47 protein-coding genes and 1 pseudogene (1 of these 48 only partly in view) are annotated in these 57,671 nt (G+C 43.9%); 16 read left to right on the top strand and 32 right to left on the bottom strand.

The window, feature by feature from the left end; translation table 11 throughout:
* A protein-coding gene (locus AC5FX4_RS03175; protein WP_493605071.1) for a PGAP1-like alpha/beta domain-containing protein crosses the window boundary here: on the top strand, positions 1–115 show its final stretch. Its footprint begins 509 nt before the window's first position; only the last 115 of its 624 coding nucleotides appear in the window; its start codon lies beyond the left edge, outside the window; the stop codon is at positions 113–115.
* On the opposite strand, the gene AC5FX4_RS03170 is transcribed toward AC5FX4_RS03175, so the two are convergent.
* Complete coding sequence (locus AC5FX4_RS03170; RefSeq protein ID WP_493605070.1) at positions 109–318, bottom strand: hypothetical protein; 210 nt, start codon at positions 316–318, stop codon at positions 109–111. The genes AC5FX4_RS03175 and AC5FX4_RS03170 overlap by 7 nt on opposite strands.
* A 327-nt stretch (positions 319–645) precedes the next feature.
* On the opposite strand from AC5FX4_RS03170, the gene AC5FX4_RS03165 reads away from it, so the two are divergent.
* The gene (locus AC5FX4_RS03165; RefSeq protein WP_493605069.1) at positions 646–1,119 is read left to right on the top strand and encodes a Dps family protein; all 474 of its coding nucleotides are present in this window, start codon (positions 646–648) and stop codon (positions 1,117–1,119) included.
* Here the strand turns inward: AC5FX4_RS03165 and AC5FX4_RS03160 are convergent.
* The 4 genes from AC5FX4_RS03160 to AC5FX4_RS03145 form a co-directional block, all read right to left on the bottom strand.
* Positions 1,087–1,512 (bottom strand): hypothetical protein, encoded by a 426-nt coding sequence (locus AC5FX4_RS03160; RefSeq protein WP_493605068.1) that lies wholly within the window; start codon positions 1,510–1,512, stop codon positions 1,087–1,089. The two genes, AC5FX4_RS03165 and AC5FX4_RS03160, sit on opposite strands and share 33 nt — an antisense overlap.
* Positions 1,513–1,540: 28 nt before the next feature.
* Positions 1,541–3,598, bottom strand: a complete 2,058-nt coding sequence (locus AC5FX4_RS03155; RefSeq protein ID WP_493605067.1) for a S9 family peptidase — start codon at positions 3,596–3,598, stop codon at positions 1,541–1,543.
* Positions 3,599–3,721: 123 nt separating this feature from the next.
* On the bottom strand, positions 3,722–6,868 hold the full coding sequence (locus AC5FX4_RS03150) for an efflux RND transporter permease subunit (protein ID WP_493605066.1): 3,147 nt from the start codon (positions 6,866–6,868) through the stop codon (positions 3,722–3,724).
* Between the two features lie 15 nt (positions 6,869–6,883).
* A complete protein-coding gene (locus tag AC5FX4_RS03145; RefSeq protein ID WP_493605065.1) occupies positions 6,884–8,047 on the bottom strand; it encodes an efflux RND transporter periplasmic adaptor subunit in 1,164 nt (387 codons plus the stop codon).
* A 299-nt stretch (positions 8,048–8,346) separates the two neighbouring features.
* On the opposite strand from AC5FX4_RS03145, the gene AC5FX4_RS03140 reads away from it, so the two are divergent.
* Together AC5FX4_RS03140 and AC5FX4_RS03135 are read left to right on the top strand one after the other, a co-directional pair.
* Positions 8,347–9,534: a tetratricopeptide repeat protein gene (locus AC5FX4_RS03140; RefSeq protein WP_493605064.1), complete on the top strand. Its 1,188-nt coding sequence runs from the start codon at positions 8,347–8,349 to the stop codon at positions 9,532–9,534.
* A gap of 110 nt (positions 9,535–9,644) precedes the next feature.
* Positions 9,645–11,417: a PKD domain-containing protein gene (locus AC5FX4_RS03135; protein WP_493605063.1), complete on the top strand. Its 1,773-nt coding sequence runs from the start codon at positions 9,645–9,647 to the stop codon at positions 11,415–11,417.
* A gap of 157 nt (positions 11,418–11,574) precedes the next feature.
* Here the strand turns inward: AC5FX4_RS03135 and AC5FX4_RS03130 are convergent, their stop codons facing one another.
* The 3 genes from AC5FX4_RS03130 to AC5FX4_RS03120 form a co-directional block, all read right to left on the bottom strand.
* Positions 11,575–14,436, bottom strand: a complete 2,862-nt coding sequence (locus tag AC5FX4_RS03130; protein ID WP_493605062.1) for a TolB family protein — start codon at positions 14,434–14,436, stop codon at positions 11,575–11,577.
* Between the two features lie 167 nt (positions 14,437–14,603).
* Complete coding sequence (locus tag AC5FX4_RS03125) at positions 14,604–15,455, bottom strand: D-hexose-6-phosphate mutarotase (protein WP_493605061.1); 852 nt, start codon at positions 15,453–15,455, stop codon at positions 14,604–14,606.
* 120 nt (positions 15,456–15,575) lie between these two features.
* Positions 15,576–17,534 (bottom strand): methyl-accepting chemotaxis protein, encoded by a 1,959-nt coding sequence (locus AC5FX4_RS03120; protein ID WP_493605060.1) that lies wholly within the window; start codon positions 17,532–17,534, stop codon positions 15,576–15,578.
* Positions 17,535–17,723: 189 nt separating this feature from the next.
* On the opposite strand from AC5FX4_RS03120, the gene AC5FX4_RS03115 reads away from it, so the two are divergent.
* From AC5FX4_RS03115 to katG, 4 genes are all read left to right on the top strand, one after another.
* Positions 17,724–18,947 (top strand): porin, encoded by a 1,224-nt coding sequence (locus tag AC5FX4_RS03115; protein WP_493605059.1) that lies wholly within the window; start codon positions 17,724–17,726, stop codon positions 18,945–18,947.
* A gap of 102 nt (positions 18,948–19,049) precedes the next feature.
* Positions 19,050–19,448, top strand: a complete 399-nt coding sequence (locus AC5FX4_RS03110; RefSeq protein WP_493605058.1) for a YbaN family protein — start codon at positions 19,050–19,052, stop codon at positions 19,446–19,448.
* An 83-nt stretch (positions 19,449–19,531) separates the two neighbouring features.
* Positions 19,532–19,909: a VOC family protein gene (locus tag AC5FX4_RS03105; RefSeq protein WP_493605057.1), complete on the top strand. Its 378-nt coding sequence runs from the start codon at positions 19,532–19,534 to the stop codon at positions 19,907–19,909.
* A 151-nt stretch (positions 19,910–20,060) separates the two neighbouring features.
* Positions 20,061–22,271 (top strand): catalase/peroxidase HPI, encoded by a 2,211-nt coding sequence (gene katG / locus AC5FX4_RS03100; RefSeq protein WP_493605056.1) that lies wholly within the window; start codon positions 20,061–20,063, stop codon positions 22,269–22,271.
* A gap of 45 nt (positions 22,272–22,316) precedes the next feature.
* Here the strand turns inward: katG and AC5FX4_RS03095 are convergent, their stop codons facing one another.
* The 3 genes from AC5FX4_RS03095 to AC5FX4_RS03085 all read right to left on the bottom strand — a co-directional run bounded on the left by AC5FX4_RS03095 (position 22,317) and on the right by AC5FX4_RS03085 (position 29,503).
* Positions 22,317–22,955, bottom strand: coding sequence for a histidine phosphatase family protein (locus AC5FX4_RS03095; RefSeq protein WP_493605055.1), 639 nt, complete (start codon positions 22,953–22,955; stop codon positions 22,317–22,319).
* A 35-nt stretch (positions 22,956–22,990) separates the two neighbouring features.
* Entirely contained in the window at positions 22,991–23,812 is an 822-nt protein-coding gene (locus AC5FX4_RS03090) for a 3-deoxy-manno-octulosonate cytidylyltransferase family protein (RefSeq protein ID WP_493605054.1), read from the bottom strand.
* 105 nt (positions 23,813–23,917) lie between these two features.
* On the bottom strand, positions 23,918–29,503 hold the full coding sequence (locus tag AC5FX4_RS03085) for a two-component regulator propeller domain-containing protein (protein ID WP_493605053.1): 5,586 nt from the start codon (positions 29,501–29,503) through the stop codon (positions 23,918–23,920).
* Positions 29,504–29,663: 160 nt separating this feature from the next.
* Here AC5FX4_RS03085 and AC5FX4_RS03080 point away from each other — a divergent pair, with 160 nt between their 5' ends.
* Positions 29,664–31,181 carry a response regulator gene (locus AC5FX4_RS03080; protein WP_493605052.1) on the top strand — a complete coding sequence of 506 codons (1,518 nt, stop codon included), beginning with the start codon at positions 29,664–29,666 and terminating at the stop codon, positions 31,179–31,181.
* Between the two features lie 11 nt (positions 31,182–31,192).
* Here AC5FX4_RS03080 and AC5FX4_RS03075 read toward each other — a convergent pair whose 3' ends face one another.
* The 13 genes and pseudogenes from AC5FX4_RS03075 to AC5FX4_RS03015 all read right to left on the bottom strand — a co-directional run bounded on the left by AC5FX4_RS03075 (position 31,193) and on the right by AC5FX4_RS03015 (position 44,031).
* Positions 31,193–31,540 (bottom strand): hypothetical protein, encoded by a 348-nt coding sequence (locus tag AC5FX4_RS03075; RefSeq protein ID WP_493605051.1) that lies wholly within the window; start codon positions 31,538–31,540, stop codon positions 31,193–31,195.
* 269 nt (positions 31,541–31,809) lie between these two features.
* Positions 31,810–32,364 carry a hypothetical protein gene (locus AC5FX4_RS03070; protein ID WP_493605050.1) on the bottom strand — a complete coding sequence of 185 codons (555 nt, stop codon included), beginning with the start codon at positions 32,362–32,364 and terminating at the stop codon, positions 31,810–31,812.
* 71 nt (positions 32,365–32,435) lie between these two features.
* Entirely contained in the window at positions 32,436–32,801 is a 366-nt protein-coding gene (locus AC5FX4_RS03065; protein WP_493605049.1) for a hypothetical protein, read from the bottom strand.
* Between the two features lie 478 nt (positions 32,802–33,279).
* Positions 33,280–33,984: pseudogene (locus AC5FX4_RS03060) on the bottom strand (substrate-binding domain-containing protein); the annotation flags it as partial.
* A 36-nt stretch (positions 33,985–34,020) separates the two neighbouring features.
* Positions 34,021–35,180 (bottom strand): IS3 family transposase gene (locus tag AC5FX4_RS03055; protein WP_493605048.1). Its coding sequence is split into 2 segments (ribosomal slippage): positions 34,021–34,931 and positions 34,931–35,180, totalling 1,161 coding nucleotides; the frame shifts between segments, so codons are not numbered across the junction.
* A gap of 54 nt (positions 35,181–35,234) precedes the next feature.
* Positions 35,235–35,435, bottom strand: a complete 201-nt coding sequence (locus AC5FX4_RS03050; protein ID WP_493605047.1) for a hypothetical protein — start codon at positions 35,433–35,435, stop codon at positions 35,235–35,237.
* Between the two features lie 116 nt (positions 35,436–35,551).
* Complete coding sequence (locus AC5FX4_RS03045) at positions 35,552–36,181, bottom strand: LysE family translocator (protein WP_493605046.1); 630 nt, start codon at positions 36,179–36,181, stop codon at positions 35,552–35,554.
* Positions 36,182–36,489: 308 nt separating this feature from the next.
* Positions 36,490–36,903, bottom strand: a complete 414-nt coding sequence (locus tag AC5FX4_RS03040; RefSeq protein WP_493605045.1) for a response regulator — start codon at positions 36,901–36,903, stop codon at positions 36,490–36,492.
* A complete protein-coding gene (locus tag AC5FX4_RS03035) occupies positions 36,900–40,559 on the bottom strand; it encodes an ATP-binding protein (RefSeq protein ID WP_493605044.1) in 3,660 nt (1,219 codons plus the stop codon). The genes AC5FX4_RS03040 and AC5FX4_RS03035 overlap by 4 nt, the downstream gene beginning before the upstream one ends.
* A gap of 321 nt (positions 40,560–40,880) precedes the next feature.
* The gene (locus AC5FX4_RS03030) at positions 40,881–42,794 is read right to left on the bottom strand and encodes an ATP-binding protein (protein WP_493605043.1); all 1,914 of its coding nucleotides are present in this window, start codon (positions 42,792–42,794) and stop codon (positions 40,881–40,883) included.
* Position 42,795: 1 nt separating this feature from the next.
* Positions 42,796–43,179, bottom strand: coding sequence for an ATP-binding protein (locus tag AC5FX4_RS03025; protein WP_493605042.1), 384 nt, complete (start codon positions 43,177–43,179; stop codon positions 42,796–42,798).
* Positions 43,142–43,498, bottom strand: a complete 357-nt coding sequence (locus AC5FX4_RS03020) for a hypothetical protein (RefSeq protein ID WP_493605041.1) — start codon at positions 43,496–43,498, stop codon at positions 43,142–43,144. Before AC5FX4_RS03020 ends, AC5FX4_RS03025 begins: the two co-directional genes overlap by 38 nt.
* Positions 43,495–44,031 carry an STAS domain-containing protein gene (locus tag AC5FX4_RS03015; RefSeq protein ID WP_493605040.1) on the bottom strand — a complete coding sequence of 179 codons (537 nt, stop codon included), beginning with the start codon at positions 44,029–44,031 and terminating at the stop codon, positions 43,495–43,497. Before AC5FX4_RS03015 ends, AC5FX4_RS03020 begins: the two co-directional genes overlap by 4 nt.
* 107 nt (positions 44,032–44,138) lie before the next feature.
* On the opposite strand from AC5FX4_RS03015, the gene AC5FX4_RS03010 reads away from it, so the two are divergent.
* The 3 genes from AC5FX4_RS03010 to AC5FX4_RS03000 all read left to right on the top strand — a co-directional run bounded on the left by AC5FX4_RS03010 (position 44,139) and on the right by AC5FX4_RS03000 (position 47,327).
* On the top strand, positions 44,139–44,507 hold the full coding sequence (locus tag AC5FX4_RS03010; protein ID WP_493605039.1) for a response regulator: 369 nt from the start codon (positions 44,139–44,141) through the stop codon (positions 44,505–44,507).
* Positions 44,508–44,751: 244 nt separating this feature from the next.
* A complete protein-coding gene (locus tag AC5FX4_RS03005) occupies positions 44,752–46,395 on the top strand; it encodes an esterase-like activity of phytase family protein (RefSeq protein ID WP_493605038.1) in 1,644 nt (547 codons plus the stop codon).
* Positions 46,396–46,451: 56 nt separating this feature from the next.
* Positions 46,452–47,327 carry a hypothetical protein gene (locus tag AC5FX4_RS03000; protein WP_493605037.1) on the top strand — a complete coding sequence of 292 codons (876 nt, stop codon included), beginning with the start codon at positions 46,452–46,454 and terminating at the stop codon, positions 47,325–47,327.
* 58 nt (positions 47,328–47,385) lie between these two features.
* On the opposite strand, the gene AC5FX4_RS02995 is transcribed toward AC5FX4_RS03000, so the two are convergent.
* From AC5FX4_RS02995 to AC5FX4_RS02975, 5 genes are all read right to left on the bottom strand, one after another.
* On the bottom strand, positions 47,386–47,901 hold the full coding sequence (locus tag AC5FX4_RS02995) for a methylated-DNA--[protein]-cysteine S-methyltransferase (protein ID WP_493605036.1): 516 nt from the start codon (positions 47,899–47,901) through the stop codon (positions 47,386–47,388).
* Between the two features lie 91 nt (positions 47,902–47,992).
* Entirely contained in the window at positions 47,993–48,499 is a 507-nt protein-coding gene (locus AC5FX4_RS02990) for a DUF1993 family protein (protein ID WP_493605035.1), read from the bottom strand.
* 86 nt (positions 48,500–48,585) lie between these two features.
* A complete protein-coding gene (locus AC5FX4_RS02985; RefSeq protein WP_493605034.1) occupies positions 48,586–48,954 on the bottom strand; it encodes a DUF3325 family protein in 369 nt (122 codons plus the stop codon).
* Positions 48,951–50,552, bottom strand: a complete 1,602-nt coding sequence (locus AC5FX4_RS02980) for a PepSY-associated TM helix domain-containing protein (RefSeq protein WP_493605033.1) — start codon at positions 50,550–50,552, stop codon at positions 48,951–48,953. Before AC5FX4_RS02980 ends, AC5FX4_RS02985 begins: the two co-directional genes overlap by 4 nt.
* The gene (locus AC5FX4_RS02975) at positions 50,549–50,854 is read right to left on the bottom strand and encodes a hypothetical protein (protein ID WP_493605032.1); all 306 of its coding nucleotides are present in this window, start codon (positions 50,852–50,854) and stop codon (positions 50,549–50,551) included. The genes AC5FX4_RS02980 and AC5FX4_RS02975 overlap by 4 nt, the downstream gene beginning before the upstream one ends.
* Positions 50,855–51,101: 247 nt before the next feature.
* Between AC5FX4_RS02975 and AC5FX4_RS02970 the strand changes: the two genes are divergently transcribed.
* A complete protein-coding gene (locus AC5FX4_RS02970; protein WP_493605031.1) occupies positions 51,102–53,528 on the top strand; it encodes a TonB-dependent receptor in 2,427 nt (808 codons plus the stop codon).
* Between the two features lie 179 nt (positions 53,529–53,707).
* On the opposite strand, the gene AC5FX4_RS02965 is transcribed toward AC5FX4_RS02970, so the two are convergent.
* The 3 genes from AC5FX4_RS02965 to AC5FX4_RS02955 form a co-directional block, all read right to left on the bottom strand.
* Positions 53,708–54,196: a hypothetical protein gene (locus AC5FX4_RS02965; RefSeq protein WP_493605030.1), complete on the bottom strand. Its 489-nt coding sequence runs from the start codon at positions 54,194–54,196 to the stop codon at positions 53,708–53,710.
* Positions 54,197–54,231: 35 nt separating this feature from the next.
* Positions 54,232–55,089 carry a hypothetical protein gene (locus AC5FX4_RS02960; RefSeq protein WP_493605029.1) on the bottom strand — a complete coding sequence of 286 codons (858 nt, stop codon included), beginning with the start codon at positions 55,087–55,089 and terminating at the stop codon, positions 54,232–54,234.
* A 278-nt stretch (positions 55,090–55,367) separates the two neighbouring features.
* Positions 55,368–56,228 carry a LysR family transcriptional regulator gene (locus AC5FX4_RS02955; protein ID WP_493605028.1) on the bottom strand — a complete coding sequence of 287 codons (861 nt, stop codon included), beginning with the start codon at positions 56,226–56,228 and terminating at the stop codon, positions 55,368–55,370.
* Positions 56,229–56,317: 89 nt separating this feature from the next.
* On the opposite strand from AC5FX4_RS02955, the gene AC5FX4_RS02950 reads away from it, so the two are divergent.
* From AC5FX4_RS02950 to AC5FX4_RS02940, 3 genes are all read left to right on the top strand, one after another.
* Positions 56,318–56,542 carry a DUF2798 domain-containing protein gene (locus AC5FX4_RS02950; RefSeq protein WP_493605027.1) on the top strand — a complete coding sequence of 75 codons (225 nt, stop codon included), beginning with the start codon at positions 56,318–56,320 and terminating at the stop codon, positions 56,540–56,542.
* Positions 56,529–56,828: a putative quinol monooxygenase gene (locus tag AC5FX4_RS02945; RefSeq protein ID WP_493605026.1), complete on the top strand. Its 300-nt coding sequence runs from the start codon at positions 56,529–56,531 to the stop codon at positions 56,826–56,828. Before AC5FX4_RS02950 ends, AC5FX4_RS02945 begins: the two co-directional genes overlap by 14 nt.
* A 294-nt stretch (positions 56,829–57,122) precedes the next feature.
* On the top strand, positions 57,123–57,554 hold the full coding sequence (locus AC5FX4_RS02940; RefSeq protein ID WP_493605025.1) for a GNAT family N-acetyltransferase: 432 nt from the start codon (positions 57,123–57,125) through the stop codon (positions 57,552–57,554).
* Positions 57,555–57,671 lie beyond the last annotated feature (117 nt).

Genomic DNA, 57,671 nt, shown 5'->3' with positions numbered 1-57,671 from the left:
GGCTGAACACAAGGTCTTTCATCTCAGCCATACCAGTATGATTTACTCTCGCCAAGTGATGAATTACATCCATCAATTGCTGTGCCAGCCCGATGATAGTAGCACTAATCAATGATCGCCTCGTGCCGCTATTTTATAAGCAACTAAAGCAATTAACCCGGTGATCAAAGGCACTGGTGCGGCGATGTAACCAAACGCGTCCGAGTTAGCAAAACTGGCCCCAGCCAAGTGCCCTACCAAGCCAACGACAAATGTCACGAGTGCTATAACGACAACGACTAGTTCCGTTTTATGTTGTGAAGCGCTTTTACCTTGCATCATCATTCTCCTAAACGATTTGATTTGTTCTGTAATGATTATGCGCCTTCATACTGAATGATTTTTGACCTAAATCAAAATCTGAACCTGCATTTTTAAACCGCAATCATCCACTTGCGCTGGATCAACAAGCAGTTAAAAGCGCGTTAATTTTCGAAATTTTGGCAAGCTTTATTCCAAGCGACATCTTGCTTGTACAAATTTAGGCCAGCTTCAGAACATAACTACAATTTCAATCGATTTTTTAGATTACTTGCATAGCTTTTACTAGATTGGATTTTTACTCGCCATGTTTCATACTGGTCACATCAAAACGAGGAGATATTTATGACTACCACAAACTCAATCGGATTAGACAACCAAAAAAGCCAAGCTCTCGTAACATCGCTAAACACTTTACTGAGTAGTTATCAGATCCAATATATGAATGCGCGCGGTTTTCATTGGAATATCAAGGGCCGAAACTTTTTTGAGTTACACCTTAAATTTGAAGAAATCTATAATTTACTGTTATTAAAGGTCGACGAAATTGCAGAACGTATTTTAACCATTGAAGGTCAGCCGCTACATGCCTTTTCTGATTATCTGCAAAATAGTAAAATTGCTGAGGCTAAAAATATCAGCGATGGCACCGAAGCACTTGATAACCTGCTGGGTGGTTATAAAACTTTGATCACCATGCAGCGTGACATTCTAGAACAAGCTGGCGATGCACAAGATGAGGGCACCGCCGCGTTAATGAGTGATTATATCAAGGAGCAAGAAAAGCTAGTGTGGATGCTCAAAGCTTACCTCAACTAAGCGTTGTACATTTGAGCTGTGATGTGGGTGCGCTTCAATTAACGCATCCATATCGTCAAAAAAACTGATTTCAGTTGTGGTGTTTTGCCACAGCTGAGACAATAATTGTCTTGCGAGCGCATTTGCACCAATATAGCTAACATGCTGCAAGCCGCGCTGGGTAACGCCTGCCAAATACTGCTTGATCTCATCCACGCTATCAGCCGTACTCATCTCAAACTCGCTTAAATCCACCACAGCATGAGAAAAGCTATTCGGGGCAAGTTGCGCCGCTTTTGCCATTAGTTCATTTTGAAAAGCGACCGTCCCTTCTTTGTTAAATGCGCCTTTGAGGCTCATATAAGCGTATGGAGGGCGAAACAATATTCGCCAAAGGCCATGTGCAATAAACATTCAAACCACCTTGCTCATAATTACTAACTCACTGATTTATCAAGGCAATGAAAAAAGCCATTTCAAGTGCCTTGTCTTGCAAGCTTTTAAAACGCCCTGATGCACCACCATGCCCGGCTTCCATGTCAGTTTTGAACAATAGTAAATTGTTATCTGTTTTTAGCTCGCGCAATTTTGCTACCCATTTCATAGGTTCCCAATATTGAACCTGTGAATCGTGTAACCCTGTGGTGACAAGAATATTCGGATAATCTTGCGCACTCAGATTATCATACGGAGAATAACTTAAAATAGTTTTATAAGCCTGCTCTTCATTGGGGTTGCCCCATTCATCATATTCATTGGTCGTCAACGGAATAGATTCATCTAACATGGTGGTCAGTACATCTAAAAATGGCACATGACACCCTATGCCTAAATACAATTCAGGTGCTTGATTAACAATGGCGCCCATAAGCAATCCACCGGCACTGCCGCCAGAGGCAAACACTTTGCTTTTGTCAGCATAGCCCTGCTCTACCAAGGCACGAGTAACGTCAATAAAGTCATTGAAGGTATTTTGCTTGTACGCTTTTTTACCCTGTTCATACCAATGACGGCCGAGCATTTCCGAACCACGAATATGTGCAATGGCATACACAACACCTCTGTCAAGGAGTGATAGTGTCGTGCTAGTAAAGCTTGGGTCGATGGTAATGCCATAAGCACCATAACCGTATTGGAATAACGGATTTGTACCATCTTTTCTAAATGTATCTTTACGGTATACCAATGAAACAGGTATCCGTGCTCCATCACGCGCCGTCACAAAAATTCGCTCGGAGGCATATCGGTTGGCGTCAAAATCACCCAACACCTGTTGCTGCTTACGCTGTATTTTACGGCCCGTTTTTAAACAACAATCGTATACTGTACTTGGGGTCGTCAAACTAGAGTAATGAATGCGTACCGTGCTTGCGCTTGATTCAGGGTTATAACCAACCCCCGCATAATAACAGGCGTCATTGAAACTCAAATGGTGGCTTTGCCCTTGATAGTTATGAACCACGAAACGGATCTGGCCCATTTCTCTCTCGGTGATCACAAAATGGCTATCAAAGAGTTCCATGCCTTCAATCAACACGTTATCTCGATGGGCAATCATTTCCTGCCAGAGGTTTATATCAGAAATGGTTTGCTCACATGCTTTAAGTAAACGGAAATTCTTTGCTTGATGATTCGACAGAATGTAGTAATGACCTGCTAATTTATCAATGCCAAATTCATGGCCTTCAGTTCTTGCAAACAAACGTCTGAATTCGCCCAATGGTACGTTGGCATCTAAAACTAATACATCACTGGTCTCTGTTGCCGCTAAGTGAATGAAGATCTCGCTATTATCGCGACTTTTGCCCAGCTCCATATAAAACTGGCGATCTTGTTCTTCGTAAACCAAAGTATCATCACTTTGCGGCGTGCCTAAAACGTGTCGATACACTTGAAAACCAAGCAAGGTTTGCGCATCTTTCTTAACGTAAAAGACGGTTTTATTGTCATTGGCCCAAACGAGTTGACCTTCGGTATTCTCAAGCACGTCACCCAGATAAGCACCATTAGTCAGATCTTTAAAACGAACGGTATAAATACGACGGCCGTCGATATCTTCACTATATGCCAGTAGCTGGTCGTTAGGGCTAATGGTCATTTCACCCACATCGTAATACTCATAGCCTTTAGCTAATTCGTTAATATTGAGCAATAAGGTTTTATCAGTCAGTGCCTCATCCGTCGCACGATAATGGCTGGCATATTCGTCATCACCCTGCACATCGCTCACGTACCAGTACGCGCCATCTTTGACGGGTACCGAACTGTCATCTTTAACAATGCGACCTTTCATCTCTTCAAACAACCCGTCTTGCAACGACTTATGCTCTGACATGTGTTGCTCTAAATAAGCGTTCTCTTGCTGTAAATGGGCCAGGATCTCAGGGTCTTGTCGTTGGTCATCACGCATCCAGTAATAATTATCAACTCGTGTATGTCCATGATGTGTCATTGAATGTGGGATTTTTTTGGCAATAGGTGCCGATGCTTTATCTACCACAATAGATGTTCCTATTTTTATTTTTTGTTCAGTCTAACATAGCCACCGCCTCATGGCAGCGTGTAGTAAAAGTAAAAAGGGCCAATCGTTAGATTGGCCCTTTTTTATCATTACTTAGGATTATTAAATTGAGGAATCCACAATGTTATTACGCTTGCTAAAACGTGCAGGGATAAAACGTCCCATGCCTCTAAATACACCGCGTACATCAGTCATAATAATGTACAAGCACGGTACCAATATTAAGGTGATCAAGGTCGCAAACACGACAGAGAAACCAAGAGATACGGCCATAGGTATAACAAACATGGCTTGCAGACTGGTTTCAAACATGATGGGTAGTACACCCACAAAAGTAGTGATGGATGTTAGCGTGATCGCCCTAAAGCGCGCACAACCGGCATTGATAACCGCTTCCTTCAGGCTAGCCCCCTCTTTTCTCGTTTGGTTAACAAAGTCGGTCATCACCAAAGAGTCGTTGATCACTACCCCTGCCGCCGCGATAACACCATAGCTCGACATCATACTCAAGTCTAAGCCAAAGAAGAGGTGACCCCAGATAGCACCCACTAAGCTAAATGGGATAACCGACATCACAATCAATGGCTGCGAATAACTCTTCAATGGGATTGCGAGCAATATGTAAACAATCATCATACCCGCGGCAAAGAAGGCCAGTTGTTCATTCGCCTGATCTTGCTGCTCCTCCACAGAACCGCCTAGTTTGGTTTTCACTGATGGGAAGGTTTTTAGTAACTCTGGCAAAATGACGTCATCAATGCGCTTCGTTACAGCATTTGGCTCTACCACTTCTTCGTCAATATTACCGTAAACGTATACGGTACGATAACCTTCTTCGCGACGAATGTAACTGATCCCTGGCTTTTCAACCAACTCAACTACATCACCCAACATGACTTCTTTGCCTTGTGGTGTTGTGATCACCGTATGTTTGAGAGAGGAGAAAGCTTCACGAGTCAATTTAGGGTAACGCACCATCACTTTGACTTCTTCACCATCACGGATCACACGCTGCGCTTCACCACCGTAAAAACTCGCACCAACTTGAGAGCCGATATTTTGTAGATTCAAACCTAGGTCATACGCCACTGGCTTTAATATGATTTGGATTTCTTTGCTAGCAGGGTCAATACTCGAGCTAATATCGAATAGACCCTTTTCGTCCTGCAGCATACGGATCAACTGACGCCCAGCGGCATTTAAAGTTTCAATATCTGATCCATATAATCGATAACCAAAGTCTCCATTATTACCAAGATTAATCACTTCTTCTTCGATTAGAATGGACTTTACACCCGCAATTTCAGGCATTTGTTCACGCCAGCGACGAGTCAATTCAAAGGTGTTAAATGGACGAAGCTCTTCATCTACTAACGGCGCTAGTACACGCCCTTCGGTACGACCTTGGTTCATTACCATCACGTCACGCACCATTTTTTGGCCATATTCCTGCTCAACTTGTTTGTCAACGTCGAGGATCACCTGCTCTAACTTTTGAATCGCGGCAATGGTCTGTTCATCAGACGCGTTGTCATTCATTGTCAGGTTAATAGCTGGGAAGTCATGAGGGATTTTTGGTACGAACACCGTACGCACAGCACCACTACTAATTAGCGCCATACTCATGACAAACATGCCGATAAACGCAAACAGCACAGTCCAACGCCACTGCACACACCAAGTAACAAAGCGTTTATAAGGCCCATTCACAAAGCCAAAGAAGCGTTTGTTAAATTTTACGCGCCAGCTATTTTCAGCCATTGGCTCAAATTTAGTATGGGCAATATGTGCAGGTAAAATGAGCTTAGATTCAATCAAACTGAATAACAAACACAGTAATACGACACCTGCAATAGCAATAAAGTTTGAGCTATCAGGCCCACTGGAGAACATGAGTGGTGCAAACACCGCCATGGTTGTCAGCACCCCAAAAGTCGCTGGCGTTGCCACACGTTTGGCACCGCGTATTACGTTCTCTACACCCGCTCCCTTGTTTTCAATTTCCGTATAGGCACTCTCACCTATGACAATAGCGTCATCAACGACAATCCCCAGTACCATGATAAAGGCAAACAAAGAGGCAATATTGATGGTGACACCAATCAACGGCATAGTCATTATCGCCCCGAGGAAACAAATTGGCAGACCGACCATAACCCAAAGTGCAAGCTTGAAACGTAAAAATATGGAAAGCATGATGGCAACTAAGATGGCACCTTGGATCAAGTTGCTTTTCATCATATCTAAACGGCCATTGAGGTAGTACGTCATATCCACAAGTGGATCAATATGCACGCCCGCTGGCAACTGTTTATTCTTTTGCTCTATAAATGCTAAAACGGTTTTAGCAATGGGGATCATGTCTTGATCTTTGGTTGCCTTCACCGTCATATACACGCCATTTTCACCGTTGAGCTTGAAATAACGCTCGCCTTCAGTAAATGCGTCTTTTACAACGGCCACATCTTTCAAATATAACTTCGCGCCATTGGCACCCACTTTAACGGGAATTTGACGGAATTCTTCGCCTGTATAAGATTGGTTTTCTACACGAACAGAAATTACCCCTGATCCAGTACGAAGCTGACCGGCTGACAGGTTAGTTGAGTAACTGCGCACTGCCTGCGCCACATCATTAATCGTTAAGTTGTACTGACGCAACATATCCGGGTCAATTTCAATGGCAATTTCATCTGATGGCACAAACACTTCAACTAAAGACACATTGCTTAATTGCAGTAATTCATCTTCTAGCGCTTTGGCGATTGGCTTTAAATCAGACAACGGCAGATTACCCGACACTGTCATACCAATTACTTCTTGTTGAAATTCGCGCTGGCTAACTGTGAGTGGCTCCATGGCAGCTGGGAAAGTAGCGATACCATCCACCCGTAGCTTCACCTTGTCCATGACATCGGCAAGCTCAACATCGGGGTCAATTTTAAGCGTCGCGCTACCACCATTGCGAAATGCACGAAACACCCCTTCTTCTATCTCGGTGATGCCTTTTAACGACTCTTCTATTTTGACTAGGATACTTTCTTCTATTTCTTGCGGAGAGGCGCCTGGGTAGCTCGCTTCAACATTGATATAATTCAACTCAATATTTGGGAACATTTGCCGTTGAACCGTCAAATACGAAGCCGTTCCCACTATGATGATGAACCACATTAATAAGTTGGCGGCCACAGGGTTATTAGCAAAATAGGCGATAAGCCCCGTTTGCTTAGTATGTTGTTGTGTACTCATAACTCAAGCCTGCCTTTAAAGTGTCTGCGCGGCGTCGCCAGCACTTGAAGAATCAGCACCTGCGACTTTCACTGACATACCTTCTTGTGGGTATTCCGGTACTGTGGTGACCAACTTTTCGTTGTCATTTAGGCCAATGCTCACAAAGAAGTATTCACTTTCTTCACGAATAACCTGCACTTTTCTGGGCTCAAGCGTGTTGTCATCTTTTAAGATCCAAACCGTTTGATTGTTAACAAGCTCCTGCGGTAGGCGATAAATTCGGTTCAACGTCTTACCCGTAAAATCCACTTGCACAAACGAACCAAACTTAACCGCAGGCTGTTTGTTTTTTAATCCATATGGGTCATCAATTCGTACCACTAAGTTCACCATACGTGTTTGGGTATCCACTACCCCCAAATCTCTATCAATCACCGCTGCACGTGTAAAGCCATTCAAACCACTTTGTTTGACTGTTGCGGCTGTGCCCGCCAAACGCTCTGGTAAAAAGGCACTATCAAATCCAGCAATTGGAATGATAACCTCTGCCACTTCGATATTGTTTAGTTTCGCAACGGGTGAACCCACACTAACAAACTGGCCTAAACCCACATCTCGAGAAACAACAAGCGCGTCATAAGGTGCAATCACATTACAATTGTCTAAATCACGCTGTGCACGTTTTAATCCAGCTTGAGCCGATTTAACTGCAGCTTTAGCACTCATTAACTGAGGCTTGCGTAAGAATAAGTCTGTGTGCTTTTTACTTGGAAAGCGTTTTGCTTCATCTGCAGCAACATCCGCCAAAGCTTGCTCTTCAATTAAGGCTGCTTGAGCACGAGACAGCTCGGCTTCCGCCTGCAGCACTGCAGCTTCGTAATTATCTTTTTCGATGCGCATCAACACATCGCCGCGCGCAATCACGCCACCAGCCACAAAGCTCGGATTCCAATACGTTACTTCTCCCGACACTTGCACTGATAATTGCGTCTGCTCAAACGGTTTTACTTCCCCATAACTATTGATAACCACTTGATGGTCGCGCGCAGAAATTGCTTCTACTTCAACCACAGGCCGGCTATCAACAGGCTCCTTTGCTTTTGGATCAGCAGCAACGGCATTTATTCCTGCTGCACCTACAGCACCCACAGTGAGTGCCGCGAAGGGTAAGATCCATTTTAAGAGTTTCGTTTGCATGACTTCACCTCGTATAATTTTCCTGCATCTATAGTAACAATTTTATGAGCAAGGAAAACGTGACATTTGTAAGTTTCTGTTATTTGATTACACGATTTTTTCTAACAGTGTACTCATTTTCTTTACAGGCTAAGTAGCCGTTCTAGAGCTGACGCGTAAACAACCCTGTTATTTTGGTCATTTGCCGACTGTACAACACAAGACGCTCTTTCTCATAGCCAAGCGTGCTGTTTTGCATAAAACTGATTGCAAATAATGAAGAAATTATCTAAATTCGAAAGCAAAAAGGAATAAAAATCATGAGTGAAAATGTCGCTATTGTATTGATTATCATGATGTTACTAGGGTGTTCACAAAGACCAAAGGAACCTGCCGCCCCCGCCATTCCCAAAGCAACCCTTTTGTTTAATCATGCACAATTTCAAAAAATGAACGTCCCTGCCGAAGAGACGGTTTTTGTATTACCAGTAAAAGAACAAGAAAAATTCCTAGCCTATGCTCAACGAGCCAAACAACAAAATAGACGAGCAGATAGAATTGTCGCTGATTACCTAGAATCAAAAATGAGCAATTTTACCTACGATGGTGCAACACTCAATGCCAGTCAAACCATAGAGCAAGGCCAAGGCAATTGTATTAGCCTAGCCATATTAACTCAGGCCTATGCCAACTTAATTGGCCTAGAAACCAGTTTTTCAGAAGTTGCGTCTATTCCGGTGTATTCAAAGGTCAAAAACACACTCCTTATTTCTTCTCATTTCAAAACTAAGCTATATGCACCACAAGAAGAAAAAAACGATAACTGGTTTGTCATTGTGCGACCCGGCACGGTTATCGACTATTTCCCTGCCAATGATATTATTTTTCTAGGTAAAGCAAGCTATCAAGATCTACTGGCAAAGTACTACGCTAATTTAGCTACTGAAGCGTTACTTACAAATCAGTTCAATCAGAGTTACTCATTATTACTTAAGGCATTCGACTATGCGCCTTATGACCCAGAACTTATTAACCTTGCTGCTATTTTACATCGTCGAAAGGGGGACCTTAACGGTGCGCAATCAATATTTGAGTATGCAATGCGTAACCAATTTGTGAGTAGTAACCTACTACACAGTTACATTTATCTTGCTCAGCAATTAAAGGATGATGCGCTGGTTGAACGCTTAGATAACGAGCTAGAGTTCAACGCCAAAAACCCGTTTGATTCGCTTCAATTAGCCGAACGATTCATTGAGAAACAGCACTACACCAATGCTGAAAACTTACTTCAAGGGATCATTACTTACACACCTTACATCCCTGAACCGTACTTTGTATTGGCAAAACTCTACTATCAAAGGGGCCATATTAGAAAGGCGCAAAGCTATTTAGAAAAAGCATTAGAAAGAGCGGAAGATCAGGAAAAGCAAGGAATTTATCAAGCTAAGCTCAATACGCTCAAACATTACTCGCAGAGTTATAACAAAATCGAAGAACAAAATTAAACCAAATGTTAATTTGTTATTAACAATTGTTTTACCTCGGCGTTTTTTCGTTCTACCTTATATGTGTCTAACTTTTAGACAAATACAAAATAAACATGTAAGGATAAACAATGAAAAAACGCTATTTTCTGCCAATATTAGGCTTAGCTTCAATGACAGCGCTTGCACAAGCGCCTTTAACCGAAGCGCAAATGATGAGTTTCACCAGTAAAACAAACGAAGCCATCATCGGTAAAACTGCGGCTTTAAATCTGGCGCTCAGTGGTAAAGAAAACACGGTGCTACAGACTATCTCTCATCCAGATGCCAGCTACATCAAACTGCACTTTAAAAACGTCAACCTAAAAGGTGGTGGCAAGCTTGTCGTAAGATCTTTGGATAATAGCGAACGTTACGAATACACAGCCGCGGATATGCGTAAAGCAACCACAGAAAAAGGCGACAATGGGATTAACCACTTCGCGGCAATGTCAGTATCGAGTGATTCAGTCATTGTCGAATACACACCAGGTGCAGATTTAAATACAACCTTAGGCGCGCCAGTGGTTGATTATTATCACTTCGGCATTGAGAACCAGCTCAGTGATGACGACATTGGTACAGATTCTACTTGTGGTGCGATGGAGCGCCGCGATGTGCAATGTTGGGCAGACTCTCACCCTGAAGAGTTTGAACGTAGCCGCCCGGTAGCGCGTCTTGTGATAGGTGGACGCAGCTTGTGTACCGGTTGGCGTGTCGGTTCTGACAACCGCATGTTCACCAATAATCACTGTGTTGAAACCGCTTCAGAACTCACTTCAACTGAAGTGTGGTTTAACTACCAACACACAACATGTAATGGCACAACAAAGGAAACCGTTGTAAAAGTAACTGGTAAAGACTTTTTAAAAACTGACTACACGCTTGATTACACGTTATTCACGGTGAACAACTTCGAACAAACAGCACCATTCGGCTACTTTGGTCTTGATGTGAACGATGCAACACAAGGACAGCGTATTTATATTCCCCAGCATGGTGCGGGCAATCCTAAAGAGCTATCTATTGAATCAGATCAGGATGCGAACGGCCTATGTCAGGTCAATGAAGCGAATGCGAATGGTCGCGGCACCGGTACGGACTTAGGTTACTACTGCGACACCATTGGTGGTTCATCTGGCTCACCGGTATTAGCCGCTGATACTCGAGACGTAATTGCACTGCATCACTTAGGTGGCTGTACTAACAAAGGTGCAAAAATCAGCAAAATTTGGCCACAAGTTTCAACACACTTCAACAACGAAGTGCCTGTCGGTGACCAGCCTAATGGTGATCCCGTTCCAGTAGCTAGCTTTACCTACACCTGTGATCTACTCAGTTGCCAATTTGATGGCTCAGCGTCAAAAGTTACTGGCGGCACCATTGCGCAGCATGAGTGGCAATTTGGTGATAACAGTAACAATGACTTTGGCAGCATGGTCACTCACAACTACGCAAACTCGGGTGATTACTCTGTCACACTGACCGTCACTGATGATAAGGGTCAAACCGCTTCTGTTAGCAAAACCGTTTCAGTAAACAATGCTGATGATCCGGCTCAATTACAAAAAGGTGTGGCTAAGAAAGATTTAGCCGGTGAGAAATACTCAGAGCAATTCTTCTACTTTGACGTACCTGCTGGTGCATCAAACATCACCTTTAAAATGGCCGGTGGTACGGGTGATGCCGATTTATACATTCGTAAAGGGGAAAAACCCACGACATCAACTTACGATTGCCGCCCATATCGTTGGGGGAATGGCGAAACGTGTACACAAAATGACGGTTCTGGTCGTTATCATGTCATGATCAGAGCTTTTGAGGCATTTAATGGCGTTCAGCTAACTGCCGACTATACTAACTAAGGCATATCGGGGAGTTCGCACGCAGAGCAAGGCCCAACGAGCTTTGCTCAAATGATAACCTGACGTGCAGCATCATTCTCCATATTTGTTTCATGCGCAAGGCGACAACTCATTGTCGCCTTTTTCAAGCCCTTTAAAAGCAGCTGAATGTTAGCTTTTATAGGTCATACCAAAGCCCAAGCCACATTCGATTGTCATTGTCTATATTCTCACCTTCAACACGACCAAAGCCGATATCTATGCGGAGATCGCTTATCCCAGCAGGAGAAAACTTAGCCAGCCAACTGTGGCCATTAAAACGCTGAGACCATTTAATGCCATAGGTTTGTGCGAATACCCTCGCGTCCATTTGATGTTGCATATAATAAACCCATGGCGCATTTTCTTTCCAACTCAATCCTGCACCATATCCTTCATACGCTCGCCCTTGTGCTGAAAAGAAGGGCAGCTCAGGGGCATACATAATATGGCTCTCTCGCTCATTGGTTAAAAGTGATGAGCTAAAGCCACCTAAACTCAATAAATCGGCATCCCGTTTACTCTGTTGATAGTTAACATATAACGGCATATGAAATGCTTTCGCAAAAAGCTGTGTGGAGAAGTCATGGCCTTGCCAGTTGCGCCCCAGCGCTTCTCCTGAGAACCACCTTGCCGATATTTTTTGTCCAACCGCAAAAGACTGCCTATCATATTGCCAAGACTGCGTTAATCCAAAACGCCACCAACGGTGATCTGTTCGTCGGTTATTGTAAGTTTGGTGCGCATACAGACCACCCACGTTTGCTATCAGTTTCAGTTGCTGCCACTGCTTAGTGTGGCTTACTTGGCTAAAAATACCCGTTTCTTGCTGCTGAACATTGGCCGAAAATGAAGGTTGCTTGTGTGCTGCTAGCTCATAATCAAATAGCTGAGTATCCCATGTCAGTTGCTCATTTTGATAACGCAGATTTGCAAATCCCCCCTTTAAAGCTTCATTTTCAATATCGTAGGCAACACCCGCATGCCAGCTAAGCTGCTCTAAAAAGTCAGACCCCTTCACCGCAAAATCCAATAACGACGTACTCGCGGAATAGTGACTTAAACCCATTGCCAAAGAGGCACTCTGCTGCCAAGGATCATATGCCATCACGGAACTGTCGTGGTGATAAATTTGCGCGTCTGGCAGCTGCACCGATGCCGAGGATAAGCGCTTGGATTGCGCCGTCTCTTCAACGTCATTCACCAATGTGCCGCGCCATGTAGCGGGCAGTTGATACATATCCACTCCCTCTGCGCGACTGGATAAGAACAACAATTCACCGGATGGCAATGATAAAGGGTAACTGACCATAGCCTGGCCATCACTCAATCGATAAACGGCGTTTGTTGCCAGCTCATAGCGGTATAAATCAACATTACCTTGCACGCCAGCCACAAAGTACAGCTCATTCCCCTGACTCGACCAATGGGGCTGGCTAAGGTATTGATAGTCTTTTGGCATGGGCACATGTATTAACTCATCACTGTCAAAATCTTTGATAAACAACTGCCAATGCTGGTTTAACTCTTTTTTCAGGTAAGCGAGCCGTTTATCATCATCACTTAAGACTGGAAAATCATACATCAGCCCAAGCTTTTTATTCGCCAAGCTGTGTATTTGACCCGTTACTAGATCCAATTTTACCAACTGCGAAAAACCAAACTCGACTTGTTCAGCATAGACCGTGCGCCTATCACTTTTTACCGTAAAACGCCGTATACCAGCATTGTCTGTTAGCTGTTCGATATTGCCGGTATTCAATGACCAACTAAACAACTCCCCCCTGCGTACATGGTTGTCATGACTATTGGTCACCGACGCGACAAAATATAACGTTTCATCATCCACCCATTGTGGATAACGTATACCCGAAAAGTTAGTGGGCTCGAGTTCAAAACGCCTCTTTTTGGCAAACACTTTTGGCGGTATGTCAGCAATATCCTTCGGGTCCTTAGCCAATATAGCCTGTTGTTTTTCAATAAAATGCTGTTGTGCTTCAAGGTCGTCTTCGGTGTCATAAACTCTCAGCCAAACACGCTCTTTTTTATCACGCTCAACGACTGCTAACATGCTGCCATTGGATGACATAGCCGGGCTGCTTGCGAGAAATGCGTAGTCTTGCCACAACGTTGCTGGCAAATCGGGTTCCTCTACCTCCTTTGCCATTGCTTGATACGTCAATTCAGCAATAAAACGTCGATAAAGTGTACTCGGGTGCTCACCAAATGCGCCAATAAAGGCTTGCTCAAAATCCCGAGTTTGCACCGCATGCATACGCGTCCAAACTGCATCTAATGTGTCGGCAGAATACTTAGCCTCAAGCCACGCCAAAAATCGTCCCCCCAGAAGGTAGGCCATTGACTGTGACATATATTCGTCATTACCCGAGTTGAGCTGGCTGTACGATAACAATGCCCCTTGTTGCGCAAGCTCTTTTAATATTGCTTCACTGTGGTTATCGTATAGGCGACCTCGGCCGGTCATTTTCGACTCCATCAAAGTAGCATAACCTTCAGCAACCCAACGAGGCATCACGGCCTGTGCAATGTCGTACACGTCCCACACATCTCTTAATAATTGCTTCATGCTATGTCGGCTAGGCTGAGATAAATGGACCAAATGAATGTATTCATGCAAGATCAGTAGCTGTTGCCAACTGTCCATATTGGCGATCACCGTATCCGATTGCGGTGGCGTCGTGAAAAGCGCCATTAGTGGATTACCTGTACTCGGTAAAGCAAAGCCATTAGCTGCATGGTAGGGATCAAAGACCACCACATCTGCGATTTTATCTAAAGCGCGCCGCTGCTGTTGCCATACTTTTTCTCGCACTATTTCCAGCTCTGTCGCGGCAGAACGAGCCCATTGCTCATGCCCTTGTGAATAATGGATATTAAAGTGCGCGGTGTGGATTGTGTACCACGTTGGACTGGCACTGAGCGACATGACCCACATACTGCCGATGATCAAACACCCTTTGATGATTTTAGCGAAATCCATGATTTATCATTTATTGTTCATGTATAACACTAGTATGCCAAAGATATGGATGCTATGTGTGTGAAAGTGTTTGCATTTGTTACATAAAAGCGCGTAGAACAGCTGTGGAAGTGTGTGATAGATTTGCTCGTATCCTGAGGTTTAGTTCAGGATACGAAACGGGACATTTACAACCAACGAAGCGTGGTTGTCAAAGTATGGCTCTGACCAGGCTCAACCGTGACTTTGTCATCCATCACATTGGCCGCTTCTAAACACAACATGGTATGGTATTCATCTTCGCCAAAATTACTTAAACGCTTGGCTTTTTCAATCCATGGATTCCACAGGATGCAAGAGCTTGAGTTTTCTCTCGACACTGCAATGATCCCCTCCGGCGTATTGATTGTCTGCGTTGCCTTTGCTTGGGTATACACCATATCCGTTTCACGGCTAAAACTCACAACATCATGTTGCTCAAACGGTCCTTCGCCAAACTCGATGAATTGCGCACCTTGTAAACCGTCCACCGTTGTGTGTTCAATGGCAGAGGTCGGAAAGTAAGTGTGCAATGCTTGTGTAAGGCTAAATGCCTGAGTACCTAAATTGGTGTTTGTTAAGCGCACTTGCAACTCTTCAGCAAAGCGAAACTCCACTTCCAACTTAGAGTGATGCGGCCAATAATTGTCGTCTACCGAACGCATAGGAAGTGATAACTTAACGCAGATGTAATCCTCTTTTTCAATCACTTCCTCAGCACGCCAGAGTAATTTGCGCGCCACACCATGGATCGGCCATTCTGGGTTTTCATGTACACCAAACCAAGGCCAACAAATTGGAATACCACCTCGTATGGCTTTACCCTCTTGATAATCTTCCTCTGCCGATACCCAAATCAAACTCCCTTTCCCTTTAGGGGTAAACTCTGTGAGTTGCGCACCTTGTAAAAAGACTTTGCCCGAGCACTTTGGACCATCAACATTGATATATTCAAGACCGCTGTCAGTTCGTAAAATTGAGACTGATGCCGATAACTCCATATTTCACCTTATTATTGAAATGTGATTATGCATTACATTACCGAATAAGGTGGGCGAGAGTAAACAACAAACGACCAATAATGAAGTATCCTCACATTGGTCGCATATCATATACAATCATCAGACTTTAAACTGCCCAACTAACCCGCTGAGTTTAGTTGACAATTGGTTCATTTTTTCACCGCTTTGCGCCGTACTATTTGCCACCTCCGATACGCTATCCGCAGCATTTTTAATGTCCGTCACACTGCGATTAATGTCTTCTGCAACATGCTGTTGCTGTTCTGCTGCGGTGGCAATTTGCATGTTCACATCACTGATCGTTTGTACTGACTGAGTAATGTCGGCGAACTGAGTTTGCGCCGAGTGAGTTAATTCAACCGTTTGCTCTGTACGCGCCAAACTCTTGCTCATCTCTTGAGACACTTGCTCAGTCATTTTTCTAAGCTTATCCAACTGTGAAGCAATCTCTTCGGTTGATTCCGAAGTGCGCTGCGACAACGCCCTGACTTCATCAGCAACCACAGCAAAACCACGGCCATGCTCTCCAGCACGGGCAGCCTCAATGGCTGCATTCAGCGCGAGTAAATTAGTTTGCTCCGCAATCCCTCTAATGACGCTTAAAATAGACATAATATTTTCGCTTTCACTGTCCAGTTTAGTGATGTCTGATGTCGCGTTATTGATCACTGAAGCCAGCTGCGCAACACTCTCAACCGTTTCGCCAATCACACTTTGCCCTGCTTCTGAAGATTGCTGAGTCTGCGAAGCCAGCTCTGCTGCATTGGCACAACTGGCGGCCACTTCATTGGCAGTTGCCGCCATTTCATTGATTGCCGTCGCCGCCATTTCCATCGCTTGTTGCTGCTGTGCGGTTGATTTGGTTAATTCGGCCGCCTGCGAAGAAGTCGCCTGTGCCGTTTGCGTGACTTGCTGAGCACATTGATTGATCTGAGTAACCAATTGCGCAATCAGATTTAAAAATAAGTTAAAGCTATTGGCGAGTTTACCGGTTTCATCCTTGGTTTTGATGTCTAACCGCTGGGTTAAATCACCGCCCCCTTGAGCAATCGCAGTAAGCCCATCACTGACCTCAATGATAGGCCCTGATATCAAACGAGAGATATAAGTCCCCAAAGCAACAAATACCGCGATTAGGATCGCGCTTAATACCACAATTGTGATTGTCATGGCATTAGCCGATGCCATCACCTCTTTTTTCTGAACAAGTCCCACAAACTTCCAGCCTAGCGATTGCGAGGTATAAATATTGGCAAAATAGTCCTGCCCAGCCAGAGACACTTCATGTAAGCCAGAATCAAAACCAGCCAAATTTTTAAAAACGCCACCAGCGACCTCGTCAAAAGGCTTAAAAGTATGATCTGGGTATTTTGCATCGGCCAGCACAGTGCCCGTATTTTCAACCAGTACGAGATAACCTGTTTCGCCTAAACGAATTTTCTTAACGATGGTTGTTAAGTCATTGAGCGATACATCCATACCCTGCGCACCAATCATTCGCCCATTTTGCATAATTGCTTTGGCGGTTGACACAATCACCATATCATCAGGTGGCCAATAGTAAGCATTGGTACGCACAGCTTCACCATCACCACGCTCTGCTGTTTGATACCAAGGTCTCGCCCTTGGATCATAACCGCCATTCACTTCACCTTGCGGCCATTGAATATAACCACCTTCTGTATTGCCCATATAGATATAAGCAATGCCTGGGTGCGTATCGCCAAACAATTCAAAGACTTGATAAGCTTTTTTTTCAACTGCCGAGTTTTTCAAAGAGCTGAGATTGATGGCGCCACTTTTGTCAAAGTAGGTTTCAACACCTGAGCGAGCAGCAATAACATCCGGGTGGCTTGCTAGATAGTTGACGTTTTTTGCAATTTCCCCAAAAAACATGGAGATACCATTATCTATTTGCAATGCTTCTCGGTTGGCCATTTCGGTGAAATTTTCTAAAGATGCTTGGCGCGTTTGTGAAATCATCAGACCCGCGATAATAATTAGAGGGAGTGCAATGGCCGAAACAAAGGCCAAACGCAGCTTCTGCGAAATTCTCATACCCATACTACCGTCGACTATCAATCTTCAAAATATAGTTAGTGACTGTTAGTATGGTCAAGCATTCGGAACGTAATCATTTGAATTGATAAAAAAATATGTCTCCGGTTCCCAATTTGAGATAATGCTTTAAAATGGTCTACCCTAATACATACGAGTAACTATCACAGTAACTAAAAGTGGGTAACCATGCATAAATTAACATCTCTCGCGCTCGCAATGAGCTTCATACCAACCTTTGCGCAAGCAAATAATGATGCCGATATCGCAAAATTAAAAAAGCAATTGGCGGATCTGCAAAAGCAGATCCAACAGCTCGAAAAAAAGTCTGAAAAACAAACCAGTAAATCAACTTCAGGCATAAAAGTAGGCGGTGCAGTGCGCACCAACTATAGCCACACCTCGTATAACGATGGCAATAAAAATCGCGGCGGCGACTTCGACTTTGATATTTTTCGGTTTAACTTATCCGGTGAAATCGGTGATGTTTCCCTCAATGCCGAGATCCGATTTTTCGACTACATGAGTGCCATCAAGTATGCCTATGTTGGCTATGACTTCGCAACAGATTGGCAAGTTCAGGCTGGGATCACCAAAGTACCGTTTGGTAACTGGCCGTATAATTCTCATAACTACTTTTTTAATACCACCTACTACATTGGCTTAGAAGACGATCACGACTTAGGGGTACTGTTTAAGCGCAAGCTAAAAGACAACTGGCAGCTCGACATTGGCTTTTTCAAAAATGATGAACTCGGTGGTGTAGACGGCTATGTTGATGACCGCAGCGATCGCTATTCCTACGACATAGTGGGTTATCGCAAATCAGGCGATGGGGTATATGATAACCCAACGCAACCGCTTGGTGAGTACAATACCCTCGCCGGACGTTATGCCTACCATTTTAAACATAGAGGTGGCACGACGGAAGTTGGCTTTTCAGGACAAGCAGGCGGGCTACATAATGGTATTGAGCGCGAAGGTGATTACCAATCTTGGGCTGTTCACGTAAACTCAACTATTGGCGCTTGGAATTTTCAGTTGCAGCACGGCGAATATCACTATGACATCGATAACGTTGAGCGCATGGCTGTGGGCGCTTACGCCTTCTACGACAGCATTGCCGCACAAGCGACCAGCTCTAATATCAATGTTGCCTACAGCCTACCCATAAAGTGGGGCGCAGTGACGGGGCTGCAGTTTTACAATGACTTTGGCGTTATCTACGACAAATCTGATAACAGCGAAGATACCTGGATGAATGTCACCGGTGTGTCCGTCGCAGCGGGTGGTTTTTTCACTTACTTTGATTTTGTAAATGCTAAAAACCAGCCTTTTGTTGGTGGCTCTATCGCTGGCGACAGCGATGATACCGAGCAACGTTTCAATATCAATATTGGCTATTATTTTTAAATGATTACATCAGGCCAGCAATGTAAGCTGGCCTGATGTAAAAAGTCGCAAAGCTTTAAAGCTGTGATAAGCTTTAAATATCACGCTAACAAAGAGACATTTATGGCACACAAGCTTTTTAATCGCTGTTTTTGGTTGCACGTTGCAGGCATCGGTTTTGTTGGCCTAGGCTTTGTGGGTATTGTGTTGCCAGTTATGCCCACGACGGTGTTTTTTATTTTGGCGCTCGCTTGTTTTACTCGTTCCAATCCAAAACTCGCAAATTGGCTTTTGCAGCATCAAAAATTTGGTCCCTCATTACAGCAGTGGCAAGCGCATCAAGTGATCCCACTCAAGGGGAAATACTGTGCGGCCTTAGGTATGCTACTTGGTTTTATTATCCTCGCTTTTAATCAGCCGCCCATTTGGGTTTTGCTTTGCGTTGCTTGTTGTGAAGTCTTGGTACTCATTTATATTTTTTCCAAACCTTCGTTCCCTCCCAATCAGATCAAGACAGACTGATATTCTGTTACACATTAAGTTTGCCTATTGATATGGGGAGCATTTAATCTATTGGGCAGTTACCCATAATCAGCAATGCTCATATGAACTTAAATCAAATCACATTACCAGTGCACAACATGGATGACGCCAGCGCGTTTTATCGACAACTTGGATTTTTGCAAATTGTTGATACTCCACACTATGCACGTTTTGAGTGCCCAAATGGTGCCACTTTTTCTCTCTCATTAAGAGAAGAAACATTTACCAATGGCGCAACCATCTACTTCGAGCACGAACAACTCGATGAGTGGGTGCAACAGCTACAACAAACAGGCTTTATATTTAAAGAATTACCAGAAGATAAGCGTTATTTGTGGCGCGAAGCAAAGCTGGTCGATCCGAGCGGAAATCAAATCATACTTTATTGGGCGGGTGAAAATCGCCTCAACCCACCATGGCGTGTGGAGCGCAGAGATTAACCAACCTACTCATATGGGTTGCTAACCTCTCGATTCATCGCAACTTTATCCTGATAGTCTAAAATACAAACAACACTTTTCATTGCGCGTACGCATATCTCAGCAACAACTGTGGCCGTACTCGCTTTACTGTCAGTTAAGGTAATTAAGCATGGATAAGAGCAAGCAAAATGATGCAGCCAAATGCCCCGTTATGCACGGCAGCAATACACGTGTTGGTGATAAGCGAACTAAAAACACCGACTGGTGGCCCAATCAATTAAACGTCAAAATTCTTCATTTAAATGATAAAAAGTCCAACCCCTTGGGTGAAGGATTCAATTATAAAAAGGCATTTAATCAGTTAGATTTGGCAGCCGTTAAACACGATCTCAACGATTTAATGACCGACTCCAAAGATTGGTGGCCAGCAGACTTTGGTCACTATGGTCCACTGATGATCCGTATGGCATGGCATGCTGCGGGAACGTATCGAACTGCCGATGGCCGAGGTGGTGCGGCAACAGGAAACCAACGCTTTGCTCCTCTAAATAGCTGGCCAGACAACGCCAATCTAGATAAAGCCCGACGCTTGCTTTGGCCAATAAAACAAAAATACGGCAACAACATATCATGGGCCGACTTGTTCATTTTGGCTGGCAATGTTGCTTTAGAATCTATGGGATTCAAAACCTTTGGCTTTGCAGGTGGCCGTGAGGACATTTGGGAACCAGAAGAAGACATTTACTGGGGCGTTGAGAAAGAATGGCTGAACAACAGCCGTTACAGTAATGGCCGAGAACTTGAGCAACCACTTGCAGCCGTACAAATGGGTTTGATCTATGTTAACCCTGAAGGACCCGATGGCCATCCAGATCCTGTTGCGTCAGGTAAAGATATTCGCGAAACGTTTAAGCGGATGGCGATGGATGACGCCGAAACAGTCGCCCTCACCGCGGGAGGGCATACATTTGGTAAATGTCATGGTGCAGCGGCCGATTCCCATGTGGGTGCTGAACCTGAAGCTGCGCCCATCGAGGAAATGGGTTTTGGATGGCGCAACAGCTACGGTGAAGGTAAGGGAGCAAGTACCATCACCAGTGGCATTGAAGGTGCTTGGACACCCACGCCAACCCAGTGGGACAACAGCTATTTTGAAGTGCTGTTGGGCTATGATTGGACCCTATCAAAAAGCCCAGCGGGCGCCAACCAATGGGTGCCAGTGAACCTCGCCTCTCACCATCATGCGCCGGATGCACATGCTGCCAACCAGCAAGTTGGTATTATGATGACCACTGCCGATATGGCAATGCGTGAAGACCCCCAATATCGGGTGATTGCCCAACGTTACCACGATAACCCTGATGAGTTTGCGGATGCCTTTGCCCGCGCTTGGTTTAAACTCACACATCGCGATTTAGGACCCAAATCTCGCTATCTGGGTCCTGAGGTACCCGATGAGAATTTAATATGGCAAGACCCCATTCCAGACATCGAACATGAATTAGTCGACCAGCGTGATATTGACATGCTCTCGGCGCAAATCCTTGCCAGTGATTTAACTATCTGTGAGCTGGTTTACACCGCGTGGTCTTCTGCTTCGACTTTCAGAGGATCGGATTGCCGAGGCGGTGCCAATGGCGCCAGAATTCGTCTCGCGCCACAAAATCAATGGCAAGTGAATCAACCACAACAATTACAAAAAGTATTGTCTGTTTTGACTCAGATCCAACAGTCTTTCAATACATCTCAAACCACCAACAAAGCAATATCTCTCGCTGATTTAATCGTACTCGCCGGCGCAACTGCCATAGAAAAAGCAGCAAAAGATGCTGGTATTGAAACGCAGGTGCCTTTTACTCCCGGCCGAGCAGATGCGAATGAGCAGCAGACCGATATCGCGTCTTTTGAAGTACTTGAGCCTATCGCAGATGGTTTTAGAAATTACCTCAAAGGTCGCTACAACGTCAGTGCTGAAGAACTCTTGCTAGACAAAGCCCAGTTACTTACCCTCACCGCACCAGAGATGACTGTGCTTATCGGTGGCATGCGCGCTTTAAACGCCAATTATGAACAAACTCCACACGGTGTATTCACGCATCGTCCTGGCACCTTGACCAATGATTACTTTGTTAATTTGCTCGATATGGACATTCAGTGGTGTGCCGAAAGCGAAAATGCGGATACTTTTGTTGGTCGTCATCGACAAACGGGCGAGAAAAAATGGACTGCCACGCGCGTGGATCTGATCTTTGGCTCCAACTCACAACTACGTGCCATCGCCGAAGTATATGGCTGCCAAAACAATCAGCTCAAGTTTGTACAAGACTTTATTCAGGCATGGAACAAAGTCATGAACGCAGATAGATTCGACTTAAAATAGCCCATTATCATCAAGAGCACGGCGTGTCCGTGCTCTTGAATGTTACTAGCTAGGTATTTTACCCCACTCTACACACTGCCAATCGTCAGGCTTGCCCGTGTGGTTTTCAAAAATACAAACGCCTCCCGTGGGCACTTTCAAATTATTAAACGCAAATTGCTTATCCAACACGTGGCTGAAGCGCATCAAACCGTTACTACTGACCAGTAAGACCGTTTGCTCTGTATGTTTTTCAAGTACGTTAGTGGCAAAAGCATGCCAACCTTGTTCTAATGCCTGTGGATCAACCAGCCAACCATCTGGGACCTTCGCGTATTGATTCCAGTCATCAATCACGGCTTTACCTTTTGCCAAGTCTCCCTGACCTAAACGCAGCATCACGGCTTCTTCGACCTGATCTTCATCGGGCCCGTAATCGATTTCGTTTAAAAATGACTCAAATTGAATTGAATCTGTGTCTATGCCCAAAGGTTGGCAAATAAGCTGTGCCGTTTGCACATGACGTTTTAAGGGCCCACTGTAAATCACATTTGGCACCAATTTAATCGAGCGTAAATATTCCCCAATCGCCGTGCCTTTTTTCTGCTCAACCAAGTCTAAATCCGTGCGGGCACCAACACGTGTCGGCGTATCTGTGGGTAAAAAAGTATTACCATGTCTTACCACGATCAAGCGTGTTGTCATTATTTATTACCTATTATTTTTAACCAAGTGCCTGCTTATAAAGACAGGTCATATTCACCATCTTGGGCAATGATCTCTTCCGCTCGTGCAATGTCTTCTGGGCTATCAACCCCGCTCATGCCGATTCGCCCCTGATAAGACACCGCAACCATCTTCACCGCAATGCCATTTTCTAAAAAGCGCATTTGCTCCAGCCCTTCCGCCGCTTCATAGACACTTTCCGGTAGCGCGAAATAAGCTTCTAAAGCCTGGCTGGTATAGCCATACAAGCCGATATGACGTTTGACCGGAGACATATCACTGAGTTGACGAAACTTGTCTTCTTTGCGTATGGCGGGAACAATATTCTTACTAAACGTAAGTGCCAATTGATCGTTGTTCACTTGCACTGTTGTGCCGCTAAACGGGGTGACTTTTTTCACTTCTCTTAGCTTATCTAACTCTTGCCAGTTTAATTCAACGTAAGGTGTAAACACTTCCCCCACATCGCTATTTTGCCAAGAGTCTATCAAGGCACTGATAAACCAAGGTGGACAAAATGGGTTATCACCTTGCAAATTAACAACAAAGTCAGGCTTATTTGAAAGTTGTTTGACCACATCAAAGCAACGCTCTGTACCGCTCGAGCAGTGCTCAGAAGTCATCATAACGGGTATTTGATGTTGCTGGCACAAACTCACGATGCGTTCATCATCGGTTGCCACCACGTAGTCGCACTCAGTGCGAGAGGCACATACATAACGCGCCGTCTCAGCGACACGCAGTAACATCTCTTTGCCAGCTAGTTTAATAAGTGGCTTGCCTGGAAGTCGGGTGCTTCCGTACCGGGCGGGGATCACAATCAGCGTTTTAGACATTCAAAAGTCCTTAATTTTCAATTCGCATCGGCGCAGCTTAAGGGGTATATCACGCTGCCATAGCCGCCATTATAAAACGTAAAAGTCACTCCTTTAAAGCACAGTTTATTCTTTAAGCTCTTCTGTACTGAGAGTTTGTTGCCACACCGCGGCTAGCTCATCAAGTAAATGGCTCGCTTGTTCAAAGTCATAATCATCTATTGCGCGAGCAAGACGTTCTAGTGCCCCTTGACAACGTGCAGCTTGTAATAGCCCAAATAACTCTTCAACTATGTCTGTGGCATCGGTATCACTGTCTTCGATCAACTGCTTTAGAGACTGCAATTTATCCAAAATCAGGTTGTTGTTAGAGGATGGTGACACCTCATCCATACGCTCAAACGCTCGACTTAAGGTCTCTAATGTTTGGCCAATCGCCTCTATGAGTGGTATTAACACCAGATTGATTTCATGGGCATAAGACGCTAAGGACTGCACCTTGTCGATACATGCATGCTCAAGTTCGCCAGCGAGCCTTTGCACTTGATGCGCGCCAATATTACCCGCAGTGCCCTTTAAGGTATGCGCAATTCTTTGCGGGCCTTGTGGGTCCTGAAACTCGTTGTTCAGTGCCGCTTTAAATTCCGCTAAAAACCCGCCTTGTTTGCTCACAAAGCGCCGTAACAACTGGGTGTACAACGCAAAGTCGCCATCCGCTACTTGTAACCCTGCTCTGGCATCTAACCCACTGATATGCTCAAACGCACTGAGTTGTTCGCTAGACTCAAAAATTACACGCGCATGGCCACTATTAACTATCGGATGACTTGCCGTAACCCACAGCACAATCGTCGAGAGCATTTTAGCCACATTGATCGGCTTAAAAATGATGTCGTTCATGCCTTGCGCCCTGACCGCCGTTTGATTATCGATCGTGACACTCGCTGTCATCGCGATAATAGGTAAATCAGCAAATCTCGTTTGAGCACGGATCTGCTTAGTTGCTTCATACCCATCCATCTGGGGCATTTGGCAGTCCATTAACACACCATCAAATGCTTCCTTATCAAGTATCTCCAGTGCTCGCACACCATTGCTCGCCACTTGCACCTGCGCACCATGCTTCGTCAGTAGCGCAACGGCTAACTCTTGATTGAGTTCATTGTCCTCAACCAACAATAAATGCATGCCTGCAAGGGGCTCTGCCTGCAGCTCTGTGTCATGTGTTTGGCTTTCGTGTGAAGGAGCACTGCGGGCTAGGCGTCGATACAGCGCAGAGGGTAAAATCGGCTTCCCTAACAAGCTAAAACCCTTTTCTTCAAGAGACTGATACACAAAAGAGTCTGCATCGTACAGCGACATGATAACAACTTGGCCCACACCAGTATCTGCTTTTTGCTCTAGCTCAATACACTCAATAACTGACTGGGCTTTTTCATCGACAAAAATAACGTCATAGCCAGATAAACGGCCTTCAACTTGCGCGAAAGAACTGTTTACAATGCAGTGAGTTTCGATGCCTACATGCTCCAAATAAGTGCATAAGGCGCGACTGGCGTATTGGTCATCATCGAGTATTAATGCAGTTTGAATGTCAGGGTGCAAGATTGTGGATGTCTCATCCTGCAATTGCTCTAATTGCACGGTAAAGCTAAAAGTACTGCCCATCTGCAGCATACTTTGGCATTGGATTTGCCCGCCCATCAATTCCACTAACTGTTTACTGATTGCAAGCCCAAGGCCTGTTCCACCATATTTTCGGGTGATCGAGGTGTCTGCCTGACTGAACGACTGAAACAAACGCTGCTGCTGTTGTTCACTCATGCCAATGCCTGAATCGATAACCGCGAACGCCAGCGTCACATTTTGTGATTCCACAGCTTGCAAGGTCACGTTGATAATAACTTGACCACCTCGCTCGGTGAACTTGATTGCATTACTGCCTAGATTGAGCAGTACCTGCCCAATACGCAGCGGATCCCCCTGCAAACGCGCTGGTATAGTCGGATCGATAGACACATTGAGCACTAACCCTTGCTCCTGCGCTCTGATCGCTAAAATATCTAAACTATGGGAAACCACATCTTCTATTGAGAAAGCCACCTTATCAATTTCCAGCTTGCCCGCCTCAATTTTAGAAAAGTCTAAAATATCATTAATGATCCCGAGCAAAGACTCGCCACTGCGATGAATTTTTTCCACGTAGTTACGTTGTTTTCGATTCAACTCAGTTTCCAATACTAAGTGGCTCATACCTATAATCGCATTCATCGGCGTGCGAATTTCATGTGACATATTGGATAAAAAGTCAGATTTGGCTTGTGTTGCACTCTCCGCGTTTTCTTTTGCCATCTTAAGGGCATTTTCAAGTTTTTTCGCATCCGATATGTCCATATTAATGCCAAAAATACCTTTTATTTGCTGGCGTCCTTCACGATAAACCCGTCGACCAATACTTAAGATCCACTTCCATTTATCATCGGCAGTGCGCATTCTAAATTCGCAACGAAACACGGGAGTTTGTTTTTTTAAATACGCCACTAACGTTTGCTCAACATGGGCAAAGTCGTCAGGGTGGATCAACATACGCCATCGCGTTGAGCTGGTGCCATATTTAGACTCCAATTCCCCATCCAAGTAACCGAGCATCGTGGACCAAATACTATTGGTTACCAATACATCTCGGTCACTATCCCATTCCCACATACCTGCATTAGCCCCTTGCATGGCAAGCTCAAGCCTTTGCTCTGCATCTTTAAGCTCACCGTAAGATAATGAATTAGCTAATGCCACAGCCAAATGGTTGCCGACCACGCGTAAAATATTGAGCTGTGATTCACTGTAAGCTTGTGCTTGCTCCGATTGCACCATCAAGATACCAACCACTTCTCTATCAACGATAAGCGGCATACAAAAAGCCGTTTTTGTTTGCTCGCCATTGACACATTCCGCTGCACTTAAAGCGTAATCTCGCCAGCGTTCGGGTGTATCGGCAAAAAATTCTCGCTCATAGCGAATGCTGTATGTATCAGGAGAGTTTTGTTCATAAGCGTATGCGTCTAACAAGCTGAATGAACACCCCTCTTTTTCTGCAAAAATGTACTCAATCTGCTGAGTTTCTGGATGATAAATGCCCACCGCGCATAAATTACAAGACACGGTGGTGGATATGTGATCGTAAATGGTTTGACAAATCTCCTTCATATCATGAGAGGCTGCTGCGTCTTTTCCCACCTCCCCTAGCACCAAAATATCCTGCGTCCGTTGTGCAATTTTCTGCTCTAAGCGCTGACTGGCTAGACTTAACCGCATGAACCGCCATGCAATCACGGCGCCTACGAACATGACAAACAATATGGGGGTGATAATTTGAAACCAACGGGTTTGATACCAAGCAGGGACGCGAATGACTTTTATCGCAATACCTTCCCGATTCCAAACACCGTGATTATTACTTCCTTGAACCCGAAGTTCATAATCTCCCGGCGGTAAGTCTCTGAATGTCACTGTATGATCGGCACTAATGTCACTCCATGTAGAGTGATAGCCATACAACCATGTACGGTAGCGGTTATCTTGTGTTGCTTGGTAATCTAGCGCAGCGAAGTGCACAGTTAAAGTATGCTCATTGGGTTCAAGAACAATAGCTTGTGATAAGTCCACAAGTCGCTGATTATCAACCCAAGCTTGAGTGAACATCAATTTTGGCACTTTACTATTTGCTATCACTTCCGTTGGCTTAAAGCGGGTAATGCCATCCACACTGCCAAATATAATCTCATCGTCATAACGGGCCTGGGAGCGCGCCAAAAAGTGATTATTCGCTAAGCCATCATTCACGGTAAAATGGTGAAATACTTGCTTATCGATGTCCAACTTGTATATACCATTGCTCGTTGCTAACCATAAAAAGCCCTGCTTATCGGCGATCATAGATTTCACATTGAGTGGCACATCCGATGCGCTGTGGGCATAGCGGACAAATTGTTTTTTATGCAAGTCATAACTTGTCAAGCCGCTACTGGTTGCGAACCAAACTCGACCAGCATGTTCCATTGCTGCGCTCACATAATTATCACTGAGGCTTGCATTGTCACTGTGAGACACAAATTGTACTGGCTCCGAACCATCCAAATTTGCCCGATATACGCCTTCACCATCCGTGCCAACCCATATATGCCGATCACTGCTAATAAATAAAAAATTGGCTTCGACGTGAGGCAAAATCGTTTCGGGCTGTTGTGTACCAATGTGCCAACGTATCACCCCTTTTTGCCCCGTTAACAAAAGCCATGCAACGCCTGCGTCATCAAAAGCAAGATCGTCTACGCCATGCCTCACCTCGTCTAACCAACTCAATTCAACCACACTCAACTTTTTGCCAACTTCATCCACTTGGTACAAACCGAAATTGGTCGCAGCATATAACTGCCCTTTTTGGTTCCGCGCAAACTTGTGCACACGCAGTCGGTAGTCTTCGGTTAAATCTTGTGTGCGCGCAAATGGTGTGAATACTTTTTCGCCATCAAAATGAACGAGGCCCCGCCCAGTTCCTAGCCAAACGCCGCCTTGGGATGCTTTTTCAATGCTTTGCACTTGACGAAATAGCCCTGACAATAAGTAATTCTGTAAATAATCTTGGTGAGATTTAAAAATCGGCGGATGCGGATACACCTTGATCACGCCAGAGTAACGTGTTGCCGCCCAAAGCAACCCAGAGTGATCAATCATCACCTCACGCACATCTCTGCTGGGTAATAACGCGAGTTCTTTAGCATGTGGCGTTTTTATAAATTCTCTGAGCATCACCGAAAAGCGATACACACCCGCAAACGTAGACAACAAGATATCACCTTGCTGATATTGAATACTAGAAACACTTGGGAGCCCACCAGAGGGCAAATCAAATGTTTGATAGCGTCGAGTTCTTGGTGAAAAAAGACCAAAACTTCGTCTCGTTGCCACCCACATACGCCCCTGTTCATCAAATGAGACTTGCCGTACTTCATTGTGATCAAGCTCGCTGGTGCTCGTATCAAAACTATGTAACTGACCACTATTTCTATCTAAATAATGTAGCCCATGTGACGTTCCCATCCAGATCAAACCTTGCTTATCTTCGCTGATACTCCAGACTCGGTTTTTTCCTTCATGGTGGGGATCTTGCTCGGTATAATTAAAACGCTTAAAACTGACCTGATCTGGCAATAGCCGATTGAGCCCTCCTCCATTGGTGCCAACCCACAAGGTACCATCTCGGCTTTCAAAGAGTGTTTGCACCTTATCTGAACCAAGTGTGTTGTCTTTTTGCTGGTCGAAGCGGAAGTGTTGGAAGGTTTGATCGTCTAAGAATAGATTAAGCCCCCCACCCCAAGTGCCAGCCCACAAGCGCCCTTGCCTATCGAATAAAATAGTGGCCACGCTGTTCGCTGACAAAGAATGAGGATCTTGCCGGTTATGTTTAAAAGTAACGAATTGATAGCCATCGTAACGCATGACACCATCAGCACTGGCAAACCACATAAAGCCCTGGGGATCTTTAGCTAATGCGTAAATCTGGGGGTTGGAGAGGCCATTGTAAGCAGAAATGTGTTCAATTTTTAAATCACCGCTGCCTAGTGCCAAAGTGTTTCCAGATATGCACATCAGTACAAAGAAAACACAACGAGCAAATAAATTGATGCGCAAATAGAAAGGATGCAGCAGTGTCACTCAATACTCCTAATGGGCCACATAATCATCACGATGTCTTAGCGGATATGGCAATAAAGTTAAATTATAACAGTGATAAAGGATATTTACCCTTCATCACTCGTCGAGTGAGCTTTAAGCGATTACAATAAAAAGACCAAGTTGCGAATAAAACGTTGATATGAACGATAGAACCAAGCCACTTTGCGTGTTAATTGTTGAGCCTTTCGACACCATCCGTGCCATGATCACGCAAGTGGTCAAAGGGTTAGGCAATGTTAAAATCATCCAAAGCCCGCATGGCAAAGACGCGCTTGAGAAATTACAATATCATGATGTCGGACTGATTATTTCTGAGTGGCAATTACCCAATATTGGTGGCTTAGAGTTTTTAAAGCACGTTCGCACCACAGCACGCACTGCCACTATCCCTTTTCTTATGACCTCTTCAACCATAGAGCAAAGCCATGTTGTTAAAGCCATTCAATGTGGCGTGTCTGAATTTGTGGTTAAACCCTTTTCCAGTAAGATACTTCAATCTCGTATTCAACGTGCGCTTACTCGCCCTGCAAGGGCTTATCAAGGTGATGATCAAAACATTACTGGAGATGCCGAAGATGGTCAAATACAGGTACTCATCGTCGATGATGTCGCCGATAATATCAAAGTGATCAGTGATATTTTGCGCAAAGACTATAAAGTGAAGGCCGCGCTCAATGGCTCAAAAGCATTACAGTTGTGCCAAAAAGAGCCTCAACCTGACATCATTTTACTCGACATTATGATGCCAGAAATGGATGGCCTTGAAGTGTGCCGACGCTTAAAGCAAGACCCAAATACACAGCATATCACCGTGATATTTTTATCTGCATTAGAGCAGACCGAACATATTGTCAGCGGCTTAGAGTTAGGTGCCGTTGACTATATCACCAAACCCGCCAACCCTGCGATCGTCAAATCTAGAGTACAGGCCCATTGCCGTAGTATTGAATCCAATCGCCTGATGCGCAGCCAAGTTGATACCATGTTAGAAAACGCCAGACTGCGAGATGAGTTTGATAGTATGAACCAAACGGAGTTGGCTAAACCCATATCACAAATACAACAAGCCACCGAGCAATTGGCCAACAATCTGCACCAGCCTGAATATGCTAAACACTACCTCCAAGCAATTCAGCAACATTGCACTCAGCTGCAATTAAACCTAGATGGTTTGTCTGCATTGACCAAAATTGAGCGTAATGATTATGTGCTGAATCCACAATCGCATAATCTAGCCTTTGTTATTGATGATGTATTGGCAAGCTTTGCAGACACTTTGAAACACCAACAACGTCAGGTTAAAACAGACGTCCCTGAATCTCTTGAGTATTATGGTGAGCTAACACTCACCCATACGTTACTCAGTCAATTGCTTAAAAATGCGATTGAAGCCTCGAGGCATAGCCCAACCATTCACATCGTGGCAGCCCAAAGTAATGAGCAAGTGGTTATTACTATCAAGAATTCAGACCCTATTCCATCAGCCGTCAGATCACAATTTTTTGATAAGTTTGTCAGCCATGGCAAGCCTAATCATATGGGTATGGGCACCTACACAGCTAAACTGCTTTGTCTGGTACAAGGCGGGGGGATAGACTTTCACACAGACGATGAACTTGGCACCGAAGTTTATGTACACTTACCTTTGGGTAAATAACAATTGTAGGACTACTTGATCACTTTTAAATAAGAAGGCGTGGAAGTAGGTCTAAGCGGGATTAGCGTAGAGTCAGCTAATGTTTCAGCACGAAGTGCGCTCACCTGATTAAAAATCGTTTTAACACCGTAATACTGCTCCATATCATCTTCACTTTCGAGCAGCTCACCTAGCTCCATGACAAGATAGTAAGCTGTATTTTGTAAATCTTCAGGTACATTTTCTTCTTGTTTGCGACTTGAAAATAGGCGTCGAATCGTTTGCTCTAACCAATTACAACCATGGCCTTGCACTATCATCCCAACCGCCAACGCAAGTGCGATAAAGATCACAACAAAAGCTATAATTAACGGCTGCATATGATACGCCTCCCAAGCGCGCCAAACTAAAAACACAAAATATTTACCAAATATTAACCCCGCTTTGAAACGGGTGTCAATCGTATTTCCCTATCAAAAATATGCTTTTTTTTCTTAAGGGTCTTATGAAGATATTTATATTAACCCAGAAGTTAATAAATAGAACCCTTTATCTTATATAAATGATAAAAAAACTTTATAAATCAGTATTAAGTTAGGGGCTTATCTCTTTAAAGTCATACCAAAGCTTAGGACGTAGTCGCTAAATCCTACTTGAAGGCAACAAATTTGCCATATAAATAGCGCACAGGATAACTCGCTATTACATACAAAGCTAACGTATTGACTATCACAATCGCAATTCCATATATGTTGTACTCATAAAGCATATGTATGTCTAAGTACCCTCTTAACACCAATTGAGTAAAGTTCAAACCACACCCAGTTAGCACAAGATACATAATCACTCTCGCTTCTCTTGAAAAGCTACAGCCCTTTATGCGATGGACCACATACAATGTCAAAAGGTACAAAAAACCATTACACATAAGTGCGAGATAAAACAGTTTTCTTCTATCGATAATATCTATTTGCAAGGCAACAAGTTCAGAACCGATCCGAAGACCTTGAGTCCCAAAAAATAGTGAGACGCCAGAAACAATTAAAAAGGAATACAAGAAATGATCATTTGCCGTTTTTAGACTGCCCGTTTTTAACAATGAGACAAATTGACCTTTTTTCCAATAGATAAACAAAGTAGTAATAAAAAAGATGTATTGAAGCGTTACGGTAACATCACTAATGGGAACATACAGCGCTTTCATCTTACCTCTTTAGCTCGAACTCTCATGTCGTAAAGCATGATTAGAACTATTTTTTGAAAGCCACGCAGGAATTATTTGACCACCTTCAAGTTCGCTTTCTTATTTGCTTGTTGAGCATTGTCATCATCGTGCTCTTCATATTCATCGGATTCGTACTCAGAGGTTTCCGCATGTAATTCTGTCACTTTAGACAAGGCTTTCTTGACGCCTTTTTGTTGAGCAAATTCGTCTTTTTCAAGTGCTTCACCCAGTTCCATCATAATATGGTAGGCTTGGCTCTGTAGTTCTTCTGGGGGGGAGTCATCCTCCTTTTTTCCGAGTAAGATTTTTCGAATGCCCTGTTCAAACTTCAATCTTCTCTGTCCATGTATGATTGCCATCAATACCAGTCCAAAAGAGATAACCATAAGCACTATACCAATGATCAGTGGTTGCATCCCGACACCTCCATGTGTTGCTGAGACAAAGTTAATGAGCACAAAAAGAAAAAAGATAGAGCCATTCCAAGAAATCGCATCATACCTATTGCTGGAATTTTTTTTAAAAGCATCAAGCCATACATTGTAATGCCTAATATCCTCGCAAATCTCGCTAATAAAAAGAGCCAATCAACCACATATCAAAGGCGATAATTCTAAAATACACAGTGGTTAAAAACATACCAGTTATTCATGTTGTTAACAGTGAGTAAGTGCACTAATTAGCAACAAAGCACGCAAAGATGTTAGAGCTTCTTTACATAACTGGCAATAAAAAGATGTATCTCAGATAAAGGGTATCATTTATCTGACCGCACTTAAATCGGGAACATTGTTAAGTAACGCAACGAGTTAAATGAGTTTTTCAAGATAAAATAAAACCGGATAAAAAATCAGATAGACCTAGCCCAAAAAGCGCAACGCGACATGAAACTTATCACTTTTGCATTTCGTGCATATCTTTCTCACGGCAGTGACTCAGGCTATTTGGGAAGCAGTAGTGATAATCCAAATAATAGTGTTCGTTTGATGGCCGCTGTCCATTAACAATAAAGTGATACAACAACTCAGCGCCCTTTCTTCCCATTTCGAAGGGTCTTTGCCCAACATTTTCACTGGATAAACCTGCTTCTAGCGCATCCAATTGCAACTGCTCGGTATCGGCAGAAATAATACTTACATGTTTATCTAGGATTTGTTTTTTAAAAGGCTTAATCGCTTCAAGGTAATCTGGGTTAAATTGTGCAAACCCTGCGACAGCTAAAAATATCGGCGGACTGGGTAACCTAATCATACTTTCTAGTTGTTTCAACGCATCGTCTCTGCGCCCCATTGTAAACAATGGGCAACGAGGATGCTCAACCCAACCACTCTTTCCCGTTAGTCTTTCGTGCTTGCCTGATAACGCATATCGCACACCTTTTATTCGTTCATTTAAATTGGGGGTGGTTTGGTGCCCAGACTGAATACAAATTGACTGAATGGCATCACGCTTGTACTTTTTAGCCACTTCCCCTAACGCCACACCAAAATCGAAGTTATTAGTACCGACATACGCTAAGCGGTATTGTCTATGCTGCGCCAGTAAATCTGAATCAAAGGTTACTACTGGAATACCTTTTTTAAATGCTGCTTTAAGTGCCCCTTCAACTAAATAGGAGGAGTCAGTCTGTTCTGGTCAACCATAACTGGACACTTTTAGTTGATAATTTTCAAACTCCACTGGAGATAGATCACCATTAGTTGAATGCAGCCGCTCTATGTTGTAATACTTCATGTAAGCGGCCACATCTTGCTTCATAAATTCCCTTGTTGGCTGGTTAACTTTGAATAGCCAATCGTGCTTTAAACTGCCAAAAAAGCGCTCTACAACGGCATTATCCCAACACGCCCCAACATCCCCCATACTAGCTCTCATTCCATAGCTCGCTAGCAACTTACGGAATTGCTTGCTGGTATATTGTGAACCGCGATCACTGTGAAAAACCAGCCCCTTCGGTGGCTGTCGCAGATTGTAAGCTTTCATTAATGCCTTACTTATCAAATCTGTCGTCATGCGGTTATCGACGTACCAACCTACGATACGACGCGAATATAAATCCATCACAATGGCTAAATACATCCAGCCTTCACCTGTTTTTAAGTAAGTCACATCGCCCGCCCAAACTTGGTTGGCAGCCGTGGGATTGAAATTCTGGTTCAGTAGATTGTTAGCCACTGAATCGGAGTACTTACGCTTTGTTGTCACTTTGTAAGCTAAGCGCTGTGTGACTTTAAGGCGTAAGCGACGCATAATTTTACGAACCAGATAACGACCAACTTGATAGCCTTCTTTGCGCAATCTTTTTACCATTTCACGGTTCCCTAAGCTGCCACGGCTTTTTTCAAAAAGGCGACGGGTGCGTCGATATAACTTCAACGTATCCAAGCTAATGACTGTTGCAGGGCGCTTAAGCCAGTCATAATAACCGGACTTACTCACTCCCATAACGGAACAGAGTAAGATAACAGGGAACTGACCAGACTGTTTTTTAATAAAACTGAATTTTACTTCATTTCCTTTGCAAAGAAGGCGCTGGCCTTTTTTAGAATTTCTTTCTCCATGCGTAATTGTTTGTTTTCTTTGCGCAATCGTTTAAGTTCATCCAGCTCAGATTCTTCTAAAGCCTTACCTTGTTGCTGTGCTTCGAACTTCTCTTTCCACTTGTAAAGCAGGCTGGTACCAACGCCAAGTGACTTGGCCGCCTCTGCAACACTATAACCTTGCTCTGTCACCATCAAAACGGCTTCATCCTTAAAATCTTGAGGGTAGCTTTTATGTGATTTTTTTAGGCTCATATCATTTCCTTAATCTATTGACGATATTGTCTCAAAATTAAGTGTCCGATTGAATTAGACCAGAACAGTCGTGGAGATCAGTAAACCATCAACCCCCTTTTGCAGCAGCTCATTGACAATGAGCACCTGAGTACGAACATCCTGATAATCATCGGTGCCATCGTACACACACTCTAGCTCTTTATGAGTCACCGCAAACGCCTGACACCCAAGGTGGGACTTTTGATAAAAACTATCATTCTTCGTTTTTCCCACCACCCCTATTTTAATATTTGCATTGACCGCGCAAGAAAACATCGCCCATATTAAGCATGTCAGCAAAGTGGGAACCTGCTTTGTGTGCTTCCAAAACGCGCGCTTAATCATTGCACTCACTTACTGGTCGCCAAGCGTGCCGCTAAACCAAAAAACACCAACGCAAGTAAACCATCTACGTGGCGGCCTAAACGCACCTTTTTGCTCAATACTGTTGATAACTGGCTAAAAGAAATAACAAATACAATATTTATAACGAGTGTAAGTGTACTTAATATCACCCCGAGAGTGAAAACTTGCCCTACCATGGGCAATTGTGCGACGGTGAATTGAGGCAAAAATAGACTAAAGAATAGCAATGCTTTGGGATTCATTAGGTTGTTTAGCAGCCCTTGCAGTACTAATTGACGATGGCTACCGGTTGTTTTCACAGCCTGTGCTTGACTGCTCTGTCCATAACGCCAAGCCCTTAACATGTTTACGCCTAACCATATAAGATAAAGCGCACCAACAAACTTAATCCCCATTACCAAGGGTGGTAAAGCCTGCATAACCTGACCCAGTCCAAAAGTGACTAATGTGGTTTGAATAATTCCTGCCAGAAAAATACCCAACGCAATCATTAAACCTGACATAACGCCACGTGCTGAAGAATAACTAGAGAGCAATAACAAATCAGGACCAGGAGACACAGCAAGGAAGAAAACTGCGATTAAAAAAACAGGCAAAATTGATGCATCTATCATGAATTTATTCTCTTTTCTTATCGTTATTAAGTATCACAAAGCGCACTTTTCAGCGACGAGTGCGCTAACTAAATAAGCCAACGAGCGACCTACGTCAGTCTAATCGCTAATCGGTCAACTCGTAAATAGCTTGATAGAAATAGCATTATTCTTATGGATTTAATATAGCGATCATAAATGCGTCAGCAACAGGATCAACTAGCAGCATCATGCTCTGTTGTACTCAGGCACTGCTTATGCGCGTATTTAAAGGCGAGCGATACCAAGAAGGGGCTTTACCGGTGCGATTCAGCTCAAACGCACCTCATTTAGTCCGCTAGCTCTTCGCAAAGCTGTCTTCGATGTTTTAACTCCAAATGGGTGCGTATTCGTGCTTGTAATATTGCCGTTGAACAAGGCTTATGAATAAAGTCAGCCACACCTGCATTAAACGCCGCTTCAACTAGCTCATTGTCAGGGTCCGCTGTCATTAAAAAAATGGGCGTATGCGCAAAACCTTGCTCCGATTGTATTTGTTTGACTAGCTGCACACCTTTAATATCCGGCAAGCCATTATCCACAATCACCAAATCAGGCCTTTGCCAAAGCTGCGCCATTGCATCATGGCCATTGATCGACATAATCAAATCATATTCATCTGATAGTATGCCGTTAATGTAGGTTAGAGTAGATACATCATCTTCAATCACTAAAATAGTCGGCTTTTTCATTGTCATCGTCATACTCGTTCCTCCTTAATTTTCCATGCAAGCTCAACCTTATCTAACAACAATTTGGCTTGTGAAAAGTTAAATGTTTCAACGGCTTGTTTAAATTGTTGAACACTTGCGCTGTCTATCCAAAGCGCATTTTCAACGAACTGTGATAATAACGCGGGCTCAACAAAACGACTTTTCATCACAAGTGCTTTCACCTGCGCTAAACAATCGATGAACTCACTTTTTCCTGATCCATTAACCGCTACCGATTCCTTGCTCACAATCGCATCTTGTTCATTCAACACTGCATTGATTTTGCGCAATAAAGTATGGAGTTGAGCTTTTAACTTTTTAAGTGGTCCTTGGTGGCCAAGATTCAAAGCTTGTTGCAACTTGCTCGATTGCGAGTAAATTGCGGTTGCATAAATATTCCCTGCTGCACCTTTTAGTTTGTGCGCTAATTGCACCGCATTGTCGTAGTTCTTTTGTTCCAATTCGCGCTCAATACGCTGAGCCCAATCTGCGAAATCATTAGAAAAGTGCCGTAAACAGTTTTGATATACCATTTGATTGTGGCCAAAGTTAAGCTTAACCGAAGCTATGTCTATCTCATCATGCAACACACTCAAGTCCATCCCGCTATTCATAGGGGAAACATTGGGCTCTACCTGAACCCCCTTCGGATATGCTTTTTCTGGTATAAATTCTTTTAATACGCTAGCCAGTTGGTAAATCTGGATCGGTTTGGCCAAATGGGCATTCATACCACAGTCTATCGCTGCTTGCTTGTCTTGCTCAAATACCGCCGCCGTCATAGCCACAATCGGTAAATACTCATATCCCTTCAGTTCGCGGATTTTTTTCGTTGCCTCCAAACCATTCAGTAAAGGCATATGAAAATCCATCAAAACCGCTTCGTAATGATTGCTACGCACAGCCTCAACCGCCTGTGAACCATTAGACACAACATCTACCTGTAGTCCTAAAGTTTCTAGTAAGTCAACAGCCACCACCTGATTTGTTTCAACATCTTCAGCTAGCAGCACCCTCGCCCCAACAATATTTTTGGTCAGCTCACGGGATTGTTGTACCAAATTCATATCACTGGCTTGTAACGATTTCAGTCCATTTGAGTTGATCGCATCAAATAAACGTGAAGGCGTAGGAGGCTGCACAATAATGGTCGCATGCAACGTCAACAGAGCAGGATCATCAATGTAATTTTGTGTGGTGATCACGATGAGTATGTTTTGAGCATTGGGATTGATCTGCCGCCATCGGCGACATACTTCAACCACTTCCTCATACTCACCATCATCCGCCAGGTGTATCACTAAGTTATCAAACCCTTGTGAGTCCTTATCAAAAGATTCTGCAGCAAGAGATAAACGACTATAACTAACTGACTTCATTCCCCACTGTTCAAAATACTCACCTACAGTGCCATTGACTGTTGTATCTTCAATAACGACAAGCGCGCGTTTTTTGTCTGCAACGAAATCAGCATATTTTTTTGCATTCGGTTGTAAGGCAAATTCAACTTCAAAGAAAAACTCGGCACCTTGACCTTTGCTACTTTTCACCTCAATTTGTGATCCCATCATACGTAGCAGACGCTGTGAAATACTTAATCCTAAACCACTGCCACCGTACTCTCGTGTGGTCGACATATCGGCCTGACGAAAAGGCTTAAACACATTTTCAATTTGCTCGTCACTAAGGCCAATGCCCGTGTCGGAGATAGAAAACCGCAGCGTGCATGCAGAGTGTGATGCGCCTACAAAAGCTACATCAATGCTGACGCTCCCAGCTTTCGTAAACTTGATCGCATTACTCACAATATTGCCTAACACTTGCCCTATTCGCAGTGCGTCCCCAACAAGGTCAATATACACATCTGGGTGCACGTTCAATTGTAAAGCGATGCTTTTGCTGTGTGTCACAACACTATATAAATCAACCAATTTATTCAGTACTTCATCAAGTTTGAACGGCTCATTGATCACTCTCACTTCTCCAGCTTCTAGCTTAGAAAAGTCCAAAATATCGTTCACTATGTTCACCAATGACTCGCCAGCATTGCAGGCGCTATGGATCATACGCGCTTGCTTTTCTGGTAAAGAGGTGTCCATCAATAAGGTCAAAATACCAATGATGGCATTCATTGGTGTGCGTATTTCATGGCTCATGTTTGCTAAAAACTGGCTTTTGGCGAGATTGGCTGACTCGGCTGTACGCATGGCCTTTTGCAAGCGCTCTTCGGCTTCACGCTGTTCTGTCACATCTTGCACCATACCGACAATGCGAATGGCAAACTCTTCACTAAATACGCTGTCTGCCACATCCGGTGTTTTTTGCGGCACCATAACAACGCGCATATCCCTTTGTTTATCTTTGTTATTTTGTGTTCTATATAATAAAACAACCGTTTCACCATCTCGTTCACAGCAGGTAAGGCCATCCACAAAGGTTTTGCGATCATCGGGGTGAATGTGCTCTAGCCATTGCTTCATGGTCTTTTCTTCTCGATAAGCATTGCCACCCCAAACGTCAGTTGGTCTATCGGTGACAATGACTTTACGATGCTTGTCCCAATACCAAAAAGCCATTGACCCTGCTTGGCACGCCAACTCAACCCGCTGCTTAAAATCTTGTAACTGTAATCGGTTGCTGTTTTCTTCCGTCACGTCTCGCAAGCTCACCACCGCGACATTTTCCCCGTCAAGCTCCGCATGCCCCAAACTTACCGACACATCTTTACGCTCGCCAAGCTTATTATGTGCCTGCACTATTCTGCCTTTAGCCATAAGCCTATTATCCGGTGAGCTAAAAAACATGCGCCTTAAGCAGCGATGTTCAGCCCGAAAACCTTCTGGCATTAAATCTTCCACGGACATGCCTTCTAATTCATCTCCATAACCAAAGAATGATTTCGCGCATACGTTTGCTTTTAAAATAGTTCCATCTTGAGAAACGGATAAAATGCAATCTGGAGTAATATCAAGCAGTGTCTGTAAATTTTGCGTGGAATTTTCAAGCGCTTGCGCTCTTTTTTGTAATGCTTTGATTAGTGAAATAGCCACTAACACCAGTAATAACATGGGCAAAAATGCGGCGTAGCCAAAGTTTAGTTGTGTGTGCACATCGCTTAACTGTGCTTCTGATAGTTCATTTACCTGACGATAGTCATCTAGAACACTGCTGATCAATGACTCTAACGCTTGCAAAGTAGATGTATTGTCAAATTGCATTAAATTTTGCATTGGAGAAGTATCATTTTCACTGCCTGCCAATGACTGAATTTTTTGTAAGTTTTCTTCATACTTTTCGAGGGTGGCAGCAATGAGCGATAAGGATGCCTCCTCATGTATTTGTGAATGCCTTGTGAGGGACATTAAATGTAACTTGGCTTTGGCAAGATCATCGCTCGCGGTATCTAAATAAACCGGCTCGCTAGTCAGCGCATAATTCTTCAGATTATGAACAAAGCCGCCATAGCCAATAGCAGACTGCAGATAGTATAAATCGGTAAAGTCGCGCGCTATTGCTTGAGACGTGCTGACAAAGCTTTGCGAGTATCCCTCAACTTTTCCTTTAATGCTTATCATCCAAGTTGCCAACGCAGTCACCGCGATTAAGCACAACAATATGGTAATAATAAATTGCTTATGATTTTTCATGAAAAGACCTTGACCCATCCCTTTACACAACCATGATGTGCACAGGAGCCTTTTACACATCTTTCGCTTTGCAAGCCATTGCTTAAAACCGAACCTGCGTACCAAACCATTTATAAATAGACGCAATCAGTGAGAAGATTGGCCTGTGCATCAAACACCTATTTCACCCAAAGACGGTTACCCAAGATTAAGTACATGAGCACGTTGAATGAAACGCAAGCTAGTTACTTTGAGCGTAGACCATTATTTGTATCACTCAAACTTTGTTATGAATATTTAAGCTTAGTTCCTAAAGACTTAACGCATTTAGTATGGTTTTCGTTAACGAACATCAGCCTTAGATTTGGTTGGCACAGTAAGAGAGAAGCATGCACCTTGACCTAACTCAGAAGTGGTATTTTTGAAGATCAAGTCCCCGTGGAGGCTTTCATTTGCTATCAACTTTGACATGTAAAGCCCCATCCCCGTCCCTTCACCATGTGGTTTGGTGGTAAAGTAGGGCTCAAAGATCCTCGGCGCAATGCTATCTGGTACCCCGCCAGCATTGTCTTGAACCCGCACGGTGCCTCTCTCAAGCGCTATTTTGATCAGCTTGTTGTCAACTTGAGACGCTTTAAATGCATCCTTTGCGTTGCTTATTAGATTGAGCAAAACCTGCTGTATTTCTGACTTATAACTTTCTATTTCGATTGGTCTCCCTTCCACCTTAACTTGAATACCATGACTGTCCATTTGAGCTTGCTGCATGGACAGCACCTGCTCAACGGCATCACGCAAACAAAACGTTTGCTTTTTTTTGTCAACCCGAAAGAAATTACGAAAGTCGTCAATGGTTTTACTCATAAAAGTAATGGTATTCATGCTGTCTTGTACAAACTGAGCCATAAGCGCATCTAAATCTTCTGCCTGCTTAACCTGATATTCTAAAGTTTGAATACGGATCGCCAATTCATTTAGCGGTTGTCGCCACTGATGCGCGATCGACCCTATCATCTCCCCCATCGATGCCAGTTTGGCATGCTGTGCCAGCACACTATCTCGGCGTTTATCTTCTAAAAACTGTTGATAATGGTGATCATCAATACCCAATTGTAGCTGCTCTTTGAACTGCTCAAATTGCTCTGTGTGTGTATCTATGTCGCTATCAAACGGTACAGATAACCAATATTGCTCTGACGCTTGCGCACAAAAAAGATATTGTCGGCCCAGTACATCCGCGCTCGATTTCACAAATTTAAGTGCGGCACAAAAATGCACTTTTAAATACGACTGCTTAACGTAAACCTGCAACGAAGTGGCTGAGTGATTGAGAATTTCAAACAAAAACGTTTGCAGTTTAACGTTAAAATTACCGGTGATCCCCAAATAGCTGCAAATCGCACTCAGCTTGGTTCTAGCCGCAGAACGCTCTACTTTGCATAACAAATTAGCAGCCTCTACCTGGTCATGATATGGAAGTACAAACGTGTCTTTCGTAACAACAAACTCTGCCATGGGTTCAGGGCTATCTGTAGGTAAAGTTGTATGCTGCGCCGCTATTTTTGGTTCAACCCAGTCATCAATTAATTGCGACTCTGTGGCAGGAACAGGCTGTTTTATTGGCACTTTCGGCGCGATAGATGTTTGAGCTACGTGCTTATTATTTACTTGTTTGAACAAAATACACATGCTTAAGGCGTCATCTGCACCATTCGTTGCTTGCGCCATAATATGCTCGTTGAGCTGTTGCAGAGGCACTGTTATTCCTTGTGAAGCAATGACTTTTAAGTAATCTCTACTTACCCCGTCAGTGGCAACAAAAAGCAGGTCTTTATCATGTAACTTGATTGCAAAACGCTCAATCTTATTAGGCGTATTCAGTCCTAACATACCATTTTGTTTATCGAGCTTTATCGTGTTATCAGCGCGATGCAGTGACAATTTGACATCCCCGACACAGTAATAGCTCAGCACTGGCAAGTGCTTATCGAAAAAACCTAAGAACAAAGTCATGCCAAACTCGTTCAATTCCTTAACGGCACATATTTCAGTAAACACATTTTCGAGTGTCATTTCAGCAGAGTTTTCAATGGTCTGCTTTAACACCCGAGCAAGCTCGCCTACGGCTTGTAAGCCATGCCCTCCCACATCACCCACCGCAACCAAGTGACCATCTTGACGCTCAATCACCACCGAAAAATCTCCACAAGTAGGTAAAGAATGAAAAGGCTTCACCCTGTCATGTACGTTGATCATGCTAAATATCCTTAGTACAGATAATTGACGTTCCCGTGTTAGAAGTAACGAGTTTAAACGTATCGCTCATGCGCACTAATGAAGGCATGCCTAAACCAAGGCTGCCCGATAAGCTCACACCTTCTTGGAACGCCTGTGCCAAAGGAAGCTCAAAGCCTTGACCTGTGTCACACGCTTCAACTTTTATCTGTGTTTTTTCGAGACGAATGATAAGTTGACCCGATTGGGCATATTTAATGATGTTATAAATAAGTTCGGAGCAAATGGTTAAAAGCTCCGTTCGCTTCACCTCATTGAGCGATGTATTCGATAGAAGTAGGTTAATACGATTGAGTAATTCGCCCACTTCAGTTTGACTGGTTATTTGATAATGTTTGCAAGGCACGATCGATGTCCAATTCAGTCGTAAAATTTAAGTCATCCACAAAAGCAAACAACATGGCGGCACTAACCGGGTTAAAGCCACACACGATCACTTGATTACCGACAATGGTGATGGCGCTAACAAGGTCCTCTAGGCGCTTTAATACATCACTGGTGATCACCTCGCATTTGCTCAAATTGATGATCACTTTGTCACTGGCAAAACAAAGCGTTTGCTCACAAAACATCTGACAGGTATTGTCATCCGCTAAATCTTCTAGCGCGAGATCAAACACCATCACACCATCGATTTTTGAGGAGTGCGACACGAGTGCATTCATTGCACTTGTTCCAGTTTAAAACCAATATATTCATACGCTTTTGTCATTGCATCCTTCAGGGTATTCGTCGTAACCAGTTCGCTTACGTCCATGCCTAAATTAACAATGTTTCTTGCAATCATCGGCGAAATGCCTGAAATAACCGACTTGCAACCCATCAATCGGGTGGCTTTGGCAATTTTAATCAAGTGTGATGCAACCGAGCTATCGACAATATTGATCCCCGCAATATCAATAATGACCACTCGAGATTCCTGCAACCGAATGTGATTCAAAATGTCTTCCATGACTTTTTGCGCTTTAACTGAATCCATTGCGCCAACAAGGGGGACCATCAAAATATCATCAGCAATTTTTAACAAGGGCAGGTCGAATTTTGCGGCTTCAATTTGCTCCAATAAACCTTGCATTTCGCCGCGTTGACTGGCGATTTGACGCTTCTGTTCACTAATCGTGTCACGTTGATCACTAATGGTTTGGCCGTCTTTTTCGGCCTGAGTAGGTGCTTGTTGAGGGCTCGATTTGTTTGGCATAGATACCCAATCTCCTTTTTTGAATTCTTGATTAAAAACTAGTCCATTTATCAGTTTTTGCTAAACTGAGTTTATCGGAGACGGAGCGGATAACGAGGAAGCACACGATGGGCTTGGAAGGAATAAAAGTTTTAATTGCAGACGACTTAGAATCGACTTTAGTGCTGCTTTCTTTCATGTTTGAGCAAGAAGGCGCACAAATATCGTTAGCGCGAAATGGTAATGTGGCCATTGATATGGCCGAGCACGAAGACTACGATATCATCTTGATGGATATACAAATGCCCGAATGTAACGGCATTGAAGCGACGAAAAAAATACGCGATTTGTCCATAGCGACCCCTATTATTGCTGTTACTGCGGCTTCCGAATACGAAGCGGAGTCATTCCCAAAAATGGGATTTTCCGATTTCTTTCAAAAACCCATTGATTTTCGAGCGCTAAAAGAAAAAATCCTTCAACATATTATTAAATAACTCCTTATTGCCGTACCTAAAGCGCCATCGTCACTTCTATTTAAAAATATTTTTGTAAAAGAACACGATAGATAGACATACCTTCAAGTATATGTGGCTGATTTGCAAGTTCCCCACTTGTTTTTATATTCGCTTAAAACGATAACGCCATGACATTTATTCGCTTTTCCTCACAAATAAACACAATCGTCATACTTTGAAAATATCTTAATGTTTACAGAATAACCTCTTTAAGGAACAAACAATGAAATCCCTCAGTCTGTCAACACTCGCTATCGCCACTATGCTCGCTTTAACTGGATGTAATGATGGAGATAACGGCAAAGACGGTATCAATGGTACAAACGGCCAAGACGGCAGCAATGGCATAAATGGTGTAAATGGCGCTAACGGCACAAATGGCTTGAGTAGCTTAGTATTGCAAACGCAATTAGCTGCAGGTGACGCACAGTGCTGGTTAGGTGGTGTGAAAATCGACTCTGGCTTAGATACAAACCGTGATAACACCTTAAACAGCGATGAAGTGACAGATACTTCCTATGTCTGTAACCCCGATAATTTCGCCAGCAGTGGCGTACGTTTACCTTATTCAGTACTTAGAAATGACCTTGAAAACGGCAGTATTGCTGGCTCAACCTTTGAAGTACGCAACGGCGGCTATGGTTCAGACATGGACGGCCATCCTACCAACCCAATGCAGTTCTATGCACTGACAGATCGCGGCCCAAATGCCAACTTCACGGGTGAGCAAGGCAAAGGGAAAATGTTCCCAACCCCTGATTACACCCCTCGTATTGGCTTGTTTGAAGTGCAGGCAACTGGCTCTATCAAACTAGTCAAAAATATTCTTTTAAAAGACAAGGCGGGCAATGCAATCAGCGGGTTACCTAATAGCTCAGCGATGGGTGGCACGGGCGAAACCCCTTACGATGCCAAAGGTGAGGTGATCAGACATGATATGAGTAAACCTTATGATGAAGCCACGAATCCGATTCGCATTGATGATTATGGCCTAGATGCAGAGGGCCTTGTCGCAATGAGTGATGGCACATTCTGGGTCAGTGATGAATATGGCCCGCATATGGTGCATTACAGTGCGCAAGGTGTAGAGTTAGCGCGTATTAACCCATTCAGTGACGACACGCGTAACGTGCACACCCTACCCGCAGAGTTTGGGAACCGCTGGGCAAACCGTGGTATGGAAGGCCTAACCATCACGCCAGATGAAAAAACACTGGTGGGTATTATGCAATCAAGTCTTGATAACCCAAGTAAAAATCGTACTAACCTAACCCGCATTGTGACTGTGAATATTGAAACGGGCGAAACCGCACAGTACTTGTATCAACAAGAAAAAGGCTCAAACTCAAACTCCGCTATCAAAGCACTGAGTAACACCCAATTTTTAGTGTTAGAACGCGATGGCAAGTTCTATAACCTAGACAACACGGCGATGAAGCGTGTGTATAAAATTGATATCAGCAATGCTACAAACTTAGAAACTGTGTCAGAAGGGGCAGAACTCAAGCAAGATGCTCAGCTCGGCTTAACCATATCAGGCGATACACTAGAACAAGTTATCAGTAAAAACGCGGTGGATAGTGATTACTCGGCTGGTTGGGCAAAGCTGGAAGCTAAAGGCATTAAACCTGCACAAAAGCTAGAGTTGGTTGTGGATATGGTGGCGGAAGTTGGCTACCCACACGACAAAATGGAAGGCTTGTGGCTAATCGATAACACTCGTCTTGGGATGATAAACGATGACGACTTTGCCACTTGGTCAACGGGCGGCGTACTCGAACAAAAGTACCTCGATGCCAACCAATCCGTGATTGATGGTAATACGCTCTATATCGTCAATGGATTAAATCTAAGTGCAACCAACTAACCAATAATCAGGCCACATTTGTGGCCTTTTTTATCGCTTTAAAAGGACATTCAAACATGAAGCACACCATCGTTTCATCCACTCTCATAAGCCTTGCTCTGTGCACTCAAGTGGCTCAGGCAAACCCAGATGTCACCTCAAGAGAGTACAAGCTATTACTTAACCCCAGTTTGTTTAGTTACCAAAATGAAGCTAACCAAGTTAATAGCTATTTTTCTGCGTTTGAGACCAGTGTTGAGCAAGCTATTGCGCGTAACGTGACAGGCACGATGTCACTCAACAAAGTGCGTACGGTGAAGTTTTTTGATACGGCAAGTAGCTGTCAGCTGCGCGAAATCGGTTATGTATTTCGTGAGCGCATTGAAAATGGCAATTCAGAAGTCACCTTAAAGTTTCGCAGCCCCGATCGCTACATCGCTGATTTTGAGGACCTTTCCAGCGCCACCAGCGGCGCAGAAACCAAGCTTGAGTCGGACGTTGGGGTAAAAGACAATGACACTTTCAAAGTAGTTTATGGCCATTCAACCAAAGCACCCAATACCCGCACGATAAACGACTTTAAAGACATTAATACCCACTTTCCTGGCTTTGAGTCTGAATATGGCTTTAGTGACACACTTCCATTAGCGCAAGTCGGTAACCTAACCATTCATGAGCAAGTCTATAAAGGTGCACAGATAGACTTAGGTTCCATTGATGCCACGCTCAGCATCACCTTATGGTATGCGGGTACACCATCATCCAGTTCAGTGCCTTTAATAGCCGAAGCATCATTCAAATATGAAGACAACAGCGCCGATTACACGCAAAAAGTGGTTAAGCGTGCAAAACTGGCCTTTGAAGCCATGCAAACTTTAACCGCATGGAATGCCACCAGTTCAACGACAAAAACGCAAACCGTCTATCAATACAACAGCAGTTTTTGTAATTAATGGGACTACTCAGCCTGATGTGCAAACATTAGCCCCTGTTTGCACATTGCTATTAGCTTCACAGCACAAATAGGTTTTGTTCTAATTCTAACAAACGTTTTTTAAGCGCTAAGCCACCGCCATAACCGACCAGCTCACCTTGAGAGCCAATGATGCGATGACAAGGCACAATGATGGACATCGCATTTGCGCCATTGGCCGTACCCACCGCTCGCACCGCGTTTTCGTTATTAATGGCTTGTGCCAACGATTTGTAGGTCGATACTTGCCCATACTCAACGTTCATCAAAGCATGCCAAACCGACTTTTGAAAATCACTGCCAACAAATAATAAGGGCACATCAAACTGCCTACGCTCCCCCATAAAGTATTCTTCAAGCTCGGTTTTAGTCTGTTCCAACACAGCGTCATTTTGCTCAACGTAATGGGCATTGAGGCCTTTTTGGATGCGATTATCAACCGTACTGCGCATTTTCCGATAACGAAAGTCACATAAGCACAGCTTATTGTCGGTACTACCAAGAATAAACTCGGCGTAAGGGTGCTTAAAATATTGAATGTTAATCTGTTGCATTGGCACCACTCAGTTAAGCTCAGTTTGGCAAAAAAACTCTATAAGATTCATGGTGCTGATTGAAGGTATGTCACTCAGCACAAAGATGCGTTTAAAGTGTGTTATCAAGGAATGAGAACCCGGCTGGATATTGATGAAAACCATCAAAGTCCCCTTTGCTAATCGCGACACCATGATGTCTTAAAATGGCATAAGCCATGGAAAAGTGGAATAAAAAGTTCGGTAATGCATACAGCGTTACGAACTCGTGCCCCTCTAATGACCGCTGTGAAAATCCAGCTTCAAATTGGACCACTCGCTGCTCATAACCCATAAAATCCAACTCCGTCATCGAGGTAAGGTAAGCAAGGGTTTGGTTGATTTCCTCAACAACCGCTTTAACACTCACTTCAGAGCCTTTAAAACTGACCACTTCGCGCCCCGCGAGCACACAACAACAGCGCAGCGAAAACGAAATAGCAGTGGTCAATTGCTGATGCAAAGCAAACATATCGGTTTGCAAACTTTTGTCGAGTAAAGCGTCTAGCGGTAAATTTTGTTGTAGTAGCGCCTTCATGCGCTGTAAATAGTAAATAAACGGGCCTGTTGGATTGGTCATTAAATGTATCCTTGATTAAATCACCAATTTAAGCAATTTATAAATCTTATCAAGATTTTAAAGGATATGGCAAAACACCCACCAAGCTAAGTTAGCAACATCATACACGCCAATTGCACCGCCAAAAATAAATAGCTATGCCTGCCAAGCGGTTTTCCAGTTGGTATTACGGGTCGCAATGCCTGCGCTGGAAAATATTGAAATAACAAAGCGATACAAACACCCACTAAAGTGAGCGCACCACACATAAACACCAACGCATTCACAACACCCAGTTCAACACTTGCTAAATACATACCGACACTCAGTAATGCTCCTCCGCCGGTTCGCCGCATTTGGCTTTGCCGCTCGCTGGGCTTAAATTCGCGGCCCAGCACCTTGGTATATTTGGACATCGCCAACAAAAATAAGCACAACGCCTGATAAACACACACAATAACCAACAACAACATCATGCCATCACCTCGCGGTCACGTTTTGCAAATTGTGCCTTATCTGGTTGTTTTGATGACCGATTAACACCTATAGCAATCCATAGGCAGACTAAACCCGCCACTGCACAACTTGCATCAAAGCCCACATACACCCAGTCAGCCTGCGCAATGCTGCTGATTAGCCCGCGCGATGTGGTTAAGGCGTTTACGATTGGCACTAAAGTAAACAGCAAAGCAGCTACTAACCACTGTTGATACCAAGCAGCGCGCCCTTTATTTTGCCAAGTAAAGTACATGCCATGAGCCAGACATAACAGCCAAGTGATAAACAAACTATGCATCTCCCATTGCGCTCGCCCCTCAAGCTCAAGGGGTAACAACCTGTTTGCGAGGAAGTACACCGCCACAGCCGCTGGCAAGCCGACAACCGTGCCAATATTCAGCCCTTCCGTCATTTTAAAACTAAACGGAATACCAGCAGGATCGCTTAACGCTTTTTTGCGACGTTTTGTGGTCCAAAGCACCATGCCACTGGCTATCATCACACAGCCCGTTAGGCCTGATAGGAAATAAAACCAACGGATTGGTAAGCTGGCAAACACCCCTTCGTGCAACTCTAAGAACACCGACTGGACGCGACGCACCCCCTCATAATGGGCTTGATAACTGATCACTTCCCCGGTGATGGCATTCATTACCAATTTTGTACCGTCATTATTCGCCTCGGATAACTCGGGAGAGAATACCGCAACGCTATTTTGGTCATTAGGGTGATAAACACGTATCGCGTAATTTGCCTGCGTGTTGCCTTGCGCTTCTAAATACACAGTGGCTTTTTGATACAATTCAGTCAGCGGCAACATGGTTGCGTGTATACCTGTCGCTTGTGTTGGTGCACCATTTTGATAGTACTCATCAAAAAACTGTTTTTTACTCTGCTCACCCATGCCATAGCTGGCATTAAAAATAAACGGCACATAGGTAAAGGTGAACATGATCAAACCCGAGTAGGTGATCATCAAATGAAAGGGTAAACTCATCACGCTCATTAGGTTATGGCCATCAAGCCAAGACGTCGCGCCCTTTTTGGGTCTAAAGGTAAAAAACTCTTTAAAGATTTTTTTATGCACCACGATACCGGTAACCAAACCCAGCAGCATAAATAGGGTAAACACCCCCACAAAGTAATAGGCGAGTTTGGTAGGGATATAATGCAGGCGATAATGCATACGATACAAAGCTTGACCACCACCTGTGTCTCGACCTTCAAGCACTTGCCCTGTTGTTGCATCTATTTGCTGGCGAACACGCACCAGCTTACCCGCTTCATTTTCTTGTTGATAACCCAACCACAAATGGGGTTCGGTACGAGAAAGCGGTAAATAAATACGCCAATCTTTGGCCGCTTGTCCATATTGCTCCAGATGACGTTGTGCTTGGCTGAGTACTGTTTCAACATTAGCGGTATTGCGCGGTAATTCCGGCTTCATCCAAGCATCAATTTCGCTATCAAAATAACCTAAGGTACCGGTGACAAAGATAAAATACAAAAGCCAGCTGACGACTATCCCCGTCCAAGTATGCAACCATGCCATCGACTGTCTAAAACCGCTCTTCATAATGTTACCAAGCTCCATGTTAAAAGCATATTCAGCAACCCAAACACAACGAGCAATAGGGTGCTAACGCGCAGTACCTGTTGCCACGATTTTTGTGCAAATGCCCACATAATGAACGCCGTATAAAGCGCAAAGCTCAGCATAGATGACGCGGCAACCGCCTGTGGTGTTTCGAGAGGTAGCAGATAAGAAATCACAATACCGACCAACATGATCAATGGATAACCAAAGCCAATGATGGTTAGCACACGGAAGACGACTTCTTGATTAAATTTAGTTTTAGAGGATCGAGATTGAGTCACTGTATGAGGTAAATAAAAACGATAATTGCAAATGGTAACAATTATTGATTGTATTTGTAATATCTTACCTCGAACTATTTTCCCCAGCACATTTTATGAGCCAAAATGTGCTTTTATTGTAAATAGTTTATGCCGACATTTTGTTGTTTAATTGAATAATAGTTAAACCTGCATCTGCCCCATTGAACATTGATAATGATAGTAGTTATCATTTGCATAATATTTTATTTAAGATGTAAACCACCCAATGAAATCATTTAAATTGTCTGCGCTGGCACTGGCTTGCGCTACTTCTTCGTCTTTTGTTCATGCTGCGCCTCAAACTGACTCCGATATAGAAAAAATCAGTGTCTATCATCGTCAAAACCAAGTCGTAATGAATTCGGGCCTTGCCACTAAATCAGATATGTCTTTGATGGAAACGCCTGCAGCGGTTGTGGTGGTTGATAGCGACACGCTAAACTCACAAGTGATCACCAACTTACAGGATGTGGTGCGTAACATCAGTGGTGTCACTCAAGCAGGCAACAACTATGGCATTGGGGATAACTTAGTGATCCGTGGCTTAGGCGCAAACTATACCTACGATGGCATGTATGGCGGCGCGGGCCTTGAAAACACGTTTAACCCAACACGCTCTATGACCAATGTTGAGTTTGTTGAGGTATTAAAAGGGCCTGCAACGGGTCTTTATGGCATGGGTAGTGCCGGTGGTGTGATCAACCTCATTGAGAAAAAACCGCAATTTAATGCAGCGCATTCAGTCACTGCCGAAGTGGGCCAATGGGATACCTACGCGCTTGAAGTGGACTCAACCGATGCCCTGACCGAACAGCTTGCTTATCGCGTATTAGTTAAATCGGCACGCAGTGATGGCTATCGTGATTTAAATAACGATCGTGATGAAGCCTACGTAAGCTTTAAATACGTACTCAACGAAGGCCATAACGTGATGCTTTCAACGGCGTATATTAACGATGGTATTGCGGTTGACTCAATCGGCCACCCTATTCGTATTTTTAATTCAGCCTCTGTCGACGGCAAAACCGCGGGTGAAGTGACTTGGCAAGATCTTGTTAACGATCCAAACGGCGCAGGCTTGCAGCTTAGTGATGCACAACGTCAACAACTGGCTGACTCGCTCGCCAGCAATGATGGCTTAACCCCTTATTCTTTTGGTCATAATGGCATTATTTCCCCCATGGCCAAAGACAATGAAGGTGAAGAATTGCGTGTTAAGCTAACTCACAATATTGATGTTACTGACAACTTATACTTCAACCAACAACTGCAATACCGTGACTATGACTCTGGTTTTGCCCGTCAAACCGGCGCATATAACTATGTTTATTGGGAACGTGAAAGCCGTGGCGTGAAAAAGATCAACGAGGAACCTCGCGCACCGCTTGTACTGGATGGTGAGCTTTATCCGTTTGCAGCTCGTCGTCAGGAATATCGTAAAGTAGAAGCCAACGAACGTTCATGGCAATACTTTGCTGACCTACGTTACGACTTTACCTTCAATGACATCGACAATGAGTTTTTGGTCAACGCCAACTACGAAGACCGTGAGATCCGTTTTAAGCAATTCTCTATCTATGACAAAGATAAAGTGATCAAAGATAAAAAGGGTGACGTTATTTACCGAGGCACACTGCCTTACCTGTTAGACATTCGTTCACCAGTCTGGGCTGAAGGGAGCTTCGAAGACCATGACCCGCTTAAAACTAGCAACTACAACAAAACTGTCAGTGCTTGGGGTATCGGTGCACAGCATGTGGCTTACTTTGACTTTGGCCTAACAACCCGTGTCGGCTTAGCGTACAACGAGATTAACCAAAGCTACGAGCACTTAGGTGTAGACGCGCGCTACAAAGCAAGCGCCGCAAAGCCAACGCCAGAGCAAGATACTTCTGACAATGGCTTAACCTATAATTTCGGCGTTACCTATATGCCAACCGATAACCTGTCGATCTTTGCTAACCACTCTAAAGGTCGCACAGCATACAGTGTGTTAGGTGAAGTACTCGGTGAAGAAAAAGACCGCGACGATACTCAATCAATCAGCAATGATATCGGTATACGCATAAAAGGGTTTGATGATCAGCTTGTTGCGTCATTGGTGGTATTTGAATCAAGCCGTACCAATATCGGCTATGCAAATAAAGACTTTGAAGCAGGCGTATCAGCTGCTGGCACACCACGTTTTTTCTACGATCGTAAAGAACAAACACAAGGGGTTGAGCTTGATTTAAATGCATTTTTAAACGAGCAATGGAAAGTCAACGTCAATGCTGTTTATCAAGATGCATTGTCCATTGATGACCGTAATGATGCTGAAGAGCGTCAAAAAGGCGTGCCTTATGTCACGGTTGGCAGCTGGGTAACTCACTCAAGTTATGCCTTTACACAAGATACACCTGTAGATATTAGCTTAGGTATGCAATACGTGGATGAGCGCAGCACGCAATCCGACTCATTTGGTATTCCTGATGGTTATGTACCTGGCTACACCGTATTTGACGCGGCAATTGCATACAATACCAAACACTGGGGCTTACAGTTAAAAATAAACAACTTGTTTAATAAGTCCTACTACAGCAAAGCCATGTTCTTAGGTGGTATGCCAGGTGAAGAGCGCAACGTGCTAGTGCGTGCACAATACCACTTTTAATCAAACGGTAGGGCAAGTTTATGAGTGTGCATCAGCCATAATTGGTACAAACTCTAATCGATTAACGTTACGCGCCGCACTCACAACTGACAACTCAATAAACTAGCAACACTGGAACTAAAAAGTGCAGGCTATAAAAGCCTGCACTTAGGTTACAACTGTACAAGAGTAGCGTTCAATTATGGCTCAAAGCCACAGCGCCAAACGCGCACCGTTTTCGTTTCAGTGCGACAGTTCGTTTTCACTTCACGCGTATGTTCTGTGGTGTTCAACTGATCACTCGTGAGACCGATACTTCCTGAGTAGGTATACCAGTCTACACTGCGGGTACCATCTGGACGTGTATACCAATACGTACCTGATTGTGTCTCATATTGAGAGTTAGGACAACTGCTAGACTCGTCCAAAACAAAGCTCTTAGAAACATAGGTCGCGTAAGGTAAGAAAAAATCTGGCTCATTCCATAAGTGACCAAGGTATATGTGACCACTATAACCACAATGTCTTTGTGTAATCGTGTAGTTCTCGGTGACCGTATCGCATACTTGCACGTTACGTGTTTCAGTCGCCCAATAACCACCGCCGCCTTCACAGTAAGGGCGCGCCTGTGCAGAGCCCGCGCATGCTATTAGTAGCGCAGATAATACAGCCATATTTTTAGCTTTCATGTTCATCCTTTGTGTTTTTATTTTTTATTTCAACATCATAAGTTCAACTTACGCTGCTGTTCTTCTGAGAAAAGCGCTTTGATTTGGGTCAGCTTTTCAAAGTCTGTATGCACGCTCGGGTTTGCGTAAGGGCTGCCTGACGTGCCCAAGCTCACTACGTCAGAGACGGTGTAAACTTGTGTTGATAATCGTTGGATTTCTTGTCGCTGGAAGGCACTTAAATCTAAATGGCTCAGCGACTGAGTTAGCAAGTCCCTTTTTTGGCTTGCCTGCAACTGTGCTTGCTGTTGTTCATAACGTTGATACTGCGCCAACTGCTCTGAACTCAAAGTACGTTCAAGTGTTTGCGCATAATCCATGCTGTGTTGACTTATTTCATCCAAGTACTGTTGACGAAAATAGTCCGCATTATCCGGCTGAGATTGTGCTTGCTTTGAAAACGCCAGCCACGCATCAAGATCTGCCTGTGCTTTTTGGCTAAGCACCTGTTCAAGTGCCTCACTTTGCTGATCTGCAAGTTGTAATTGATTAGTCAGAGAAAACAACACGGGCTTGATTGTAAAAACGTTTAAACTCGCTTGGATTTCATCCCTCGAACCTGCTAGTTGCACTTCATCTGGCGTGGTTCCTGATGATGAAGGGATGGACTCTAAAGGCTGCTTTAACAAGTCATCATTTGTAGCGATCGGTAGCTCAAGTAATGCAACTTGCGCTTGTAAACGCTGATTTTCTGCCACTAATTCCTGAATATCAGCCGATGTGGTTTCTTTTGAGTTATGCGCATCAATATAATTATTAGATGGTCCTTTACTAGACTGTTCAGTCTGTCCTTGCAGTATGTAAGCGGCAACAAAACCGCCAAAAAATGCCAAAAATAGTTTCAGTAAATTCATAACAATCCGACCTGCCTCACTGACCATGCAATTACCTAAAAATTGGGTGATGCATGTTGTAACTTGCGCGTAAATTTCAAGTTCATTTTATAATCAATATGGCAGCATGTTACGCGAAGTAACTGCTCAATAAACCTGCAAAATCTGACAGCTCTTTGCTCGAGACTGAGGGGGGCTGGAATAGATAGGAAAGGTGGCTTAGCGGTTCATTATGTCGCTTGTGAAAAGCGTCATTTCGCCCCGCTAGCGAATTGCTGTGCAGTGCAATACGCCATGCATCAGTCTAGTGCCAACACGGCACCTTGCAGGTAGTTAAGTTTTTGGCATTGCTGCTGCAACAGCTCAATCAATGCCATGGTGTAGGTAGGTGGCACGCGCTGCCCGAGCCAAAGAGCATAAACGTTTCGAATAAACTGGCCCGTGCCTACATAGCAAAACTTTTCACTATAGTCAGAGGACAACGCCGCAATTTCGGTCATAGGTAGTATCCCCGCTCCGTTGCCGGATCCCACCAACTTACGCACCAAGGTAATATCACCCACATAAGAGACGTTCTTAAATTGTGCCAATAAAGCTCGCCATTCATCGGTTGCTGGCAACTGAGACTGCCGAAAGGGTAAAAACAGGGTGTGTGTTTCTTTTGCAGACTGAGCAACCACCGTTTTAACCACGATTTGCCCTAGCCGTTTTTGATAAATACTCGAATCATCCAACTCACCAACACGAATCGTTAAATCAAAACGCTTCTGGCTCAAAAGCTCTAAGCTATTTGCGGGCTCAACATGAAGCTGAAGTGCTGGATAGCAACTTTGAAAAGACTGTAATGCGTCGAACAACGGCCCAATCATCAAGTTTTGTGGGCACAATAAATGAAATGATTTAGCTTCAAAGCCAGTCAAGGCATCACATTGTGCTTGTAAGGCAAGCAATTCGCTCGCCATATTATCGACGATGGCTTGTCCGTGGTTCGTCAGCGTAACGCCTCTGGCGCTGCGCTGTAATAGTGGATAACCAAGTTTGTCTTCCAACGCCAACATGCGTTTTGACAAGGTAGGGGCACCCACCCTCAAGTCATCTGCAGCTTTAGCAAAACTGCCTCGGCGGCTGATCTCCACAAACAATCGTAAGTCATCAAGCATATTTATTTTTGCAACCTTAGCTTTCCATTTCTGCCATTCTGCTTTGCAAGCAACACCTTACAATCATATCAACAGTCAAAGGAGGAAACATGCAAAAACTTATTTTTACCCTACTGCTGTCGTTGTGCTTGTCGTTTATGGTGTCGGGCTGGGTAACGTATATCAATTTAGGACTCGTCAGCGACTTTACGTCACGCTGGGCTCACGCATTTTGCAACGCATGGCCGGCCTCTTTTGCCGCAGCCTATTTACTATCAAACCCCGTTTCAATCATCACGGGACACATTATGGAGAAAATGCATGGCAAATTATAGTAACGTTAATTTGATTGCCCACATCACCCCAAAATCAGCGCATTATCAAGACTGTATCGACGCAATCAAGGCAATACTCCCAGCAACGTGTAGCGAGGAAGGCTGTTTACGCTTTGAACTTTATGAAAACGAAGCACGCAACCAACTCACACTCATTGAGCGCTTTGCCAATCAGGCCGCGTTTGAATATCATCACCAGCAAGATTACACCCAACGCGTTTTTCAATTGTATAAAGCGTGGTTAGCAAAATATGTGGAGGTATGCTCTTTATCCGCCACGAACTAACCAACACATTAACCAGTAAAGCTTACCCCTCACAGGGAAAATATGCCGCACACAGAGATTAGCTCACGCCCCCTAGACATCATCTTGCGACTTGATGTTTAGGGTGCTTAGAAAAAGCGATACGGCTATAACTTTTGCAAAAAAACAGCACAAAAAAAATTATAAAAACACGAAAAACCCCTAAATAAAACATCTTAAAGTACATCCCCATCTGTATACTTGACTAAATATCAACAATCCGAGAGTTGAGCCGTGGAAATACGTCGAGTAACGAAAGAGCTAATTAAAACCTATATGAATTTGGCTCAGGCCTATGAAGCCGAATTTTCATTACTCACAGGCAAACTGCCAAACCATCAAGGGATCTTTGCACTGGATACACCGCTTGATGAAACACACCTCGGATACTTGGCATTCGATGGAGAGCACCCAATCGCATTCGCCAATATATCCAGCGATAACAGTGCTTATGAAGTCTGTGAGTTTTACGTTATACCAAGCGCAAGGAACAGAAAAGTAGGCTCACAATTTATTGGTAAAATTTGGCAAGCACACCCCGGCAGTTGGCAAGTAAAACAAATTCAAGGCGCAGATGATGCTGTAAAATTTTGGCGTAACGCCTTATCACTCAATAATATCTCATACACTGAATCAGCTTATGAAGACGCGTATTGGGGCAAAGTCAATCGCCAAATATTTAAGATTGATTGCAAATTTCCTCGATAATACATCATCGTGTTTTATTACCCACAAACGTTGAAAGTACTCATGTTGACATCCAAAAAAATAGCATATCGAGCTCAAAGCTAACAAACTCAACACCCTATAAAAATCAATAGTATA

This window comes from Pseudoalteromonas sp. ATL1 (assembly GCF_058933015.1).
Note: the sequence above shows the minus strand (reverse complement) of the source record. Positions and strands in the feature narration are given on the sequence as shown.

Bases quoted from the DNA above. Each gene is read 5' to 3' on its own strand.
- AC5FX4_RS03170 (WP_493605070.1), bottom strand. From the start codon at position 318: ATGCAAGGTAAAAGCGCTTCACAACATAAAACGGAACTAGTCGTTGTC.
- AC5FX4_RS03165 (WP_493605069.1), top strand. From the start codon at position 646: ATGACTACCACAAACTCAATCGGATTAGACAACCAAAAAAGCCAAGCT.
- AC5FX4_RS03160 (WP_493605068.1), bottom strand. From the start codon at position 1,512: ATGTTTATTGCACATGGCCTTTGGCGAATATTGTTTCGCCCTCCATAC.
- AC5FX4_RS03150 (WP_493605066.1), bottom strand. From the start codon at position 6,868: ATGAGTACACAACAACATACTAAGCAAACGGGGCTTATCGCCTATTTT.
- AC5FX4_RS03145 (WP_493605065.1), bottom strand. From the start codon at position 8,047: ATGCAAACGAAACTCTTAAAATGGATCTTACCCTTCGCGGCACTCACT.
- AC5FX4_RS03140 (WP_493605064.1), top strand. From the start codon at position 8,347: ATGAGTGAAAATGTCGCTATTGTATTGATTATCATGATGTTACTAGGG.
- AC5FX4_RS03135 (WP_493605063.1), top strand. From the start codon at position 9,645: ATGAAAAAACGCTATTTTCTGCCAATATTAGGCTTAGCTTCAATGACA.
- AC5FX4_RS03130 (WP_493605062.1), bottom strand. From the start codon at position 14,436: ATGGATTTCGCTAAAATCATCAAAGGGTGTTTGATCATCGGCAGTATG.
- AC5FX4_RS03125 (WP_493605061.1), bottom strand. From the start codon at position 15,455: ATGGAGTTATCGGCATCAGTCTCAATTTTACGAACTGACAGCGGTCTT.
- AC5FX4_RS03120 (WP_493605060.1), bottom strand. From the start codon at position 17,534: ATGAGAATTTCGCAGAAGCTGCGTTTGGCCTTTGTTTCGGCCATTGCA.
- AC5FX4_RS03115 (WP_493605059.1), top strand. From the start codon at position 17,724: ATGCATAAATTAACATCTCTCGCGCTCGCAATGAGCTTCATACCAACC.
- AC5FX4_RS03110 (WP_493605058.1), top strand. From the start codon at position 19,050: ATGGCACACAAGCTTTTTAATCGCTGTTTTTGGTTGCACGTTGCAGGC.
- AC5FX4_RS03105 (WP_493605057.1), top strand. From the start codon at position 19,532: ATGAACTTAAATCAAATCACATTACCAGTGCACAACATGGATGACGCC.
- katG (WP_493605056.1), top strand. From the start codon at position 20,061: ATGGATAAGAGCAAGCAAAATGATGCAGCCAAATGCCCCGTTATGCAC.
- AC5FX4_RS03095 (WP_493605055.1), bottom strand. From the start codon at position 22,955: ATGACAACACGCTTGATCGTGGTAAGACATGGTAATACTTTTTTACCC.
- AC5FX4_RS03090 (WP_493605054.1), bottom strand. From the start codon at position 23,812: ATGTCTAAAACGCTGATTGTGATCCCCGCCCGGTACGGAAGCACCCGA.
- AC5FX4_RS03080 (WP_493605052.1), top strand. From the start codon at position 29,664: ATGAACGATAGAACCAAGCCACTTTGCGTGTTAATTGTTGAGCCTTTC.
- AC5FX4_RS03075 (WP_493605051.1), bottom strand. From the start codon at position 31,540: ATGCAGCCGTTAATTATAGCTTTTGTTGTGATCTTTATCGCACTTGCG.
- AC5FX4_RS03070 (WP_493605050.1), bottom strand. From the start codon at position 32,364: ATGAAAGCGCTGTATGTTCCCATTAGTGATGTTACCGTAACGCTTCAA.
- AC5FX4_RS03065 (WP_493605049.1), bottom strand. From the start codon at position 32,801: ATGCAACCACTGATCATTGGTATAGTGCTTATGGTTATCTCTTTTGGA.
- AC5FX4_RS03045 (WP_493605046.1), bottom strand. From the start codon at position 36,181: ATGATAGATGCATCAATTTTGCCTGTTTTTTTAATCGCAGTTTTCTTC.
- AC5FX4_RS03040 (WP_493605045.1), bottom strand. From the start codon at position 36,903: ATGACGATGACAATGAAAAAGCCGACTATTTTAGTGATTGAAGATGAT.
- AC5FX4_RS03035 (WP_493605044.1), bottom strand. From the start codon at position 40,559: ATGAAAAATCATAAGCAATTTATTATTACCATATTGTTGTGCTTAATC.
- AC5FX4_RS03030 (WP_493605043.1), bottom strand. From the start codon at position 42,794: ATGATCAACGTACATGACAGGGTGAAGCCTTTTCATTCTTTACCTACT.
- AC5FX4_RS03020 (WP_493605041.1), bottom strand. From the start codon at position 43,498: ATGAATGCACTCGTGTCGCACTCCTCAAAAATCGATGGTGTGATGGTG.
- AC5FX4_RS03015 (WP_493605040.1), bottom strand. From the start codon at position 44,031: ATGCCAAACAAATCGAGCCCTCAACAAGCACCTACTCAGGCCGAAAAA.
- AC5FX4_RS03010 (WP_493605039.1), top strand. From the start codon at position 44,139: ATGGGCTTGGAAGGAATAAAAGTTTTAATTGCAGACGACTTAGAATCG.
- AC5FX4_RS03005 (WP_493605038.1), top strand. From the start codon at position 44,752: ATGAAATCCCTCAGTCTGTCAACACTCGCTATCGCCACTATGCTCGCT.
- AC5FX4_RS03000 (WP_493605037.1), top strand. From the start codon at position 46,452: ATGAAGCACACCATCGTTTCATCCACTCTCATAAGCCTTGCTCTGTGC.
- AC5FX4_RS02995 (WP_493605036.1), bottom strand. From the start codon at position 47,901: ATGCAACAGATTAACATTCAATATTTTAAGCACCCTTACGCCGAGTTT.
- AC5FX4_RS02990 (WP_493605035.1), bottom strand. From the start codon at position 48,499: ATGACCAATCCAACAGGCCCGTTTATTTACTATTTACAGCGCATGAAG.
- AC5FX4_RS02985 (WP_493605034.1), bottom strand. From the start codon at position 48,954: ATGATGTTGTTGTTGGTTATTGTGTGTGTTTATCAGGCGTTGTGCTTA.
- AC5FX4_RS02980 (WP_493605033.1), bottom strand. From the start codon at position 50,552: ATGAAGAGCGGTTTTAGACAGTCGATGGCATGGTTGCATACTTGGACG.
- AC5FX4_RS02970 (WP_493605031.1), top strand. From the start codon at position 51,102: ATGAAATCATTTAAATTGTCTGCGCTGGCACTGGCTTGCGCTACTTCT.
- AC5FX4_RS02965 (WP_493605030.1), bottom strand. From the start codon at position 54,196: ATGAAAGCTAAAAATATGGCTGTATTATCTGCGCTACTAATAGCATGC.
- AC5FX4_RS02960 (WP_493605029.1), bottom strand. From the start codon at position 55,089: ATGAATTTACTGAAACTATTTTTGGCATTTTTTGGCGGTTTTGTTGCC.
- AC5FX4_RS02955 (WP_493605028.1), bottom strand. From the start codon at position 56,228: ATGCTTGATGACTTACGATTGTTTGTGGAGATCAGCCGCCGAGGCAGT.
- AC5FX4_RS02950 (WP_493605027.1), top strand. From the start codon at position 56,318: ATGCAAAAACTTATTTTTACCCTACTGCTGTCGTTGTGCTTGTCGTTT.
- AC5FX4_RS02945 (WP_493605026.1), top strand. From the start codon at position 56,529: ATGGCAAATTATAGTAACGTTAATTTGATTGCCCACATCACCCCAAAA.
- AC5FX4_RS02940 (WP_493605025.1), top strand. From the start codon at position 57,123: ATGAATTTGGCTCAGGCCTATGAAGCCGAATTTTCATTACTCACAGGC.